The organism is Actinophytocola xinjiangensis, from assembly GCF_001921215.1.
GTDB classification, from domain to species: Bacteria; Actinomycetota; Actinomycetes; order Mycobacteriales; family Pseudonocardiaceae; genus Actinophytocola; species Actinophytocola xinjiangensis.
Window position 1 is genome coordinate 172,723 of sequence record NZ_MSIF01000003.1, and the last position, 57,323, is coordinate 230,045.

Sequence of the window (57,323 nt, forward strand, 5' to 3'; positions counted from 1 at the left end):
GGATCTCGCGCCAGCCGGCGCCGGTCAGCGCGGTGGCCTGCTCGTGCGGGAACCGCTGGGAGTTGTGCAGGGAGGAGCGGGCGGTCAGGCCGGTGAGCAGCACCAGCGGGGTGCGGTGGCGGGCGGCCTCGGTGAGCGAGGTGATGGCGTTGGTGAAGCCGGGGCCGTGGGTGACCGAGGCGAGGCCGACCGTGCCGGTCCGCCGGGACCAGCCGTCGGCCATGCCCAGCGCGGCGTCCTCGCGGCGGGCGCCGACGAACCGGACGCCGAGTTCGTCCAGGGCGGTCGCGACGGCGATGTTCCCCTCGCCGAGGAGTCCGAACTGGACGGTCACGCCCGCGTCCCGCAGGTACCGGGCGATCAGTTCACAGGCAAGCATGGTTGTTCCGTTTCATCGGCGGTGGGTGCGGTAGGGAGTCAGCGACGCCGAGCGGGTCAGCTCCCAGTAGTCGACGACGCGCCACGGCATGTTGGCGATGACCCGTCCTCGGGAGTTCGCGTACCAGGTGGTGAAACCCGGCTGGGTCCAGATCATCCGGTCGTGTGCCTCGTCGACGGCCCGGACGTACTCGGCGCACGCCTGCTCCCCGATCTCGACGGCGGCGACGTCCTCGTCGACCATGGCGCACAACAGCTCGGTGACGTACCGGGCGGCGCGTTCGGCGAGGAAGATGAAGCTGCCGCCGTGACCCAGCGAGCTGTTGGGGCCGTAGAGGATGAACAGGTTGGGAAAGCCGGGGGTGGCGACCCCGAGGTAGGCGCGGCCGTCGTCGTCGTTCCACGCCTCGCGCAGCGTCACTCCCCCGGTGCCCTGCAGGACCAGCGGGTAGGTGGGTCGCTGGGCCTCGAAACCCGTCGCCAGTACGACGATGTCGGCCTGGTGGACCTCGCCGGCGGCGGTGACGACGGCGTCCTCGGTCAGCTCGGCGACCGCGTCGGTCACCAGCGTGACGTGGTCACGGCGCAGCGCCCGGAACCAGCCGTTGTCCAGCAGCATCCGTTTGCCGAAGGGTGGGTAGTCCGGCAGGGCCTTGGCGATCAGGTCGGGGCGGCCGTCGAGTTCGGTGCGCAGGTAGCGTTCGAAGTGTCCCCGGTGGCCCTCGTTGGTCCGGTTGATCGACCGTGGCCGCAGCGGCCACTCGGGGTCGACCTGCAACGACGGGTGGACCTTGTCGTTGAAGATCCAGCCAAGGCGCAGGCGGTACCACTCGTAGTAGAACGGCACCTGGCGCATCAGCTGGTGCAGACCGGCCCCGATCGGCTCGAAGTAGTAGTCGCTGGGCGCGACCCACTGGGGTGAGCGCTGGAACACGGTCAGCTCGCCGGCCTGGTCGACGATCGCCGGCACGATCTGCATGGCGCTGGCGCCGGTGCCGACGACCGCGACCCGTTTCCCGGTCAGGTCGAGGCCCTCCGGCCACTGGGCGGAGTGGAAGACCTGGCCGCCGAAGGTGTCCATCCCTTTGATGTCGGGCAGTTTGGGTTTGCTCAGCTGACCGACGGCCGACACCAGCACCGGCACGGTGTGTCGTTCCAGCTCGCCGCCGGGGCCGCGCGCGGTGACCGTCCAGTGCCGGGCCTGCTCGTCCCAGGACGCCCCGAGCACCTCGACGCCGAAGCGCACGTTGCGCACCAGGTCGAGGTCGCGGGCCATGTCGGCGACGTAGGTCTCCAGCTCGGCGCGCTTGGCGAAGTGCTGGGACCAGTCGCGCTGGTAGAAGGAGAACGAGTACAGGTAGCTCGGGGTGTCGACACCGCAGCCGGGGTAGGGGTTGTTGACCCAGGTGCCGCCGACCCGGTCGTTGCGTTCCAGGATGGCGTGCGGGATGCCGGCGTGGGTGAGGTCGCGGGAGAGCACCAGCCCGGAGATGCCGGCGCCGATGATCAGCACCGACAGGCCGCTGGCGGCGGCGTCGGCCTCGGGGGTGGGCAGGGCCTCGGGGGCGAAGCCGAGGTCCTCGGCGGCCATCGGCTCGTACTCGGCGGGGATCTCCTCGCCCATGCAGGCACTCATCAGCTCCACGAGCTCCGCGCCCCGGGGCGCGGGGTGGGCGACGGGTTCGCCGGCGGCCCAGCGCAGGGTGGCGGCGGCGGTGGCCTGGCGCAGTTCCGCGCGGATCTCGGGGTCCAGGCCGCCGGTGGGGTTGTCGTCCAGGCCGCGCGCCCGGGTGGGGCGGTAGCGCTCGCCCAGCCACTTCCGGTCGCCGGTGAGCTGGTAGAGGACGGGGATCAGGGTGGGGACGTTGGCGCTGTCCAGGGCCTGTAACAGTTCCCGCTCGTCCAGCCGTGGCCCGGGGTCGGCGGAGACGTTCCTATACACGGTGTTCCTCCCGCACTGGCCGACTGCCCAGCTCGGCACGGACGACCTTGCCCGTCGTGCTGCGCGGCAGGGCGTCGCCGTCGATGAACTCGATCATTCGTGGCCGTTTGAAGCCGGCGAGCCGGCCCCGGCAGTACTCGTCGAGCGCGGCGCGGTCGGCGACGCCGCCGGGGCGCAGCACGACGAACGCCTTGACCGTCTCGCCCCAGCGGTCGTCGGGGACGCCGACGACGCAGACCTCCGCGACGTCCGGGTGGGCGCCGACCGCCAGCTCGACCTCCATCGGGTAGACGTTCTCGCCGCCGGTCTTGATCAGGTACTTCTTGCGGTCGACGAACCGCACCGCGCCGTCCTCGGTGCGCGCCAGCAGGTCGCCGGTGTGCAGCCAGCCGTCGCGGAAGACCTCCTCGGTGGCGTCGGGCTGGTTGAGGTAGCCGCTCATCACCGACGGGCCGCGCACCACGCACTCCCCCGGCTCGCCGACCCCGGCCTCGGTGCCGTCGGGGCGCACGATCCGCACATCCAGCAGCGGGGCCGGGTACTTGTCCCACTCGCGGGTGCCGGGCGTGTCGATCCGGTTGGCGGCGATCAGCAGGCTGGACTCGGTCTGGCCGAACAGGTCGACGAACGCCACGCCCCGGCCGAGGAGGTCGTCGAGCAGCCGGCCGGGCAGCAGGTTGCCGTAGCCGCCGGCGAACCGCAGCCCGTCCAGGTCCGCGCCCCGGGCGGCGGCCAGGTCGAGGAACTGGGCGGACATGCCGGGCAGCAGCCAGGTCCAGCTGCCGCCCCGGTGTTCGACCGCCTCGACCAGCGGGCCGGGTTCGGCGCGGCGGAAGGTGAGGTACCGGCCGCCGGAGAGGAAGGTGGCGTTGAGCGGTTCCTCGCCGCTGGTGTGGAACAGCGGCAGCCAGCCGAGGAACGCGTCGGCGCCGGTGAGGCCGAACGAAGACACCAACCGCAGCGCGCGGATCGCGGCGGCGGACTGGCTGATCATCGCGCCCTTGGGTTTTCCGGTGGTGCCGCTGGTGTAGATGATCGTGTGGATGTCCTCCGGCCGGCCGGTCTCGACCAGCCCGGTGGCGTCGGTGGCGGCCAGGGTGGGCAGTGTCAGCTCGACGGCGTCGGCGAAGCCGGTGACGCCGTCGAGGACGTCGCGGTGGGCGTCGTCGAAGAACAGGAGCTTCGCGTCGGCGTCGCGGACGCAGTAGTCGGCGTCGGCGGCGGTGTAGCGGGTGTTGATGCCGACGAGGGTCACGCCGAGCTTGGCGGCCGCCAGGTTGACCGCGACGTAGCCGGGGCAGGGGTCGGACATCACCGCGACCCGGTCGCCCCGGCGCACCCCGCGGCGCAGCATCAGGGCCGCGACGCCGGCGGCGAGCCGGTCCAGCTCGCGGTAGGTGAGGCGCACGCCGTCCTCGGACTCGACGGCGACCCGGTCGCCGAAGCGGGCCACGCTCTGCCGGAACACCGAGGCGATCCCGATCTGTCGGGCCGTGTGCCGGTTGGTCTGGTCGTTCACCGTGTCCTCCTCACCGTCCGGTCCAGCGAGGTTCGCGCTTGTCGACGAACGCCTGGGCACCCTCGACGGCGTCGGCGGAGTCGAAGACCGGGTCGGTCAGCTCGGCCTGCCTGGCGAACCGCTCACCGGCCGGCCAGTCCGCCGACGCGGCCATGACCTGCTTGGACACCCGGACCGCGAGCGGTGCGTTGCGCGCGATCCGCTCGGCCAGGGCGAGCGCGTGCTCCAGCGCGGTGCCGTCCTCGACCAGTTCGGTGACCAGGCCCCAGGTGTGGGCCTGGGCGGCGTCGACGGTGTCGCCGGTGAGCACCAACCGCATGGCGGCGGAGCGGGGGATCAGCTGGGGCAGGCGCATCAGGCCGCCGGCCCTGGCGACCAGGCCCCGGCGGACCTCGGGCAGCCCGAACTTCGCGCCCCGGGCGGCGACGACGAGGTCACAGGCCAGCACGGTCTCGAAGCCGCCGGCGACCGCGTGGCCCTCGACGGCGGCGATCAGCGGTTTGTCCGGCGGGCGCTGGGTGAGCCCGGCGAAGCCCCGGCCGGGGACCGAGGCCAGCTCGCCGGCGGCGAAGCGGCGCAGGTCCATGCCGGAGCAGAACGTGCCGCCGGCGCCGGTGAGCACGCCGACGCTGAGCGTGTCGTCGGCGTCGAGCTGGTCCAGGGCCTCGGCGATCAGCTCGCCGGCGGCGCGGGTCATGGCGTTGCGGCGCTCGGGGCGGTTGATGGTGATGACCAGTGTCCGGTCCCGGCGCTCGACCAGTACCTCGCTCATCGTGGGGGCATCCTGATCGCTCCGTCCAGCCGGATGGTTTCGCCGTTGAGGTAGTCGTTGCGCAGCACGCTGACCGCCAGGTCGCCGAACTCGTCGGCGCGGCCGAGCCGGCTGGGGTGCGGCACGGCGGCGGCCAGTTGCTCGCGCAGGTCCTCGCGCAGGCGGGCGAGCATGGGGGTGTCGAAGGTGCCGGGGGCGATGGTGTTGACCCGGATGCCGTGGCGGGCCAGGTCACGCGCGGCGACCAGGGTCATGCCGTGCACGCCGGCCTTGGACGCGGTGTAGGAGGTCTGGCCGATCTGGCCGTCGAAGGCGGCGACCGACGCGGTGAGCACGCACGCGCCCCGGCTCCCGTCGACGGGTTCGTTGCGGCTCATGGCCGAGGCGACCAGGCGCAGGACGTTGTAGGTGCCGACCAGGTTGGTGGTCACCACCTCGGTGAACGATTCCAGCGGACCCGGCCGGTGCTCGCGGTCGACGATCCGCAGCCGGTCGCTGCCCCGGCCGGCGCAGTGCACCAGCGCGCGGACCGGACCGTCCTGCCCGGCCTGCTCGATCGCACCCTCTACGTCGTCGGTCACCGTGACGTCACCGGGCACGAACCGGGCGTGGTCGCCCAGCTCGTCCAGTGTCCGGGAGTCACGGCTCCGTTCCAGGTCCACAATGGTCACCCACGCACCATGCCCCAGCAGGTGCCGTGCCGTCGACAGTCCGAGACCGGACATCCCGCCGGTCACGATGGCGGACACGCCGTCCAACCGCATCCCGTGTTCCCTTTCCCGTCACAGTCCGATGGACTTGCTGATGATCGACTTCATCACTTCGCTGGTGCCGCCGTAGATCCGCGTGACGCGCGCGTCGGCGTAGAGCCGGGCGATGGCGGACTCGGTGACGTAGCCGAACCCGCCGAACAGCTGGAGGCACCGGTCGACGACCCGGCCCTGGGTCTCGGTGCAGAACAGTTTCACCGCGGCGGCGTCGGCACCGGTCAGTTCGCCGTCGCCGAGGGCGGTGACGGCGGCGTCGAGCAGTGCCTGGGCGGCGGTCGCCTCGGCGGTCATCGCGGCCAGCTCGAACTTGGTGTTCTGGAAGGATCCCAGCGGCTGGCCGAAGATCGTCCGCTGGCGGACGTGGTCGACGGTCAGGTCGATGGCCGCGCGGGTCTGGGCGACCGCGCCGACCGCGATGGCCAGCCGTTCCTGCGGCAGGTTCGAGGTGAGGTGGCGGAAGGCCTCGCCGGCGGTGCCGAGCACGTTGGTGGCCGGGACGCGCACGCCGTCGAAGGTCAGCTCGACGGTGTCCTGCGCGCGCAGGCCGAGCTTGTCCAGCTTGCGTCCCTTGTGGAATCCCTCGGTGCCGTCCTCGACGACCAGCAGGGTCAGCCCGTCGCGGCGGTTCTGCCCGGTCGAGGTCCTGGCCAGCACGATCACCAGGTCGGCCAGGTGTCCGCCGGTGATGTAGGTCTTGGCGCCGTCCAGGACGTAGTGGTCGCCGTCGGGCACCGCGCGGGTGCGCACGGCGGCGAGGTCGGAGCCGGTGTCGGGTTCGGTGAGCGCGATGGCGGTCATGAGCTTGCCGGTGGCGAGCCCCGGGAACCACCGGCCGCGCTGCTCGTCGGTCGCGTAGCGCAGGAAGTAGGGCAGGATCACGTCCAGGTGGGTCCGCAGTGGACCGATGGTGACCCCGGCGCGCGCGGTCTCCTCCTGCAGCACGACGTTGAAACGGTAGTCGTCGTTGCCGCCGCCGCCCCACTCGACGCCCAGGTTCATTCCCATGACGCCGAGGTCGCCGAGCCGGTCGAACACCGCGCGCGGCACGCTGCCGGCGGCCTCCCAGTCCGAATAGGACGGGGTGACCTCCTTGTCGACGAAGTCCCTGACCATGACCCGGAACGCCTCGTGTTCCTCGGTGAACAGCGTTCTGCGCATGCCGCTACCCGACCAGCTCGACGAGCGTGGCGTTGGCGGTGCCGCCGCCCTCGCACATGGTCTGCAGGCCGTAGCGCAGGTCGTTGTCCCGCAGGTGGTGGACCAGGCGGGTCATCAGCGACGCGCCGGAGGCGCCGAGCGGGTGGCCGAGGGCGATCGCCCCGCCGAGCGGGTTGAGCCGTTCCGGCGCGGCGCCCAGTTCGTCCAACCAGGACAGCGGGACCGGGGCGAACGCCTCGTTGACCTCGAAGGCGCCGATGTCGCCGACGGCCAACCCGGTGCGGCCCAACAGCTTGCGGGTGGCGTCGATGGGGGCGGTGAGCATCAGGACCGGGTCGCCGCCGCACGCCGCGCCGGCCCGGTAGCGCACGATCGGCGTCAGACCGAGGGCCTTGGCCCGTTCGGGGGTGGTGACCAGCAGCGCGGCGGCGCCGTCGGAGATCTGGGAGGAGTTGCCGGCGTGGATGCGGCCGTCCTCGCGGAAGGAGGGGGTGAGCTGGGCGAGCTTGTCGACGCCGGTGTCGCGGCGTACGCCCTCGTCGACGGTGAACGTCCCGCCCTCGACGGGGATCGGCACGATCTGACCGGCGAAGGCGCCGGAGTCGATGGCGGCGGCGGCCTTGTGGTGGGAGTCGACGGCGAACTCGTCGAGCCGCCGGCGGCCGAGCGACCACTTCTCGGCGATCAGCTCGGCGGAGATGCCCTGGTTGAAGCCGAAGCCGTCGTAGCGGGCGAGCACGCGTGGTCCGTAGGGGACGCCGACCTCGCGGGCGGCGCCGAGCGGGACCCGGCTCATGCACTCGACGCCGCCGGCCACGACCAGGTCGGCCTGACCGGCCATCACGGCCTGCGCGGCGAAGTCGAGGGCCTGCTGGCTGCTGCCGCAGGCGCGGTTGACCGTCACGCCGGGGACGTGTTCGGGCCAGCCGGCGGCCAGCACGGCGAACCGGGCGACGTTGCTGGACTGGTCGCCCAGCTGCGTGACGCAGCCGAGGATGACGTCGTCCACCTCGCCGGGGTCGATCCCGGTCCGCGCGACGAGGGCGTTGAGCACCTCCGCCGCGAGGTCGACGGGGTGGACGGTGGACAGCGCGCCGTCACGCTTGCCCTGGGCCGTCCGGACGGCTTCGACGATCACCGCATCTCGCATGCACAACTCCTTGTACCGATCGGTCTGTACACCGTAAGCTCGCCGCCGTGCCCAATCAAGTGCTCTCCGGTGTCCGTGTCCTTGACCTCACCCGCCTGCTGCCGGGCGGGCTCTGCACGCTCGTCCTCGCCGACCTCGGCGCGGACGTGATCAAGATCGAGGCCCCGACCGGCGACCCGGCACGGACCAGGGGCCCGCACCTGCCCGACGCCGAACCGACCACGTCCTCGGCGAGTTTCCGGGCCGTCAACCGGAACAAGCGCTCGGTGGTGATCGACCTGAAGGCGCCGGGAGGCCCCGAGGCGCTGCTGGCCGTCGCGCGCACCGCCGACGTGCTGGTGGAGTCGTTCCGGCCCGGGGTGCTCGACCGGCTCGGCGTGGGCTACGACGCGCTGTGCGAGGTCAACCCCGGGATCGTGTTCTGCCAGATCTCGGGCTGGGGCCAGCACGGTCCGCACGCCCTCACGGCCGGGCACGACCTGAACTACCTGGCCGCCATGGGCCTGCTCTCGCACACCGGCCAGCCGGACGACCCGCCCTCGCTGGTACCGATGCAGGTCGCCGACTCGGCGTCGGGGCTCTACGCGGCGACCTCGATCCTGGCCGCGCTGCACGAACGCCGCGAGTCCGGCCGGGGCCAGCGCATCGACGTGTCGATCGCGCACGCCGCGCTGACCCTGGCCCCGATGACCGTCGCCGGAGTACTCGGCACCGGCCGGGCGCGGCCGACCAACGAGGGCATCTGGAGCGGCGGCGCGGTCTGCTACCAGGTGTACCGCTGCGCCGACGGCTGGGTGGCGCTGGGCGCGCTGGAGGAGAAGTTCTGGGCGACCTGGTGCCAGGGCGTCGGCCGGCCCGACCTGCTGGCCGGCCGTTACGACCCGTCCGGCTCGACCACCCACGAGGAGGTCACCCGGATCATGGCCGGACGCACCCGCGCCCAGTGGCGGGAGTTCGCCGAGGCCAACGACTGCTGCCTGACCGTCCTGTCGGGCCTGGACGAGGCACTGGACTCGGACCTGGTGCGCGAGCGGGGCACGGTCACCCGCCTGCCCCACCCCGGCACCGGCGGCCAGCAGGAGTACGACGCGCTGACCCTGCCGGTGGTGTTCTCCCGCGCCGGTCCCGACTTCCGGCGGCTGCCGGCACCGGCGCTAGGCTCGGACTCCGAGACTGTCCTCAAGGAATGTGGTGTCCCGCCCGAGGTCTCGCGACGTCTCTCAGCCGTGGATGGAGCCGATGACTAACGCCAACCGGAGCATGCGCGAGAAGATCCTTGAGACGGTCACGGAGTTGTTCATCCACAAGGGTTTCCACGGGACCGGCGTGCAGGAGATCTCCAAGGCGGTCAACCTCGGCCGGGGCGCGCTGTACTACCACATCGGCAGCAAGGAACAGATCCTGTTCGACATCAGCATGTCGCTGCTGCGCAGTGCGCTGGACACCACGCTGCCCTTCGTGGACACCGACGACCCGCCGGACGTGAAGCTGCACAACATCGCCCGCGCGCTGCTGCGCCACCACGCCACCCACGGCGAGGGCTGGCAGGTCGCGGTGCGCGAGGCCCGCTTCCTGTCCGAGGAGTACCAGCAGCAGGTGATCGACGCCCGGCGCGAGTTCGAACAGCTCTGGCACCGGGTTCTCCAGGAGGGCGCGCGGGCCGGACTGTGGCGCGCGGTCGACGCGGTCGACGTGCGCGGCGTGCTCGGCATGTTCAACTACACCGCCCGCTGGATGCGCGCCGACGGTCCGCTCTCACCGGAGCAGATCGCCGACCGCTACGTGGACCTGCTGCTGACCGGTCTCATCGAGCGATCCGAGCGATCCGAGCGATCCGACCGGCCCGATCAACCCGAACCACCGCCGGAGTGAGGTGGCGATGGACATCTCGGTTCGCGACGAGGGCCCGGTCCGGGTCGTCACGCTGTCCGGCCCGGGCGGGGTCAACGTGGTCACCGCGCGGGCACACGACCGGCTTGAGGAGGTCCTGACCGCCGCCAACCAGGACGACGGTGTCCGGGTCGTGGTCCTGACCGGCACCAACCGGACGTTCTCGGTCGGTGCGGACATCGGCGCGTTTCCGCCGGCGCCGTGCGACCCGACCGAGTTCGTCGCCCGGTTCCTCGCGGTGAACGCCCTGCCGGAGCGGCTGACCAAGCCGGTCCTGGCGGTGGTGCACGGCGCGGCGACCGCCGGCGGCTTCGAGCTGGCGCTGGCCTGCGACTGGATCCTGGCCGCGCCCACGGCGCGGTTCTCCCTGCCGGAGGCCCGTTTCGGGCTGGTCGCCGGCTATGCGGCGGCCCGTCTCGCGCAGTCGGTCGGCGCTCACCGCGCCCGCCGGCTGCTGCTGACCGGGGAGACGCTCACGGCCACCCAGGCCGTCGAGTTCGGCCTGCCCGTCACCGTCACCGACGACCCACTCGACGCGGCCATCGCGATGGCCGCCCAGATCTGCCGCAGCGCACCGCACGCGGTGCGGATCATCAAACAACGCAGTGTGGCCCAGGCAGGGGCCACCGATCCGGATCTCCAGGTCTCGCTCCAGGCCTACGCCGAGCTGTGGAACCTGCCGGAAACCCGGAGCGCGATCGCCGCCTGGCGAGACACGCGCGGCACCAACTAGAACCCGGTTCTCTCTCCCTCTTGATCGGCCCTTTCACCAGGCCTATCGTGTACAGACCGATCGGTACAGACGTCGGTCGACGGTCCGCCTGGCAAGCCCGACATCCGTGGAATCGAGGAGGCTTCCATGAGCGACACCGCAACGCGGACCGCGGGTCCGCACACCGATCAGCACGGCCGGCGACGAGTACTCGTCTCCGCCGCGCTCGGCCAGTTCGTCGAGTTCTACGACTTCGTCATCTACGCCTACACCGCCTCGGTCATCGCCACCCTGTTCTTCCCCGGCGACTCCCGGGTCGCCTCGATGCTCGCGACCTTCGCCGTCTACGCCGTCGGATTCGTGATGCGCCCGGTCGGCGGGCTGCTGTTCGGCCACCTCGGCGACCGCGCCGGCCGCAAGGGCGTCCTGGCGATCATCATCCTGCTGATGGGCGCCTCGACCGCGCTGGTCGGCGTGCTCCCCACCTACGAACAGATCGGCATCCTCGCGCCGATCCTGCTGGTCGTCGCCCGGCTGCTGCAGGGCCTGTCGGTCGGCGGCGAGGCCATCGGCTCCAACGCGCTGGTCGCCGAGCACTCCCCGCCCGCGCGCCGCGGCGGGTACGTGGCGCTGGCCTACGCCTTCGGCGTCATCCCCGCCGTGTTCGCCGCGCTGTTCGTGCTGGCGCTGAACTCCGTACTCGGCGAGGCGGCGTTCACCTCGTGGGGCTGGCGGATCCCGTTCCTGCTCGGCGGGGTGATCTCGCTGGTCGGCATCTACATCCGGCGCCGGGTCGCCGAGTCCCCCGCCTTCGAACAGACCAAGCGGGCCGAACGGGTCGCGAAGGCCCCGCTGCTGAGCGTGCTGCGCGAACACCGGCGGGCACTGGGCTTCGCGTTCGTCATGGCCTCGCTGTCCGGGCTGGGTTTCTACTCGCTCACCGGCTACTTCCCGTCCTACCTGAGCGAGGCGGTCAAACTCACCGAGTCGGAGTCACTGATCGCCAACAGCGTGGCGCTGACCATGGCGTTCATCGCGATGCCGTTGGCCGGACGGCTCTCCGACCGGGTCGGCCGCCGGCCGATGCTGGTCGCCGGGGCGCTGTCCAGCGCGCTGGCGGCGGTGCCCGCCTACTGGCTGGCCAGTTCCGGCTCGCTGGCCCCGGCGATCATCGGCGAGAGCCTGCTGGCGATCACCCTCGGGATCTTCTTCGGGACGGTCGGCATCGTCTGGCTGGAACTGTTCCCCACCAGGACCAGGTACAGCGGTGCCGCGATGAGCCTGAACGCCGCCTACGTGGTGTTCGGCGGCACCGCTCCCCTGTTCAGCACCTGGCTGGTCGACGCGACCGGCAGCCTGCTGGCCCCGGCGATCTACCTGGCGGTGCTCTCGTTCCTGGTGTTCGTGGTGGCCTGCCGGATTCCCGAGACCTACCAGGTCTCCCTCGTGCAGGGCGAGGACCGCACGGTCAGGTGACCAGCACGGTGCCCAGCGCCACCGCCTGGACCCCGCAGGACAGGGAGTCCCACTGGGCCAGCACGTCGAGCGTGTCGCCGGGGACGACGCCGGGCGAGACGTCCCACGGCCGCCCGAGGACCAGGCCGAGGGAGTCCGCCCGGTACCGGCCCTGGAAGACCGGCAGACCGCCGCGCTGGAAGGACACGACCTCGTTGCCCTGCGGCCGGATCGTCCCGCCGGCGGTGAGGTGGTGGTCCGGGCCGGACAGGGTCAGCCCGACCACCCGGCCCGGATCCCGGGAGTCCAGCACCGAGCCCGGGACCGGGTTCCCGGCGGCGTCGGTCACCGCGACCGTGACGAACGTCGTGTCACAGGCGGCCTCGGCCGTCGCGTGAGCGGGGGCCAGGCCCAGCACGGCGACCGTGAGCGCGACCAGCCGCAGGACCACGGAGTTGTTTCTGCGCATGGGAAAGCTCCTTGTCCGGCCGGTGTGCCGGCGGGTCAACGCCCGCCGGCACGCCGGTGCCGCTACACGAAGTTGATCCAGCCGAGGGTCGTGTCCAGCGAACGGGTCGGCGAGCAGAAGGCGTTGGTCTCCCAGTAGCCCTGCACCCGCAGCCGGTCACCCGGGTTGGCGAACGGATCGGTGCTCACGCCCGGCTCCTGGCGGATCACACCGTTGCTGCCGGCTCTCTTGGTGAACTGGGCGACCAGCACCGAACCGGTCGGCGTGTCGTTGTAGAACGAGTACACCGCCGTGCCGTTCGGCCGGATCGTGCCGGCCAGCGCCAGGTAGCCCAGCGGACCGCCGGCCGTCATGCCGAACTCGCCGCTGGGGTTGGGGTAGTTGCGGGTGTGGAGGGTCTCGTACGTCGGGTTCCCGTTGCTGCCCGAGTGCCCGACGATCAGGTACGTGCCGTCGCAGCTGTCCGCGAACGCCACGGCGGGGTTGGCCATGCCGACCATCGCCAGGGCCAGCGCGGTCACCAGCCCCGCGAGACCCGTCCGCCTGCTGAACTTGCGCAATGCGACCTCCAGGTGAGTACCGATACGCCGGCCGGTGCGGGCCGGCGCACCCGATCCTGTCGGCCACCGATGTGTGCGCCCTCAGTCAGCGCTGTGCCCGCGTTGAGCCGGGCCCGCACCCTGCTGGCGGGCCCTGGCCCGCTGCTCGGCCTGGTCGAGGTCGGCCGAGGTGACGATGCGGTACTCGGCCACCCGCTTGCCGACGGCGAACCTCGGGTTCTGGATCCGGCCGGCCCGCGCCTCGGTGTAGGGGTCCTCCAGCTCACCGAACGCGATCCGCGACACCACCCGGATCACGTCGTCCACCCGCTGGGACTTGACCAGGTTCCACGCGTCGCCGCGCCAGTACAGGATCCGCTCGTAGATCCGCCGGTTGGTCGGCGGGAACGGGAAGTCGTCCTGGCCGGCCAGCCACGGCTCGGCCAGCGCGAGGGCCACGAACCACTCCTTGCCCCCGGCCACCAGCTGGTTGTCCCGCACGTGCGGCTTGGGCGCGGTCAGCCCGCGCGGCACCACCGGCTCGGACCCGGTCACCGGCGCGATGCCGGACACCACGATGCTCAGCTCCAGGTCGGCGAACAGACCCTTGATCCGCCGCCCGGACAGCACCAGCAGCTCGTTCTTGCCCTCGTCGAGCATCGCCGTCAGGTCGCGGACCAGGGTGACCCGCCGGGCACCGCCGGGGGCGTGCAGCAGGCTGGAGAGCCGGCCCTCGTTGGTGCCCAGCCAGCGCAGCTGCGCCATCTCCGCGCCCACCACCAGCTCGGCCAGCACCGCCGAGACGTGCGGGGCGCAGTCAGGCAGGCGGATGGCGCTGCGGCCCGGCTGGTGTTCGCCGTGCGGGGCGCGGCCGAACAGCAGCCGCTCGCCGGTGCCGATCGAGACGGGGTGGATCTCCTTGCCCCGCACCACGACCTTCACCACGACGCCCTCCCCCTGTCGGCCTCACCGGCACCCGTCCCCGGTACCGCCCAGATCGTCGCAGACGCGGCGCAGGGCGTCCTCGGGGCGCACGGTCCACAGGCCGACGTCGCTGTCCTCGCCGGCGCTGGCCAGGGTCCGGCCGTCGGGCGAGAACACCAGGTCGTGGATGCCGGCGCCGTGTCCGGTGAGGGTGGCCAGCGGGGTCCCGGTGGTCAGGTCCCACAGCCGCACGACCGGCTCGGTGACCGTCCCGGTCGCCACCAGCCGCCCGTCCGGGGACACCGCGAGCGCCCGGATCTCACCGGCGTGCTCACCGAACTCCAGGCGCACCGCCCCGGTGTCCGGGTCGCGGACCTGGACGCGGGTGCCGCCGGAGGTGACCAGAACGCGGCCGTCGGGGGTGAACGTGGGGGTGCCGTGGTCGTTGGTGGCCAACGGTTCCCGCTCGGTGAAGTCCGAGGTGCGCCAGACCCGCAGCCGCCCGCCGGAGCCGCCGGGGTCCTCGGTGGTGGTGGCGTCGGTGACCGACAGCAGCAGCCGCTCCCCGTCCGGGGAGAACACCGGTTGACCGGTGACGTCGGCGCCGAAGTCCAGCACGGCACGGCGTTCCAGCGAGCGCGCCGCCCAGACGTACACGCTGGTGTCCTTGCCGCCGCCGGGTCCCGCGGTCACGACCTTCACCGCGACCAGTTCGCCGTCGCCGGAGACGGTCAGGTCGCCGTCGACGATCCGGTCGGTGGTCCCGATCCCGACCGAGCGTTCCTCGCCGTCGGGCGGCACCCAGGTGACGGCACCGTCGACACTGCCGACGACGCGGGTGCCGTCGGGCAGGAACCCGATGTCGAACGGCCCGCCGCCGGCGGTGTAGCCGGCGGGTACCGCGCGGCCGGTGCGCGGGTCCCAGTTGTGGAAACCGTCGCCGGCCACCGCCGACACCTGCTCGCCGTCCGGGCCGAACGCCACCCGGTACACCGGCTCGGCGGGCCCGAAGTACCAGCCGGGGTTGGCCGGCCACACCACCACGTCCCCGTCGACCTGGCCGGCGACCACCCCGGCGGCCGACGCGCCGACCGACACCAGCACCACCGCACCGACCCCGCCCTCGCCCGGGGCCTGGGCGTAGCCGCCGGCACGGCGCCGGGCCGGCACGTTCCACCGGGTCAGCCCGACGGCCGGTGCCGCGATGGTCAGCAGGTGGGCGCCGTCGACGGTGAGGTTCAACCCGATGCCCGGGTAGTCGGCCTCCAGGGCGCGGCCCCGGGGTCTGCCGGTGCGGGCGTCGGCGAACCGGACCCGGCCGTCGAGGTAGCTGGCCGACACCAGCAGGTCGTGGTTGAACGCGACCTCGGGCTCGCGGGTGGGCGGGTCGGTCGACCGCGCGGTGGTGGCGCCCTCGACGTGGCGGGTGTCGACGCGCAGCCGGGTGCCGGCGGCCGCGTCCCACAGCTCGACCGCGCCGTCGCCCCGGCCCACGGCGAACCGGGTGCCGTCCTGGCTGTAGGCGCCGCGCAGCGGGGCGGCGTCGGTGTACGGGCCGGCCAGCCACGCGGTCGCCGCGCCGGTCGCCGGATCCCAGGCGGACACGCCCAGCCGGGTGCCGTCGGAGGCAGGGGCGGCCAGCGCCTCACCGTCGGCGCGCCAGGCGACGAAGTTGCCGGCGTTGAGCGTGTGCAGCAGCCGCCCGCCGGGCATCGACCACAGCCGCACGCCCTGGTCGAGGTCGGCGCTCTCGCTCGCGGTGGCCAGCACGGTGCCGTTCGGGGAGAACTCGACGTCGGTGATGGTGGTGGTGTGCCCGTCGAACGCGGCGTCCACCGGCCGGCCGGTCGCGGTGTCGACCACGGTCAGCTCGCCGTCCGGTCCCCCGGCGGCGACCAGCCGCCCGTCGGGGCTCACGTCCACGGCGCTGGCCTGGTCCAGGCCGGTGGCGTAGGTGACCGGGTGGTCGCGGGTGGCGGCCGACAGCAGCGCGCCCCTGGCCTCGGCGGTGCGGCTGGTGTGCCAGGCGGCCAGCGCGCGGCGGGCCGCGCCGTTGGGGTCGGTGCCACTGTCGGCCAACGACTCGGCGGCCAGCAGCCGCGACCGCGCGGTGTCGGCCTCCCGGGTCGCCTCGCCCCACTTCACCGCCGCCACCGCACCGGCGACCAGCGCCACCACGAGGAACACCGCGAGCCCGGTGACCAGCCCGCGCAGCCGGCGGGTGGTGCGCTGCTGGACGCGGCGGCTCTCCCGCAGGAACCCGCGTTCGGTGTCGGTCAGGTCCTCGCGGCCCTGCGCCCACTCCAGGGTCGCCGCCAGCCGCGCGCCGCCGTACAGCTCGCCGTGGTCGCGGCCACTGGCCCGCCACGCCGCCGACGCCTGCCCCAGGTGCTGGCGCAGCACCAGGTCCTGCCGGTCCTGCTCGACCCACTCCCGCAGCCGGGGCCACGCGGTCAGCAGCGCGTCGTGGGCCAACTGCACGCCGTCGGCCTCGGCGGTCACCAGCCTGGCGGCGACCAGGTGGGTGAGCACCTGGTCGGGGATCTCGGCCAGCGGCGCCCGCCGCCGGGCCACGCCGCCGCCGTCGAGCACGGCGACCATCCGCAACAGCGCCGCCCGCAGCACCGCGCGGTCCCCTTCGGGGAGCCGGTTGTACACGCCGTCGGCGGTCAGCGCGACCGCCCGGTCGACGCCGCCGGTGTCCTGGTAGCCGCGCAGGGTCAGCATCGACCCGTCGCGGTTCTCCCAGGTCTGGCGCAGCGCGTGGGCCAGGCGGGGCAGCGCGCCAGGGTCGTAGCCGGCGGCGTCCCCGGCGCCGATGTCGGTGATCAGCCGGTCGACCAGACCTTCCTCCACGCCCAGGCCCGCCGACAACGCCGGCTCGACGATCACCCGTTCCAGGTCGTGGCGGGTGAGCGGGCCGAGCGGGTAGGGGCTGGCCATCGCCGGGCGCAGCGGCGCGAGCCGCAGGCACTGGTCGACGTGGTCGGCGCGCACCGCCACCACCACCAGCGCCGGCCACGCGTTGGCCAGCAGCGTCGCGAACGCCTCCCGCTCGGCCGGCGCCGCCACCGTGAACAGCTCCTCGAACTGGTCCACGACCAGCACCAGCCGCGCGCCCCGGTCCTCGGCCAGCCGCGCGGCCAGCGTGCCGAACTCGGCCGGGCTGGCCGACAGCCACGCGGCCAGCCCGTCGGCGTCCGCGTCGGCGATCGGAGCCAGCCGCGCGGCGAGCGTGCGCATCGGGTGCGGCCCCGGCGTGGTGACCAGCCGCGGCCACGGCTCCCGCGCGGTCGCCAGCGCCGGCAGCACCCCGGCCCGCAGCAGCGAGGACTTCCCCGACCCGGACGCGCCGACGACCAGCAGCGGCCCACTGGCGGCCGACTGGCGCGACAGACGCACCAGCACGTCGGTCACGGCGTGCTCGCGGCCGACGAACAGTTCGCTGTCGGCGGCGGAGAAGCTGCGCAGCCCCGGGTACGGGCACAGGTCCAGGCGGGCCCGCTCACCGGCCACCCGCCCGGCGGCGACCGCGACGATGGCGTCCATGATGCCGCCCTGCCCGGGTTCGCCGGCCAGGGCCGGCGCGGTCAGCGGCGCGGTCGCGGCCTGCTGGCGCAACGCCGTGGCCGCCGCGGCCATGAGCTCCCCCGCGCTCGGGTAGCGCCGGTCGGGCTCCTTGTCCATACCGGTCGCCACCACGAGGTCCACCGCGCGCGGCACCCGCCAGTCGAACAGCGACGGGGCCGGCGGCGCGTCGTTGAGCTGGGCGGCGAGCTTGCCGGCCGGATCGTCGGCGGGGAACGGTTTCTTGCCGGTGAGGCACTCGAACAGCACGCACGCCAACGCGTACACGTCGGCGCGGTGGTCGGCCGGGCGGTTCATCAGCCGCTCGGGCGCCATGTAGTCGAGGGTGCCGATCTCCCCGGAGCGGGTCACGCTGGTCGCCTCCGGAGCCAGCGACTTGGCGATCCCGAAGTCGGCCAGGTAGGCCGTACCGTCGGCGTCGAGCAGAATGTTGGACGGCTTGACGTCGCGGTGCACCACGCCGGCCGCGTGCGCGGTGTCCAACGCGACGGCGACCTGGGTGAGCACGGTCATCGCCCGCGGCGCCGGTAACGGGCCGTCGTCGAGCAGCCGCCGCAGGTCGGTGCCCTCGACCAGCCGCATCGCCAGGTACAGCTGCCCGTCGACCTCGCCGTAGTCGTGGACGGTGGTGATGTGCGGGCCGTCGAGCGAGGCCGCGATCCGCGACTCGCGACGGAACCGGGCGAGGGCCTCCGCCGCGCCCGAGGTCTCCCCGGTCAGCGACACGGTCAGCCGTTTGAGCGCGACGACGCGGTCGTGCTCGGTGTCGTGGGCGCGGTGCACCTCGCCCATGCCGCCCCTGCCGAGCAGTTCCTCGACGCGGTACCGTCCGAACATCACGCGGGCCACCGTAGGCGACGCCCCCACGGGCACGACCGGAACGTTCCGCTCGGCCCTTCCCGGCACCGTCGAGAGCATGGCGCCATGACGGGAAACTACGAGGTCGACCCCGGTCACATCGCCGGGTACGCGCGGCTGTGCGGCGAGTCGGCCATGGACACCTACGTCCTGGAGCGCTACCTGACCACCCGGGCCAGCGCGGCCACCGGGTTCGGCGGTGTCCTGATGGGACTGCTCGCGCCGGCCGTCGACGACTACGCCGAGGCCGCCGCCACCCGGATCCGCTCCCGGGGCCAGGCCCTGCACGACACCGACCGGGCCCTGCGCAACACCGCGTGGAGCTATCTCGGCGCCGACCGGCCCGACCGGTTCACCATGATCCAGGACGCCATCGGCCGTGGCTCCTACCGGTTCGAGGCCGACCACCCCGGGCTGGAGCCCTACGACCACACCCCGATCGACGACCTGGGCACCCCCGAACTGGCCGACCAGGGCGAGCGGTTCGAGAAGCTCGTCGAGGAGAACGCGAAGGACACCCTCGGCACCATCGACCTGATCGTGCGCACGGTCACCGGCCTGATCCCCGGCGTCGACGAGTTCAGCATCGTCGAGCAGATCACCGCACCGCTGACCGGGAACTGGCTGGTGCTCAACCAGAAGGCCGACGCGCTGGACCGCGCGGCCGACGCCACCGAGGCCCTCGCCTCCAGCCTCACCTCCTCACTGGGCCGGCTCGACGGGCACTGGGAGGGCGGCGCCGGCGCGTCGTTCGCCGGCTACCAGACGACCCTGGCCGGGGCGATCGCCTACGAGGCGCCGCTGCACCGGGTGACGGCCTTCGCCTACCGGATGGTGTCCGACCTGGTGGAGAAGCTCGCCGGGGTCGTCGTGAAACTGATCAGCGCCGGCGTCGAACTCCTCAAGAAGTACGCCGGCGGGATCGGCGGCAAGCTCCTCGACGCCGGCGGGGACCTGCTCGACGGGAAACCACCGTGGGAGTCGGCCAAGGAGGACTGGGAGGAGGCCAAGGGCTTCTTCGACAACGCCAAGCTCGTCGTCCAGGAGATCCACCAGCTGCCCGAGGACCTGCGCGCGCTGATCGACGCCACCCGCAGCCCCGGCGCCGCCGTCGACTACTCGCTGGACGTGGCGATCACCGAGCTCGGCGAACGGGAGGACCTGCCGGAGGGCACGGCCGAGAACCTGTCGCTGGGCATCGACGCCGCCACCGACCTCGCGCCCGAACTCGGCGACCTCGCCAGCGGCGCCGACGACTTCCAGACCGCACCCGACACCGGCTGGCGGCGGTGACCATGACCATCGAGAACCTTCCCCCCGAACTGGACGACGCGGTCCGCGGTTTCGTCGACCGGCTCGACGAGGTGCGCACCCGGCTGATCCGCCGCGAGTCCGAACTCGACGACGCGCTCGACGACTCCGCCCGGCGCGGCCCCGCTCCCCGGCCGCACGACCCGTTCGACCTCGACCACCCGATCAGTTCGAGCGTGGAGCCGTGATGAACCTCGACCCCGCCGCCGACCGGATCGGCACCGCCCACCGCGCCGCCGAGGCCGGCACCGTGCGCATCGACCTGGACAGCGCCTACCGGCTGCTCGACGAGCTGGCCGCCCTGCGCGAGCACACCGCCGAACTGGTCACCGCCGGCCCCCGCCTGGACCGGCCGCTGCGCTTCGGCGACAACTGGGTCGGCCACGCGCTGTCCCGGCGACTGCGCGGCGTGGCGGTGAACGACCGGGGACTCACCCCGGCCCTGGCCGCCTTCCACGCCCTGCTCGACGACGTGGCGGCCACCGTCCGGCTCGCCGCCGGCCTCTACGACACCACCGACCACGACGCGGCCGGCACGATCGGCAGGGCCGCGCCATGACCGACCTGGCCACCAGCTTCGACTGGCTGTCGGTGCCGCACGCCACGCTGCACCGGATGGTCACCGAGCGGCTCGACCCCGACGTCGGCCAGTCCGTCGCCGCCGAGTGGACCGTGCTCGGCGAGCGGCTGTCCGGGGTCGGCGACCAGCTGGCCAGGCTGGCCGCCGCCACCGCCGACGCCTGGCAGGGCGAGACCGCCACCCTGGCCACCGACGGGATCACCGCCCTGGCCCGCTGGGCCCGCGACGCCGGCGACACCGCCACCGACGTCGCCCACTGCGTCGCCCGGCAGGCCGACAACGCCGCCCGCGCACGGGAAACCATGCCACCGCCGTCCCCGCCCACGGTGCCCGCCGGCGAGTTCGACGCCGCCCGGGTCCTGCTCGACGACCAGGCGGCCGCCGCCGACGACCGGCGCACCCAGCACGCCCAGGCGGCCCGGGTGATGGACCAGTTCCAGGCCGCGTCCCGCGAGGTGTACCGCTCGGTCCCCCGCTTCGCCCCGCCCGACCCCCGCCACCGCCCCACCGAACCGGCGGCGGCGACCGTGACGGCCTCCACGGCCACGGGCATCGCGCCCGCTCCCGGTCCCGAGGCGTCCGCCGGTGGCGGAGGCGCCGGATCCGCTGGGGTGGCGGCGAAACCCGCGCCCCGGCCCGGGGTGCTCGCCGGGGCGATGACCGGCCAGCCGCCCGGCGGGGTCGGCGCGGGACAGCTGGCCGCGCGGCCGGGCGCCCAGCCCGGTGGACTGGGCGCGTTCCCGATGGGCGGCGTCGGCGCCGGCCGCGAGGAGGACCACGAACGACGCGGCCTGTTCCCCGTCGACGACCCCGGCCTGTGGACCGTCGGCGAGCCACCCGGCGGGCTGATGATCAGCGCCTCGGTGATCGGAGCCCTGCCCGATGCGTGAGGCCATCCCGCTCGACCCCGTCGAACTGTTCCTGCTGTGGCCGGCCCACACCGACCCGCCGGCGGTCCTCGACCTACCCCGCCCGGGACCCACGCCGGCCGAACGTGCCGGGCACGCCGCCGAGGCGTCGGCCGCGCTGGCGGCACGCGGACTCGGCGGCGTCGACCGGCCCGCCCCGGCGCTGGCCGCGCTGCTGCGCACCCTCACCGACGGGCACGTCACCCTCGAACTGCGCACGCCCGGCGCCGACGGGTTCGGCGCGGCCGGCGACCAGGACGCGGCGGTGGCGCTGCGCGACGGCGAGCGGATCCGGCTGGCCGCCAGCACTCCCGGCGCGCTGGCCGCCGCCCTGCTCGACCGGCTCCCGCCACTGCCAGCCGCGCCGGGACTGCCGGTGACCGTCACCGTCGGGGACTACGCCACGGCCTGCCGCGCCGGCGACACCGGCGGCGCCCCCGCGTTCACCCACGCCCTGCTCGCCGCCGGACTGCGGGAGGCCGACGCCACGACCCTCACCCGCGCCGTCACCACCCGCACCGGCGGCGGACAGATCGGCGCCACCGTCGGCCGCACCCGCGTCCCCGGGCCGGTGACCTGGATCGACACCCCAGCCGGGCGGTACGCGCTACGCCGCGACGGCGACTGGGTCAGCCTCACCCCCGCCACCGTCGCCCGCCTGACCGCGATGACCACCGCCCTGACAGGCAACCGACCCGGGGTGACGCCACGTCCTGGTAGACGTGCGAACCGCGTGGATACTGGTGACCCTGCTGGCGGCCGGCTGCTCCGCCCCGCCCGCACCGGCCGCCGGTGACGGACTGGTCCTGCTGGCACACCGGCACCCGGGGATGGCGATGAGCCCCGAGATGTTCGACCCGCCGGACTTCGTCCTCTACGGCGACGGCCTGGCGATCGCCCGCGACACCGACGATCGCGGCGTCGTGCGGCTGACCGAGTACCACCTGACGCCCCAACGGGTCAACGCCCTGTTCTCCGACGCCGACGACGCCGACCTGTTCGACGACGAGGACTACCGGCTCGACGAACAGATCGCCGACGGCGGCGTCCTGGTCGTCGAACTGCGCACCGCCGGAACCACCCACGTCGTCCAGGTCCCCGCCCCCAGCTCCGACGACTTCGGCGCCCGGGGCGAGGCCGCCGAGTACGCCGAGTCGCTCACCCCGCACACCTGGCCGGCCGGCGACTTCACCGAAGCGCCCGCGCCCTACCGCCCGGCCACGGTCGCCGTCACCTACTCGATCGACCCGACCCTCGACACGCCCACCAGCCCGTGGCCGCTGCCCGCCCCGACCGCCGACGGCTGTGTCCTGCTCACCGGACCCGCCGCCACCCTGGCCCAGGAGACCGGCGAGACCACCGGCCGGATGACCGCCTGGCGCCACGGCGACACCACGTTCCACGCCTGGGTCCGCCCGCTGCTGCCCGACGAGACCAACTGCGCGGACACCACCATCCGCCACACGCTCTGACCGCGAACCGTACGGTGTGGACCGTGACGACCCACTGCGTGGAGTGCGGGGCGGTGTCCTGCCCCGACCTGTTCGACACGGTGCTCGCGCTCGACCACTCGCGCCAACCGCCGTGGGGACCGCTGCACGGCGTGACCGTCGCCTGCTACCTGCTCCAGCACCCCAGCCGGCTGCCCGCCGCCCACCGCGCCCGCCCGCTGGCCGTCCTGCGCGCCTACACCACCGGCGGCCTCGACGCCGCCACCCGGCTCACCGAACAGGCCCGCCAGGCCAACAACCACCGCGCACGCCACGCCGCCGAGGAGCCCGAACCGCCACCGGTCCCGCCACCGGCGGCGTTCGAGGTCACCATCGCCGACGTCGCCGGCGACGGGACCTTTCCCGCCGCCGGCTTCGCCGACCGGGTCGACGCGTGGGCTCGCGCGACCCTCAGCGCCTGGCGCTGCAGCTGACCACACGCACCCCGTCGGCCGCGCCGGTCGCCACGAACCCGAACGTGGTGGCGGCGTTGGGGGACAGCGCGCCGTTGTGCGGGGCGTTGGTCACCGTCGACCCGCTCAGGGTGCCGTTCCACAGGCTGTCGATGGTCCGCCCGGCGGCCACCTCCAGCGCGACCGTCCACGCGCCGGTCGCCGAGGTCCCCGTGTTGGTCACCGTGACCTCTGCCTGGAAACCGCCGTTCCACGCGTTGACCGTGCGCGCCACCGCCGAGCAGCCGGCGTCACCGCCCTGCCCCGGCAGGGTCGTCGCGGTCGCCGACGCCGAGGACCCCGACACGTTGCCGGCCGCGTCCCTGGCGCGCACGGTGTAGGTGTAGTCGGTGGCGGCGGCCAGACCGGTGTCGGTGAACGACGTCGCCGCCGACGTGCCGACGATCGCCCCGTCCCGCAGGACCTGGTAGGCGCTGACCCCCACGTCGTCGGTCGACGCCGTCCAGGACAGCGACACCGTCGACGCGCTGGTCTGGCCGACGGTCAGTCCGGTCGGCACGGTCGGCGCGGTCACGTCCCCCGGGCCTTCGCCGCCGTAGCGTTCGGCGAGGCTGATGCCGGTGGTGCTGCCGGCACCGCCGAGCGGCACCTGGTGGTCGAGGCTGACGAACTTCCCGTTGTGCTGCCACAACGCGGGGCGCAGCAACGCGTACTTGGTCTCGTCCCAGGTCCGCCAGTCGTCGAGCAGCAGACCGCCGGTGTCCCCGGAGTTCGGGTTGATCGCCCAGAACGTCTGGTGCAGGCCCTCGTCGCGGATCAGGTCGCGCAGCGCGGTCATCCAGCGGTCCTGGCGCTCGTCCTGGCCCAGACGCCCGCCCCACTCGCCGATCAGCAGCGGCGCGGTGTTCTCCTCGTGCAGGTAGAGCCAGTTCGGCCGCCACACGTCGGTGGTCAGCGTCTCCCGGGTGAACGGCTTCTGGAACCAGGGTTGATCAAAAACCAGCGGGCCGTAGTCGTGCGGGGAGTAGACGAGTTGGTCGCCCAGGTCGATCGGGTGGTCGCGCACGCCGCGCAGGTTCCCGCCCCACCAGTTGTAGAAGTAGTTCGGCGACTGGTCGGGGTCGGTGTTGGGCGAGTCCCAGGTCTCGCCCGGTCGCGGGTAGACCTCGATGCCCTCGCACAGGATCAGCAGGTTCGGGTTGATCGCGAGGATCCGCCGGCCGGCGGTCTCGCACGCGTACCGGAAGTTCTCGGGGTCGGTGCTGTCGTCCCACTTGGCCCTGGCCGGCTGGTTCGGCGTGCCGTGCGGTTCGTTCTTGATGTCCATCGCGACGATCGTGTCGTTGTCGCGGTAGCGGGTCGTGATCCACTCCCAGCCATGGTAGAACAGCTCGGGGGTGACCGTTCCCTTGTACCACAGGGGATAGGTGTGACCGGAGTTGTCCGCCTCGGCGCTGTGCACGTCGATCATGACCTTGATCCCGAGCCGTTCGCACAGCGCGAGCCAGAAGTCGAAGATCTCCAGGTTGTCCATCCCGGCCAGTTCCGGGTTGGCGTATTCGTTGATGTTGGGGCGGGCCACGGTCTGGCCGGCACGCCACTCCAGCAGCAGCTGGGTGGAGACCGGGACCCGGACGATGTTGATGCCCCGCTCGGCCAGCGACTCGGTCAGCTCGGTGATGTTCGCCGACCACAGGCCGTGGAAGACCCGTTCGGAGGCGTTGTACCCGAACCAGTTCGCGCCGGTCAGCCAGACCCGGTTGCCGTCCTCGTCGACGATCTGGTTGCCGGACACGTGCAACCAGTCGTTGTCCGGGGCGGCCGCGGCCGGTGGCGCCGTGACGGCGCCGGTGGTGAGGGCGGCGGCCAGGGTGACCGCCGAGGTGATGATGGCGGCCCAGCGCCGCAGTGGTCTGTCCGAGTGTGGGTCAGTCATGTGCGTCACCTCTTCTGGGAGCGCTCCCAGAAGAGGAAGTGTAGACGCGACAACGCTTTTCGTACAGGTCTCATCCCGTCAGAGCCTCTTGTCCCGGCCAGGTCCCGCACCAGCCAGATTATCGGACATCAATATAGTTGTTAGTGGTTTTTATCTGTCCGTTGTCGCGATGGTCGCGCCACACCCCGGCCGCCGAGACCAGCACCACCAGCACCGCGAAGATCAGGTAGCCGTGCCCGGAGATCCAACGCCACGCCGTCCACGGGTCGTCGCGCTCCCACCACCAGTGCGGCGAGAGCACGAACAGCGCCACTCCCCCACCGGCCAACCAGAACGACGCCACCGTCGGCCGCCGCCAGAAACCGACACCGGCCACCAGCAGGACCACCACCGCCCACACCCAGTGGTGCGACCAGGACACCGGCGACACCACCAGCGCCCCGAGCGCGTTGAGCGACAACGCCCACGTGGGACGGCCGGCGGCGAACGCCCGCCACATCGCCACCATCGTCGCCACCATCACCAGGGCCGCCAGCGTCAGCCACAACACCGTCGACTCCACCCCGAACCGCGCCAGCAGCGCCGTGATCGACTGGTTCGACCGCGCGTGCGGCGCGCCGATCCGCCCGGAGTCGAACACCGTCGAGGTCCAGTACTGGACCGAGTTCTGCCAGGAGAGCAGGAAACCCACCGCCGTCACGACCCCGAACGAGACCACCGAGGTCAACGCCGCCCGCCGGTCGCCGCGCAGCAGGAAGAACAACACGAACACCGCCGGCGTCAGCTTGATCGCCGCCGCCAGGCCGATCAGCGCCCCCCGTGGCCAGCGCGGGGTACGCGTCAGCGTGTCCAGCACCACCAACGCCATCAGCACCGCGTTGACCTGACCGAACCCCAGCGTCTCGCGCACCGGCTCCAGCATCAGCACCACCGCCAGCACCGCCGCGGCCGCCGGCCACGGCGACACGTTCAGCGAGCGCAGCACCGTGACCACCACGACCGCCAGCGCGCCGACGGTCAGCACGACCATCGCCAGGCTCGCCACCTCGAACGGGACCACCGCGAACGGTGCCAACACAACCGCGGCGATCGGCGGGTAGGTGAACGGCAGGTCCCCGCCGATGCGCAGCGCCGGGAGCTCGCCGTAGAGCAGACCACCGTCCAGCCAGACCGACCCGCCGATCCGGTAGACGTCCAGGTCCAGGCGGTAGCCGGTGAGCCCGCGCAGCCCGAACCACCACTCCAGGCCCAACCACACCGCCACCACAAGACCGATCCCGGTCACCCCGACGACCCGTGTTCGCATGCGCCACAGGTGTACGGGCGAGGTCGTCGAGATCACCTAAACGCGGCCTTTATCCCGCGCTTATCCCGCAGCCGCTAGAAAAGCGCGCGGGGAGGGGGAACCAGATGCGGATACTCGTGGCCGAGGACGAGCGGTTGCTCGCCGACGCGGTCGCGACCGGCCTGCGACACTACGGCTTCGCCGTCGACGTCTGCTACGACGGCGACGCCGCCGCCGAGCGGGTCACCGTCCACGCCTACGACGTGGTCATCCTCGACCGGGACCTGCCCAAGATCCACGGCGACGAGGTCTGCCGACTGATCATCGCCAGGAACACCGAGACCCGGGTGCTGATGCTGACGGCCGCCGCGAGCATCCGCGACCGGGTCGACGGACTCGGCCTTGGCGCCGACGACTACCTGACCAAGCCGTTCGCCTTCGCCGAGCTGACGGCCAGGGTGCAGGCGCTGTACCGGCGCGCCCGCCCGGCCGTGCCGCCGGTGCTCGACGCGGCCGGGGTCGTGCTCGACCCGGCACGCCGGCACGTCACCCGCGACGGACGGCTGCTCGCCCTCTCGCCCAAGGAGTTCGCTGTTCTGGAGATCCTCATGCGAGGTACCGGTACGGTCATCGGCCCCGAGGAACTGCTGGAGAAGGCATGGGACGAGCACACGGACCCGTTCACGAACGCGGTGCGGATGGCGGTGATGACACTGCGCCGGAAGCTGGGCAACCCGCCGTTGATCCACACCGTCCCCGGCGCGGGCTATCGCTTCGGCACCTGATCGGGGCCCAGACGGTCGGCGGCCGGATCGTCCTGCTGTGTCTGGCCGTACTGGTGCTCGGCATGGTGATTGTCCAGCTCGTGGGGGATCACCTCCACCGGCTGTACCTGTCCCTGCTGAACATCCAGCAGTTGTGCTACGACGAGTTCGGCCAGGTCTCGGTGTGTGTTCACTACCTGCCCCGGGATCAGCTCATCGGCGTGGTCCTCGTGATCGTCGGCTTGGCGCTGATCGTGCTGATGCTGCGGCGGTTGGCCCGCTGGGTGCTGGCGCCGGTCACCACGATGACCACCGCGCTGCGCCACCTCGGGCCGCAGAACCTCGGCCAGCGGGTCCGCCTGGACGGGCCGAACGACCCGCTGCGCGAACTGGCCGACACCCTCGACGCCATGCTCGACCGGCTGGTGGTCGGCTTCGAGGGCCAGCGGCGGTTCGCCTCCAACGCCTCCCACGAGCTGCGCACCCCGCTGGCCGTGCAGCGCACGCTGGTCGAGGTGGCGATGGTGACCAGTCGCGACGACCCGGACCTCACACGGCTCGCCGAGCAACTGCTGGTGGTCAACGAGCGCAACGAGCGGCTCATCGAGGGCCTGCTGGTGCTCGCCGAGAGCGACCGGGGCCTGCCCGGCGTGATGCCGGTGCGCCTGGACGTGGTCGTCGCCGAGGTGCTCGACGCGCACGGCGAACTGGCGGCGCAGCACGAGGTGACGCTGCACCGGGGCCTGGTGTCACGGATGGTGCGCGCCGACCCGGTCCTGCTGGAACGGATGGTCACCAACCTCGTGCACAACGCGATCACGTACAACGTGCCGGGCGGGACGGTGGACGTCGTGGTCGCCGGGCTGCCGGCGCTGTCGGTGCACAACACCGGCCCGCACGTCCCGGCGGAGTCGGTGTCCGCGCTGTTCGAGCCGTTCCGCCGGCTCAGCGCCGAGCGCGTCCACCAGCGCGACGGCGCGGGCCTCGGCCTGTCGATCGTGCGGTCGATCTGCTCGGCGCACAACGGTGTCGTGCAGGCGCGGCCGGGAGACAAGGGCGGCCTGCGGATCGAGCTCTACCTGCCCTGATCAGGGCCGCGTGCACCCGGCCGTCGGCGCCGGGGGAGGATCGGGCCATGGCACTGATCCACCGGGCCACCCTGCGGCCGACGAAACTCGAACTGATCGCCGCCTGGCTGCCCGGCCGGCCCTGGTTCGCCGGCCCGGCCGGCGACCTCGAACGACTGGCCGCCTACCGGTTCGACGACCCGGCCGGCGAGGTCGGGATCGAGACCATCCTCGTCGGTACCGCGCGGGGAACCTTCCAGGTGGCCCTGACCTACCGGGGCGCGCCGCTGGCCGGCGGCGAGGACCTGCTGGTCGGCACCACCGAGCACTCGGTCCTTGGCCGCCGCTGGGTGTACGACGCGGTGGGCGACCCGGTGTACGCCGCCGCCCTGACCGCCGCCGTGCTGGCGGACGCCGGCCAGGCCACCGAGTTCCTCGAGGCCGGCGACCGGCTCGAACCCCGGGACCCGAGCATGACCATCGCCGGCACCACGGCAGGCGGGTCGGCCGCCCCCACCGCCGTCCGCCGGGTCGTCGACGGCGACCCGACGGTGATCGAGACCGACACGGTCGACCTGGCGCTGGCCCGCCGGCTCGACGCGCCCCGGCTCACCGGTGCCGTGCTGACCGGCACCTGGCCCGGCCGGGACACGCCGGTCGCGCTGGCCTCCGCCTCGCCGCGCTAGGCGACCGGTTCGGGGGTGGCGCGCCGGACCGGGGAGCGGTGGGTGGCGGTGTACTCGTTCACCCGCAGCAGCATGGCCACGATCATGGCCGGGGTCATCAGCACGTGCCCGAAGGTCATCACCGCGCCCTCGGACGCCCAGCCGGCGGCGTAGAGCGGGTACATCAGCAGGAACGGCACGTACATCGCCAGCGCCATCTCCCTGGTCGCCGGCCAGCCGCAGCCGCGCAGGCGCATCCAGGCGGCCATGCCGATGCTCATGTAGGTGGCCATCAGCAGGGTCGATGGCACCAGGTCGCCGGTGACCGGCGTCCAGCCCAGTGCCTCGAACAGCAGGTCGGCCGGCATGCCCAGCACGAACATCCCGACGAACATGGCGATCGTCATCTCCAGCAGGTGCTGGACGAAGTTCCGGACCGGACCCTTCACCACGATCTTCTCCGCGATCCGCACGACTGACCTCCGGTTCTCCCGCCCACCAGCGAGGTACATACCATCAGGGGGTATCCAAGCCGGCTCAAGGTACCATCGGGGGGTATGCGGGAGTCAAGGTCGGTGGCGGGCGTGTGGCTGGGCTGCCAACGCGATCAGATGCTCCAGCAGGTTGGCCAGTACACCCTTGCTGGACTCCCGCTCGCGCACGTCGCACAGCAGGATCGGGACCACCGGGTCCAGGTCGATCGCGTCCCGCACTTCGTCCACTGTGTACATCTGCTGCCCGTGGAAGTTGTTGACAGCCAAGATGAACGGAATCTGCCGGCGCTCGAAGAAGTCGACCGCGGCGAAGCAGCCGTCCAGCCGGCGGGTGTCGGCGATGACCACCGCGCCCAGCGCGCCCATCGCCAGCTCGTCCCACATGAACCAGAACCGCTCCTGTCCCGGCGTGCCGAACAGGTAGAGGATCAGCGATTCGTTGAGGGTGATCCGTCCGAAATCGAGGGCTACCGTCGTCGTGGTCTTGGCCTCCACCCCGACCAGGTCGTCCACTCCCCCGCTGACCGTGCTGAGCACCTCCTCGGTGCGCAGCGGCGGGATCTCACTCACCGAACCGACCAACGTGGTCTTGCCGACACCGAACCCGCCGGCCACCAACACCTTCAGCGCGGAGGTCCCCAGGGTCGCCTGGGGTGCGGGATCAAAGCCTACGGATGCCATCGAGTACCGCCTGCAGGATGTTCATGTCCGGGGTCTCCGTGTTCAGGGGCGACGGGGGAGAGCTGAAGTTCAGACAACCTTGCTCGATCAGGTCGGCGACCAGGATCTTGATCACGGTGATCGGCAGCCCGAGCTTGGCACTGATCTCCGCGATCGAGAGCGGGTAGTGGCACAGCCGCAGGATGTCGACGTACTCGGGATCCATCGAGGCACTCTCGGCGGCCGCGGTGACCACCAGCGTTATCAGGTTGAGGTCGAGACGCTCCGAGTGCGTACGACCGCGCGTCACGGTGTACGGACGGACCAACGGCCCGGCGTCGTCGTCGTACCAGGAATCCCGACCGTGCTTCATGTTCTCGTGGTTCACATGTTGGCGCCAGGAACGCGCGGCAGCGCGACGAGGTACTTGCCGACCTTCTTCACCATCACGTTCATCTCGTAGGCGATCATGCCGATGTCCGAGTCGGCGGAGGCCACCAGCGCCAGGCACGCACCGTTGCCCGCCGCCGTCACGATCAGGAACGCCTGGTCCAGCTCGACCACCGTCTGCCGCACGTGCCCGCCGTTGAAATGGCGGCCCACTCCCCTGGCGAGGCTCTGGAACGCCGAGGCCATCGCCGAGAGGTGTTCGCTGTCCTCCCGGTTCAGGCTGCGGGAACGGCCGACGCACAGGCCGTCGGTGGACAGCACCGCCGCGTGCTGGGCACCGACCGCGCGCATCACCAGATCGTCGAGCAACCAGTTCAGATCGCTCGGGTTGGACTCCTCCATGGCTCCCCTGTCTTGCTGCTGGACGAACTCGGGTGACCGGCGGCTCACGGGGCCGCACGTCCTTCACGGGTACCGCGCTGGAAGGCCGACAGCCGGTTGCGCGACTGCTCGGCGTCCGCCTCCGGATTCTCGGACTCGGCCGCCGGCGGGGTGAGGGCGTCGAACTCGCCGGTCAGCTGCGGGGCGAGGTTGGCCTGGCGGCGCCGGCGCGGCAGCGGCGGGCGCTTGTCGTCGCCGCGGTCGGCCGGTCCTGGCTGGGCCGAGCGGCCACGCTGGCGACCGATCCCGTTGCCCGGCGGCGGCGCACCGGCGGCCAGGTCCCTGGCCGACCACTGGACGGTCTGCTCGTTGATGTCCTCCGGCCCGGCCAGGTCGTTCGGGAACGGTGGCTGGGCCTGGGCCGGCACGGCCGGCGGCGGCACAGAGGGTGCCGCCGAGGGGGGTGTCGTGGGCGGTGCCGCCTGCACCGGGATCTCGGGCGGCGGGGCGGTGTCGAGCTGGCGCTGGCGGGGCAGGCGGGCGGGACCGTCGCCGTTGCGGGCCAGGCCGGCGCGCGGCAGGTCGTCCTCGGGGTCGCTGGCGATCAGCGCCGAACGCACCAGCACGATCGCCCGGATGCCGCCGTAGACGGAGTCGACCAGGGTCACGCTGACACCGTGACGCGCGGAGAGCTGGGAGACCACGAACAGGCCCAGCCGCGCCTCCTCGGTCAGCGCCATCACGTCGAAGTCCGGCGGGTTCTGCAGGAACGCGTTGATGTCGTCGCACTCGTCCGACGGGATGCCCACGCCCTGGTCCTCGACCTCGACGACCACTCCGTTGCCGACCCGGTTGCCGCGCACCTCCACCTTGGCGTCGGGCGGGGAGAACGCGGTGGCGTTGTCCACCAGCTCGGCCAGCAGGTGGATGAGGTCGGCGACCACCGAGCCGAGCATGTGGACCTCGGGCAGCCGGCCGGTGTGCACCCGCTTGTAGTGCTCGGTCTCGCCGATGGCCGACCGCACGATCTCCACCAGCGGCACGGGGTTGCGCCAGCGCCGGCCGGGCCGCTCACCGCCGAGGATCAGCAGGTTCTCGGCGTTGCGGCGGGCGCGGGTGGCGAGGTGGTCGAGCTGGAACAGCGACTCCAGCGCCTCGGGGTCCTCCTGCTCGCGCTCGGCCTTGTCCAGCACCTCCAGCTGGCGGCGCACCACGACCTGGCTGCGGTGGGCGATGTTCAGGAACACCGTGCGGAAGCCGTTCTGGATCTCGGCCTCGTGCGCGGCGGCGGCGACGGCGGTGCGCTGCGCCTTGTTGAACGCCTGGGCGACCTCGCCGAGCTCGTCGCGGCCGTAGTCCAGCGGCGGCATCTCGCGGGCGAGGTCGATCTGTTCGCCGCCGCGCAGCCGGCCGACGATCATCGGCAGCTTCGTGTCGGCCAGCTCCAGGGTCTCGGCCCGCAGGTTCTTCATCCGCCGGACCACCCGGTTGGACAGCCGGATGGCGACGAACGTGGCGATCAGCGTGATCAGCAGGACCGCGCCACCGCCGAGCAGCGAGTTGACGAACGTGGTCTCACCGGTCTCGGCGGCGAAGCCCTCGGCGTAGCGGTGGTGTTCGGAGTAGATGTCGAGCAGTTCGCCGCTGACCGCCGAGGCGGCCCGCTGCCACTGCTCCAGGTTCAGCGGCAGCGGCTCGCCGTTGCCCGGTGAATCCTCTGTGGACGGCCCGCGCAGGCGCAGCGCGCTCTCCTGCGCGGCCAGCTGCCGGAACTCCGGGGTCTCGGCGAGGGCGCCGAAACGCTGCTGCAACTCCGGGGTGAGGATCGGGATGACCGCCTGCATGTCGACCTGGTAGCGGCCGACCTGGCTGGAGAACTCCTGGTACTCCTCGACCGACAGCCCGCCCCGGACGACGCCGCCGATGGCCACGGCGTGCGCGCGTGACATCGAGTCGGCGACGGCGAACAGCGTCGTCGCGGTGGACTCCTCGACGGCGGTCTTGGAGTCCGGCGCGGTCTCCGCGATGCCCTGCAGACCCAGTTTGATCAGCTCGACCACGCCGCTGTAGTACGCGTTGACGTCCGCCCACGGCACGACACCGGCGTCGACGCCCTGGCGGATCTGCGGAAGCTGCTCCCCGATGAGCTTGGGGAAGATCTTGTTGGCCTCCTCGATGGCGCCGGGGTTGAGGTCGTTGAGGCCGCCCATCAGGCCCTGGATGTTGGCGACCGCGCGGTCGAAGTCAGCGCGGGCCCGCGTCAGCTCGGGAATGACCGAGCGGTCGCCGCCGAGCAGTTGCAGGCTGACCCGGCGTTCCTCCTGGGCGCCGGCCGCGAACGCGGTGCCAGGGGCGACGGTGTCCTGCATCGTGGTCGCCCATTCCTGGGCGTCGTAGCCGTCCTTCACCAGGTACCCGGAGGCACCGACACCGATGACGAGAAGCGCCGCACTGGGGATGAGCACGATGGCGAGCATCCGCAGCCGGATGCTCCGGCTCCTTCGTCCCCTGCTGCTGGCAAGCCTCACAACAACCCCGACTCCTCACAGGTGAATGCGGATCGGCGCACGCACCGGCTCCGGCGTCGATCATCGGGGCACCATAGTGGATTTGCCGGCCACCGTGAACCAGTCAATCGACATTTGCTCCAAAGAACCAGGTAGACCGTCCACAAGAGAGAGAAAATCAGGATTACCAATCCTTCCGGAGCTGGTCACACGACCGCCGATCACCGGCCTGTCCAATGCCGAACGGGGAGTACTAGTGTGCCGGCCTTAGTTCTTCCGGATATCGACCGCGCCAGTAACCCAGAACGGGAGTTTCCGTGACAGAGTTCGACTACGTCATCGTCGGCGCCGGACCGGCGGGGTGCGCGCTCGCCAACCGCCTCTCGGCGAATCCAGACGTCCGGGTGTTGTTGGTCGAGGCGGGTGACGAGGACACCAACCCGCTGATCGCGATGCCGAGAGGGTTCGGTGAACTGCTGGGTGACCCGACCACCGCGTGGCACCACCCCACCCGGCCCTTCGGTCCGGCGGGACAGGTCGAGCACTGGGTACGGGGCAGGACGCTCGGCGGATCGAGCGCGGTCAACGGCATGATCTACAACCGGGGTCAGGCGGCGGACTACGACGCGCTGGCCGCCCTGGGCAACCCCGGCTGGGGCTGGGACGACATGCTGCCGGTGTTCCGGACCATCGAGGACAACGCCCTCGGCGCCTCGGAGTCACGCGGAACCGGCGGCCCGCTCCAGGTCTCGACCGCCGCCGAGGGCGACCCGCTGCTCGACGACGTCCTGGCCGCCGGCGCCGAACTCGGCTGGCGACGCACCCGCGACCTCAACGAGACCGACGAGGACCGTGTCGGCTACGCCACCGCCACGATCCGCGACGGCCGGCGGTGCAGTGCGGCGAACGCCTTCCTGCACCCGGTGACCGACCGGCCCAACCTGACCGTCGCGGTGCGCACCACCGTCGACCGGGTCGTGCTCGACGGCGGCCGGGCGGTCGGCATCAGCGGCCGGCGCGACGGGCAGGCCGTGGAGTACACCGCCGCCCGCGAGGTGATCCTGTCCGCCGGCAGCATCGGCAGTCCGAAGATCCTCCAACTCTCCGGCATCGGCCCGGCCGACGTGCTGGCCAGGGCCGGTGTCGAGGTCGCCGTGGACAGCCCCAACGTCGGCGGCCGGTTGCGCGAGCACCGCGTGTTCACCCTGCAGTTCCGCCTGGCCGAGAACCTCGGCTACAACCGGCTGCTCAGCTCGCCCGAGGGCCAGCAGCAGGCGGCGCGGGAGTACCAGGAGACCGGCGGCGGGCCACTGGGCGCGCCGTCCTTCGACGTCGTCGGGTTCTTCCGGACCCGCCCGGACCTCGACCGGCCGGACGCGCAGTTCCAGATCGCGCCGTTCTCGATGCTGCCGCCGGACCCCAGCGGTGCGATCAGGATCGAGCCGGACCCCGGGATGCTGTGCATCGGCTACCTGCTGCGCCCCGACAGCGAGGGCTCGGTCGCCATCTCCTCGGCCGACCCGGACGCGCCGATGGACATCGTGCCGAACTACTTCGCCACCGAGCACGACCGGAGCACGGCCGTGGAGATCTTCCGCGTGCTGCGCCGGCTGTTCGCCACCGGCCCGCTGGCCAAGCGGATCGACCACGAGACGGCCCCCGGCCCGGCGGTGCGCACCGACGAGGAGATCATCGACGCCGGCCTGGTGATGGGTACCTGCGGGTTCCACGCCATCGGCACCTGCGCGATGGGACCGGCCGACGACGACGTGGTCGACGCGCGGCTGCGGGTGCGGGGCGTGGCCGGGCTGCGGGTCGTGGACGCCTCGGTGCTGCCGATCATGGTGTCGGGCAACCTCAACGGACCGGTCTCCGCGCTGGGTTGGCGGGCGGCCGACCTCATCCTCGACGAGGCGTGAGGCGGGGTGGTGGCCGCCGGGTGGCGGCCACCACCCGCTCAGCTCCGCCAGACCAGCGGCAGGTTCTCCAGCGAGCACACCGCGCCGCCGTCCATCGCCAACTCCGCGCCTGGCCCGACCGAATAGTCCACAATGGACGTGTGCCAGTCGCGCAGCGCGGCCGCCAGGCCCTGGGTGGCGATCCGCGCGCCAAGACAGCGGTGCGCGCCGAAACCGAAGGCGACGTGGCTCGCGCTGTTGGCCCGGTCGAAGTCCGCCGACGCCGGATCGGGGTAGTGGTGCGGGTCGCGCCCGGCCAGCGACAGGTTGAGCAGTACCCGGTCACCCGCCCGCAGCCGCACACCGGCGACCTCGGTGTCCCGGGTGGCGGTGCGGGCGATGCTGACCACCGAGTGCAGCCGCAGCAGCTCCTCGGCGGCCGAGGCGGCGATCCCCGGCTCGGCCGCCAGCCGGTGCTGGTGCTCGGGATGCGCCGCCAGGTAGCGGAAGGTGAAGCTGACCGAGTTCGTCAGGGTGTCCAGGCTCGCCATCCCCATCAGGAACGCCAGATCCAGCGCCTGCTCCCGGCTCAACGGCTCGCCGTCGACCTCCGCGCTGGCCAACACGTCCAGCAGCCCCGTGCCGTCCCCGCCGCGCACACCGGTCTCGTACTCGCCGATGGCCCGGCCGACGTAGGCCATGAACTCCGTCGTCGCGCGGGCACGGCGGCCGGGGTCAACGTCCTGGAGCAGGTCGTCGGCCCACCGCGAGCACGCCTGGGTCTCCTCCTCCGGCACGTCGAACAACGCCGCGAACAGGGCGTTCTGCAACGGCCGGGCGAAGTCGAGGACCAGGTCGCACTCGCCGGCCGGGGCCAGCCGCTCGACCAGCCGCGCCGACGCGGTTTCCAGCGCCCGGGTGATGGTCGAGCCCGCCGCGCCGTTCAGACAGCGCGCCAGCAGCGCGCGGTAGCGGTTGTGGTCGGGCGGGTCCAGTTCGACCGGCATCAGCGGACGCGGCCAGCCTGCCGGCGGGATCGAGGTGTGCCGGCTGGAGAACGCGTCGGTGTCCCGCAGCACCGCGCGGATGTCGGCGTGCCGGGTCAGCACCCAGAAGCCGTCCAGCTCCTCGGTCCAGAACACCCGCTCGTCGCGGAACCGGTCGAACGCGGTGAACGGGTCGACGCGGACCGCCGGGTCGCTGTGGTGGTTGAAGTCACGGACCGGTGCGTCCACGCCCGATGACGTCCCGGATGACGTCGTGCTCATGCTGGTGGTCCTCCGTTCGGTTCAGGCGACGCCGTGGACGAGGAACTCGGTGTCGATGTAGCTGCCGAGGTACTGGCTCACGCACCACTGCGCCAGCCGCAGCACGGCCACGGCGTCCCGGTCCCCCGTCGCCAGCAGCGGCGCGAGCCCGGACCGCACCGACGCCAGCCGGCGCTCCAGCAGGTCGCGCACCCACTCCGGCGACACCCCGTACATGAGGATGTTGTTGTGCCCGTGGCCCGGCTGGCTCAGCTCGCGCTCGATGGTGCCCAGGTCGTTGGCCAGCCGGCACACGTAGTGCGTGTCCTCCAGCGCCGGGACCAGCACCTCCAGGTTGTCCAGCAGCGTGTCGGTGCCGAAGGTCAGCCACCTCGGCACGTGCACCTGGCCGATGGCGCTGCTGCCGATGTGCGCCAGGTACTCGTCGACGTCCATCGCCAGCCCCGGCGGTGTCTCGCCCCGGTCACGGGCCCAGCCGGCGACCCAGTTGTACCGGTAGCCGTCCAGGGTCCTGGCGACGCCGCGTTCCCACAGCGGCGCCAGGTCCGGGTAGCGCGGCAGTGCGACGGCCTGCCGCTGCCAGTCGGACAGGCTGATCAGCAGCGGGTGCGCGTCGTCCGCCTGACCGGTGCGGACCACGGCGTTGCACCGGTCGACCAGCTCGTCGATCTCGGTGAGGTCGGTGGCCTCCTGTTCCAGGTAGTCGTCCAGGACGATCACCCACATGGCCATCAGCGTCGGCAGGCGCAGCTGCTCGCCGGTGGCCCACGGCGCGATGCCCGCCTCGCTGAAGGCGATCGCGGCCATCGTCCGGCTCTCGTAGCCGGGGTGGTGGACGGCCATCCACCGTTCCAGGTCACCGAGGGCGGCCAGTCCTCTGCTCATCACCGACACACACTGGTCGACGGGAGGAAAGTCAGTCATCGAGTCCCTTCCTGCTCAGTACGTAGGCCGACAGCACGGCCGCGCGCACGACCGCCGGCGGGGTGTAGAGGCCCTTGCCGATCCACAGCTGCGCGTGGTCGGTGGCGTCGAGGTGCTCACGCAGGTAGCCGGCCGCACGGCGCAGGACCTCGGCCGGCACCGGCCCGAGGTGCGGCGCGAGCGTGTCCAGGGCGAGCACGGCGTAGGCGGTCTCCTCCGGCAGACCGCCGGCCAGACCCCAGGATCCGTTGGCGTGCTGCCCCTCCAGCAGCCAGCGCCAGGTCCCGGCCAGGGTGTCGGCCGGCACCACACCGGCCAGCCCGAACACCGCCTGGGCGGTGGCGTAGTGCGCCGACAGGTGCCACTTGTCGTACCACCAGGCCGACTCGTGGCGGCTGTCGAGCAGGAAGTCCCTGGCCTTGGCCAGCTGCGGGCCGAAGCGGTGGGCCTGGTGACCCAACGCCTCCAGCACGCGCCCGTTCGCGCTCACCGGCGCGCCCCGCTCGTGGGCGAAGCCGACGAAGTGGTCGTCGGTCTCGAAGGACAGCAGCGAGTCCAGCAGCGCGGTGGGGTCGAACCCGAAGGTGTGCGTCAGGTTGGCGACCATGGCGGTGTCGTCGGAGTCGGGCACCGGGAACTCCTCGCTGACCCCGACGGGCTCCCCGGCGCCGCCGGCCAGCTTCGCCAGCCGCTCGACGTGGCGGCGCGCGGCCGGCGGCCACAGGCCGGCGCGGCCCAGCAGGTAGATGACCCACGACGGTTCGAACACGTTGATCGGGTAGATCTCCGGCATGCCGCCGTCACCGGTGGACCGCGCCGCCTCGGTGAGGTAGTCGAGGGCGGACGGGTCGTGGGTGGCCTCCCACAACGCACCGGTGGCCGGCGGGTTGTTGGCCATCGAGCCGTTCACCGAGGTGAACTTCGCCATCTGTGGCAGCGGCACCAGTTCGCCGAGGGCCTCCAGGGAGTAGAGCAGGCCGGTCGGCTGACCGGCGAGGGCGCCGGGCGGGACCCGGGAGAGTTTGTCGGCGCGCAGCCGCGCCAGTTCGTCCAGCGAGTCGGCGGTGCCGGCGGGTAACAGCCCGGCCAGCCGCGCCTGCTCGACCAGATGAGGGGCGACGACCTCGAAACCGATCGGCTCCCCGGTCGCCTGCCGCCAGTCCGACGCGTGCTCGCACAGGTAGGCCACGCCGGAGCGGACCGCGCCGGCCGCCCAGTCCTGGGGCACCTCCCGCAGGGCGAGCACGGCGGCGGCGGTGGACACCAGCCGGTCGTAGGCGTTGGGCACGCTGCCGCCCCACGACCCGTCCGGCCACTGGTGGGTGCGCAGCCATTCCCGCGCCAGGGGGAACTCCGGCTCGCCGGTGCCGGTGACCAGGCGGGCGGCCCACGCGGTGGCGTAGGCCATGGCCGCGACCGGGCGCTCGCCCAGACCGTCGACGAGGTGGTCGGCCTCTTCGATCGTGCTCAGCATCGAGAACTCTCCGTTCGGGGACAGACGTCAGCGACACGGCGGCCGCCGGAGGGCGAACGCCGTGACGTGGTCGCGGTCGGTGGTCGCGGTCAGTGGTCGCGGTCAGTGGTCGCGGTTGACGACGAGGGCGGCCAGGACGCCCAGGTCGGCGGTGGCTCCCGGGTCCAGTCCGGTGTCGCGCAGGCAGGCCAGTGCCTGGGCGTGGTGTTCGCGTGCCTGGTCCTGCGCCCAGGCGCGGGCGCCGGCGGCCTCGATCAGGTCGGCGGCGCGGGCGAGCTCGCCGGGTGAGAGGTGGGCGTCGCGGCGGTACAGCTCGGCCAGTTCCGCGCCGGCCGGGGTGCCGGCGGTGAGGGTGGCGACGACCGGGAGGGATTTCTTGCGGTTCACCAGATCCGAATGGACCGGCTTTCCGGTGGTCGCCGGATCTCCCCAGATTCCCAGCAGGTCGTCGACGTACTGGAAGGCCAGTCCGAGATGCCGGCCGAAACCCCGCAGTGCCTCGACCTGGTCGGAGTCACCGCCGCCGGAGATCGCGCCGAGACCGCACGCGCCGCCGAGCAGCGACCCGGTCTTCCCGGCCGCCATGTGCACGCATTCCAGCAGGGCGACGTCCGATCTCCGTTCGAAGGCCAGGTCGGCGCTCTGCCCGTCGACCAGTTCGTAGAGGACGGAGGTGAGCAGGCGCAGCTCGGCGGCCAGGTCCTCGCGGCCGGTGTCGGCGAGCACGTCGAAGGCCAGCGTCAGCAACGCGTCGCCGGCCAGGATCGCCGTGCTGGCACCGAAAACCGACCAGCTGGCGGCGCGGTGGCGGCGGGTGGGGTCGCGGTCCATGACGTCGTCGTGCAGCAGGGTGAAGTTGTGCACCAGCTCCGCCGCGCAGGCCGCCGGCACGGCGGCCCGCTCGCTGCCGCCGACGGCTCTCGCGGCCAGCAGGACCAGTGCCGGGCGGACGGATTTTCCTCCGGTGTCAACGGTTTCGGCCGTTCGGCCGTGTTCGTCGGACCATCCGAAGTGGTATTCGGCGACCCGGCGCATCGACACCGGAAGCCGGTCGAGGGCCGCGCGCAGGGCAGGACGGACCAGCCCCCGGCTCCATTCCAGAACGTCGGTCCCCGACCGATCCTCGACGATCTCGAGTGGCGCCATAGCGCATACACCTTCCCGCCGGAGTGTGATGTGCCGCTCGTCCGATCTTCAAGTGACCTTGGTACACCATGACCTGGCCGGTCCGAAACCAACAGTTTTCCCATTGGGACCGTCCCCTTCATATCCATTCCACTGTGGACACTCGTGGCCTGCGAACATCGGATCCGTGACCGGCGTCACGGGTGGGAAAACTTCCCACAAGGTCGCCGTCAGTGGTCCACCATGTGGTCACCCACAGTGAGAGATCACGGACCGTGATCGGTTCGGCACCGGACGCGTCGCTCTCGGGCCGCCGGAGAACTGACAGGTCCACCACTCGCGGTCCAGTGGATTTGGACGTTCTCCACAACCAGGGCCGCGTAGTCTGCGGTGATGGCGACATGGCGCGGCTCGCCGGCAGCCGGAAGTGTTGGGCGCACTGCCGGGGCAGCCCATGTCGCGGCTTGCGCAACCGTCGTCTAGCAGGAGGGGCTCGGTCGGGTGTTCGGTCGTGTCGCCATCGTCAACCGTGGTGAGGCCGCAGTGCGGCTCATCCACGCCGTCCGGGAGATCGCAGCGGAGACCGGGAGGCAAATCGAGACCGTCGCACTGCACACCGACGTCGACCGCACCGCCACGTTCGTCCGCGAGGCGGACGTGGCCTACGACCTCGGCCCCGCCTCCGCCCGCCCCTACCTCGACCTGAAGGTGCTGGAACGCGCCCTGGTCGAGACCGGGGCGGACGCCGCGTGGGTCGGCTGGGGCTTCGTCGCCGAGGACCCCGCCTTCGCCGAACTGTGCGAGAAGGTCGGTGTCACGTTCGTCGGCCCGTCGGCCACCGCCATGCGCAAGCTCGGCGACAAGATCGGCGCGAAGCTGATCGCCGAGGAGGTCGGCGTCCCCGTCGCGCCGTGGAGCCGGGGCGCGGTCGAGACGCTGGAGGAGGCCAAGACGGCCGCCGCCGGCATCGGCTACCCGCTCATGCTCAAGGCCACCGCGGGCGGTGGCGGGCGCGGTATCCGGGTGATCACCAGCGAGGACGAGTTGTCCGAGGCCTACGAACGCACCAGCCAGGAGGCCGCCCGCGCCTTCGGCAGCGGCGTGGTCTTCCTGGAGCGTCTGGTCACCGGCGCCCGGCACGTCGAGGTCCAGGTGATCGCCGACGGTGAGCGCGCGTGGGCGCTCGGTGTGCGCGACTGCTCGGTGCAGCGCCGCAACCAGAAGGTCATCGAGGAGTCCGCCTCCCCGGTGCTCAGCCCCGCGCAGACCGCCGAGCTCAAGGAATCGGCCGAGCGGCTGGCCGTCGCCGTCGGCTACCGGGGCGCGGCGACCGTCGAGTTCCTGTACCACCCCGGCGACAAGCTCTTCGCCTTCCTGGAGGTCAACACCCGCCTTCAGGTCGAGCACCCGATCACCGAGTCCACCACCGGGTTCGACCTGGTCAAGGCCCAGCTGATGGTCGCATCCGGCGGACGCCTGGAGGGCACGCCGCCGGTCGAGCGCGGGCACGCCATCGAGGCGCGGCTCAACGCCGAGGACCCCGACCGCGACTTCGCGCCCTCCCCCGGGCGCATCGTCCTGCTCGACCTGCCCGCCGGGCCGGGCATCCGGGTGGACACCGGTGTCAGCGAGGGCGACACCATCCCCGCCGACTTCGACTCGATGATCGCCAAGATCATCGCCTACGGCCGCGACCGGGACGAGGCCCTCGGCCGGCTGCGCCGCGCGATGGCCGAGACCAGGGTGATCATCGAGGGCGGCGCGACCAACAAGAGCTTCGTGCTCGACCTGCTCGACCAGCCCGAGGTCATCGACGCCAGCGCCGACACCGGCTGGATCGACCGGGTCCGCGGCGAGGGCCGGCTGGTCTCCCACAAGCACTCCGCCGTCGCGCTGGCCGCCGCCGCGATCGACGCCTACGAGGAGCAGGAGAGCGCCGAGCGGCAGCGACTGCTGTCCACCGCCTTCGGCGGGCGCCCCCAGGTGCAGCACGAGAGCGGCCAGCCGCTGGACCTCAAGCTGCGCGGCGCCGGCTACCGGGTGCGGGTCGCCAGGGTCGGCGCGCACCGCTTCCGGGTCGGCATCGAGGCCGGCGGCGAGGTCCGCACGGCCGACGTCGAACTGGACCGGGTCGACCGGCACACCGGGCAGATCATTGTCAACGGCGCCCGGTACCGGCTGCTCACCGGCACCCACGGCCCGATCCACCTGGTCGAGGTGGACGGCGTGACCCACCGGGTCAGCCGCGACGAGGGCGGCGTGGTCCGCTCGCCGGCCCCCGCCCTGGTCGTCGCCACGCCGCTGACCGTCGGCGACGAGGTGGACGCCGGCGCACCGGTACTGGTGCTGGAGAGCATGAAGATGGAGACCGTGCTGCGGGCGCCGTTCCGCGCGCGGCTCAAGGAATGCGTGGTGTCGGTCGGCAGCCAGGTGGAGACCGGGGCGCCGCTGCTGCGCCTGGAACCGCTCAGCGACGACACCGAGGACGAGGACACCGCCACCGAGACCGTCGAGCTGGACCTGCCGGCCGCGCCGACCGAGGTCCCCGCCCGGGTGCGGGCCGCACGCGGCCTGGAGGACCTGCGCAGCCTGCTGCTCGGCTTCGACGTCGACCCGCACGACGAGCGCCGCGTCCTCGACGACTACCTCACCGCGCGCGAGGCGGCCACCGAGAACGGTCACCGCCCGCTGGCCGACGAGCTCGGCCTGGTCGACGTGTTCGCCGACCTGACCGAACTGTCGCGCAACCGTCCCGCCGGCGGCGACTCCGGCGAGACCAGCACCAGCCACGTGCACAGCGACCGCGAGCACTTCCACACCTACCTGCAGAGCCTGGACGTCGAGCGGGCCGTGCTGCCCGAGGCGTTCCGCGCCAAGCTGGCCAACGCCCTGGGGCACTACGGGGTCGCCGAACTGGAACGCTGCGACGAGCTCGAGGGCGCGGTGTTCCGGATCTTCCTGGCCCAGCAGCGCGCCTCGGTCGACGCCGGGGTGGTGGCCACCCTGCTGCGCGCGTGGCTGCGCGAGCCGCCGCCGGACGAGACGCTGCGCGAGCCGATCGGTCTGGCGCTGGAGCGGCTGGTGGCCGCGACCCAGGTGCGGTTCCCGGTGGTCGCCGACCTCGCGCGCGGGGTGGTGTTCGCCTGGTTCGGCCAGCCGCTGCTGCGCCGCAACCGCGCCCGGGTCTACGCCAACGTGCGCAAGCACCTGCGCCACCTCGACGCGCACCCGCACTCGCCCGACCGCGCCGAGCGGATCGCCGAGATGGTGCGCAGCACCGAACCGCTGGTGCGGCTGCTCGGCCAGCGCCTTGGCCGCGGCTCGTTGGACAACGCGGTGATGCTGGAGGTGCTGACCCGCCGGTACTACGGCAACAAGGGCCTCACCGCCGTGCGCACCAACGACGTCGAGAACTGCACGTTCGTCGTCGCCGAGCGCGCCGGCTCGTCGCTGGTGTCGGCCGCGGTCGGCTTCGACGAGCTGGGCAACGCGCTGCGCGGGCTGGCCGAGCTGGCCAGGGGCCAGAACGTCGTCGACGCCGACATCTACCTGGCGTGGGAGAACCAGCCGGAGGACTCGGCGGCGATGGCCGCCGCGCTGCACGCGGTCGTCGGCGCGCAGTGGCTGCCCAACCAGGTCCGCCGGCTCACCACCACGGTCGCCGGCAGCGGCGGCGCGGTGATGCACCACCACTTCACCTTCCGCCCCACCACCGCCGGGATGACCGAGGAGCGGCTCATCCGCGGCCTGCACCCCTACATCGCGCAGCGGATGCAGCTGGAGCGGCTGAGCAAGTTCGACCTGACCCGGCTGCCCTCCTCCGACGAGGAGGTCTACCTGTTCCAGTGCGTGGCCAGGGAGAACCCGTCCGACGACCGGCTGGTGGCCTTCGCCCAGGTGCGGGACCTGACCGAGCTGCGGGAGCAGGACGGCCGGCTGGTCGCGCTGCCCACGGCCGAGGACACGCTGGCCACCTGCCTGGACTCCATCCGCCGCGCGCAGTCGAGCCGGCCGTCGAAGAAGCGGTTCACCACCAACCGGATCGTCATCTACGTCTGGCCGCCCAGCGACATCACCCGCGAGGAGCTGGCGATGATCGCCGACCGGGTGCTGCCCACGACCGCCGGCGCTGGCCTGGAGGAGATCCTGTTCATCGCCCGCCAGCGCGACCGGGAGACCGGTGAGCTGGTCAAGACCTCGGTACGGGTCACCTTCGACGCCACCGGCGAGATCGAGATGTCGGTCGGCGACCAGCCGGACGGCCCGGTCGAGCCGATCGACGACTACCGGCAGAAGGTGCTGCGGGCCAGCAGCCGCAACACCGTCTACCCCTACGAGCTGACCGGCCTGCTCGGCGAGTTCACCGAGTACGACCTCGACGACACGCACACGCTGGTGCCGGTGGACCGGCCCAAGGGGCGCAACACCGCGGCGATGGTCGCCGGTGTGGTGACCTCGGCGACCGAGCGTCACCCCGAGGGCGTCACCCGGGTGGTGCTGCTCGGCGATCCGACGATGGCGCTGGGCGCGCTGTCGGAACCGGAGTGCCGCCGGGTGATCGCCGCGCTGGACCTCGCCGAGAGCCTGCGGGTGCCGCTGGAGTGGTACTCGCTGTCGGCCGGCGCGCGGATCTCGATGGAGTCCGGCACGGAGAACATGGACTGGGTGGCGGCCGCGCTCAAGCGGATCGTCGAGTTCACCCAGGACGGCGGTGAGATCAACATCGTGGTCGCCGGGATCAACGTCGGCGCCCAGCCGTACTGGAACGCCGAGGCCACGATGCTCATGCACACCAAGGGCATCCTGGTGATGACACCGGACTCGGCGATGGTGCTCACCGGCAAGCAGGCGCTGGACTTCTCCGGCGGCGTGTCCGCCGAGGACAACTTCGGCATCGGCGGCTACGACCGGGTGATGGGCCCCAACGGGCAGGCGCAGTACTGGGCGCCGAACCTGACGGCCGCGCGCGACGTGCTGATGGCCCACTACGACCACACCTACGTCGTGCCCGGCGAGACCGCGCCCCGCCGCGCGGTCACCGACGACCCGGTCGACCGCGACATCTCCGGGTTCCCGCACGCGTTGGAGGGCAGCGACTTCACCACCGTCGGCCAGATCTTCTCGGCCGAGGCCAACCCCGACCGCAAGAAGCCCTTCGACATCCGGTCGGTGATGCACGCGCTGGCCGACCAGGACCACCCGGTGCTGGAGCGCTGGGCCGGCATGGCCGACGCCGAGACCGCGGTCGTGCAGGACGTGCACCTGGGCGGGATCCCGGTGTGCCTGCTGGGAATCGAGTCCCGCGCGGTGCCCCGGCCGGGGTTCCCGCCCACCGACGGCCCGGACACCTACACCGCCGGCACGCTGTTCCCCCGCTCGTCGAAGAAGGCGGCGCGGGCGATCAACGCGGCCAGCGGCAACCGGCCGCTGGTGGTGCTGGCGAACCTGTCGGGCTTCGACGGCTCACCGGAGTCGATGCGCCACCTGCAGCTGGAGTACGGCGCGGAGATCGGCCGGGCGATCGTGAACTTCCAGGGCCCCATCGTGTTCTGCGTGATCTCGCGCTACCACGGCGGCGCGTTCGTGGTGTTCTCCAAGGCGCTCAACCCGAACATGACCGTGCTCGCGCTGGAGGGCTCGTTCGCGTCGGTGCTCGGCGGCGCGCCGGCCGCCGCCGCCGTGTTCGCCGGTGACGTGAACGCCAGGACCGCGGCCGACCCGAGGGTGCGGGAGCTGGAGGCGAAGGCGCGGGCGGCGTCCGGCGCCGACCGGGCGGCGCTGACCGCCGAGGTCGACGAGCTGCGCTCGTCGGTGCGCACGGAGAAGCTGGGCGAGGTGGCGGCCGAGTTCGACCGGGTGCACGACATCCGGCGGGCGGTCGAGGTCGGCTCGGTGGACGCGGTGATCCGGGCCGCCGAACTGCGGCCGAAGGTCATCGAGGCGATCGAGACCCGGCTGGGCTGAGCGGAATCAGGTCGTGTCCGGGTCGAAGCGGGCGAAGCCGGGGAGCCGTGGGAGCTCCTCGGCCTGGTACAGCAGGCTGGCGTAGACCACGGCCAGCGACGCCAGCTCCGGCCCGGACAGCCGCAGCGGCTGGAGGTCGTGCAGCACCAGGGTGACCACGAAGTCGACCGGCTCGGGCAGGAACTCGGCGACCGACGGGTGCCGGTAGGACACCCACCGGCCGTGGTCGAGGACCAGCAGGCGCTGGTCGGTCAGCACGACGCGCCGCAGACCCTGTGGCCGCCAGGACGGTTCGACCTCGCCCCGGAGGAACCGCACGGCGTTGGGCGCCCCGAGCAGGCCGGCGGTGATCCGCTCCCCCAGCTCCAGGTAGTCGTAGCGGGCGACGTCGACGTGACCGTCGAAGTAGGCGATCTCCTCGACGTCTAGCCGCAGCGACGTCGGGACGCCCTCGGGATGCGCGCCGCCCACGAGGTGGTGGTAGCGGCGGGCGGCCTCGAACAGCAGGTCCTCGATCTCGTCGGGGTGCATGTCCCCCGGGCGCCAGCCTGGTCCCCGCACGGTGACCACCTCCTCCGGCCGGGACCATAGTGGAGGGTTGGTCAGCGGCCCACCGCGTACCCCTGCATGCCGCGCGGGTTGGCCCCGGCGGAGAGGATGCCGGTTTCCGGGTCCCGGGCCACCGCGCACAGCCGGCCCTCCGACCACGGTTCGCCGACGGTCACGTCGTGGCCCCGGCGGCGCAGCTCGGCGATGGTGTCCGCGCCGAGCCGGCTCTCCACGGTGAGCGAGCCGGGACGCATCGCCCGGGGGTAGAACGAGCCGGTGAAGCTGTCGTTGTGCCAGTTCGGCGCGTCGATGGCGCCCTGCAGGTCCAGCTGCCCGCGCACCGGCGCCCGGTGCAGGACGGCCAGGAAGAAGTGGAAGCTCCACTGGTCCTGCTGGTCGCCGCCCGGGGTGCCGAAGGCCATCACCGGTTCGCCGCCGCGCAGCGCCAGCGACGGGGTGAGCGTGGTCCGGGGCCGCCGGCCGGGGGTCAGCGAGTTCGGCAGACCGGGTTGCAGCCAGGCCATCTGCAGGCGGGTGCCGAGCGGGAAGCCGAGCGCGGGGATCACCGGGTTGGCGTGCAGCCACCCGCCGCTGGGGGTGGTGGCGACCAGGTTGCCGTGCCGGTCGACGACGTCGAGGTGGCAGGTGTCGCCCCGGCTGGCGCCGGTGTCCATGACGGTGGGTTCGCCGGCGCCGGCGGCCACCGGGATGTCGGCGGCCTCGCCCAGGGCGTAGTCGCTCAGTCGCGGGGCGCGTCCGCCGGGGCTGCCGGGGCGCAGTTCGGTCGACGCGCGGTCGCCGATCAGTGAGCGGCGCTGCGCGGTGTAGCCGGGGGACAACAACTCGGTCATCGGCACGCCGTCACCGGCGTCGCCGTACCAGGCCTCGCGGTCGGCCATCGCGAGCTTGGTGCCCTCGACGAGGGTGTGCACGTAGTCGGCGGTGCCCGCCTCGGGCAGGACGTCCGGGGCCAGCGCCAGCTGCTGGAGGAACGCCGGGCCCTGGGTCCACGGCCCGGCCTTGCACACCGTCCAGCCGTCGCGGTCGTAGGTCAGCGGCGGCTCGTAGGTGGCCTCGTAGGCGGCGAGGTCGTCACCGGTGAGGGTGCCGGCGTGCCGCTCGCCGGAGGTGTCGAGGACCTCGGTGGCGGCGAACGCGGCCAGTTCCTCGGCGATGAAACCCTCCCGCCACGCGCGCCGGGCGGCCTCGATCTGGGTCTCGCGGCCCGGTCCGGCCGCCTCGGCCTCGGCGACCAGCCGCCGCCAGGTGCCGGCCAGCGCCCGGTTGGCCAGCAGCTCACCCGGCGCGGGCGAGCGCCCGCCCGGCAGGTAGACCTCCGCCGAGGAGGGCCACTCGGTCTCGAACAGCTCGCGGACGGTCTCGATGGTCTCGCCGATGCGTTCCACCGCCGGGGCGCCGTGCTCGGCGTAGCCGATGGCGTAGGAGAGCACATCGGCCAGGCGGCGGGTGCCGTGGTCACGCAGCAGCAGCATCCAGGCGTCGAACGCGCCGGGGACCGCGGCGGCCAGCGACCCGGTCCCGGGCACCAGGTCCAGGCCAAGCGAGCGGTAGTGCCCGATGGTCGCACCGGCCGGGGCCGGGCCCTGACCACACAGGACGGTGGGCCGCCCGCCGGCCGGGGCCAGGATCATCGGCACCTCGCCGGCCGGGCCGTTGAGGTGCGGTTCGACGACGTGCAGCACGAACCCGGCGGCCACGGCCGCGTCGAAGGCGTTGCCGCCGTCCTCCAGCACGGCCATCGCGGTGCTGGAGGCCAGCCAGTGGGTCGAGGAGACCATGCCGAAAGTGCCCTGCAGAGTGGGTCTGGTGGTGAAGGACAACGGCACTCCTCAACTGGTCGGCGCGCTGGCCGCGCGGTCGGTGGCCCGGCGACGACGAGCCCGGTGAATCGGCACGAGCACGACGACGACCAGCATCGCAGCGTAGATGACCGGCGCTATCGGACCACTGACGAAGTAGGCGAGGTCACCCTGGGCCAGGAACAGTCCCTCGCGCAGGTGCTTCTCGATCAGCGGCCCGAGGATCAGCCCGAGGATCAGTGGCGTGAGGTTGAACTTCAGCTTGCGCAGGAAGTAGCCGGCGATGCCGGCGACCGCCAGCGTGTAGGCGCCGAGCATGCTGTTCGTGGCGCTGAAGGCACCGACCGTGGCCACCAGCAGGATGGCGACCGCCAGCACGTGCGCCGGGATCCGCAGCATGCTCACCCACACGCCGATCAGCGGGATGTTGAGCACCAGCAACATGATGTTGCCGATGTACATCGACGCGATCACGCCCCAGAAGATGTCCGGGTGCTGGTCGACCAGCAGCGGTCCTGGCTGGATGCCCTGGATCATCAGCGCGGACAGGATCAGCGCCAGCGTCGCCGAGAACGGCAGGCCAAGCGAGAGCACCGGCACCATGCCCGAGGTGGCCGCCGCGTTGTTCGCGGCCTCCGGCCCGGCGACGCCCTCGATGGCGCCGGTGCCCAGCTGCTTGCGGTACTTGGACAGTTTCTGCTCGGCGCGGTAGGAGGCGAAGCTGGACATGGCGGCCGAAGGTCCCGGCAGCAGTCCGAACAGGAACCCGATCACCGAGCCCCGGCCCCACGGCGCCCACGAGCGGCGCCACTCCTCCCGGGAGGGCACCATGTCCCGCACCCGCACCCGCGCCACCTTCGGCGTCCGGCCGCTGTCCTCCATCAGCGAGAAGACCTCGGCGATGCCGTACAGGCCGATGGCCACCGCGACCACCGGCAGGCCCGACGCGAGGTCCAGCGAGCCGAAGGTGAACCGGTAGACCGAGGTGACCTGCTCCTGGCCGACGGTACCCAGCGCGAGCCCCACCGCCAGCGGGAACATGCTGCTCATCAGGGTGCCGCCGGAGATCCGGGACAGCATGATCAGCCCGCACACCATGACGGCGAAGAACTCCGCCGGCCCGAAGTCCAGGCCCAGGTCGGCCAGCGACGGGGAGAACGCGGCGACCAGCGTGATCGACACGGTGGCCGCGATCAGCGAGCCGACCGCCATGATGAACAGCGTCGGCCCGGCCCGTCCCTTCTTGGTGAGCTGGTAGCCGTCGATGGTGGTGACCACCGACGCGGTCTCCCCCGGCACGTTGAGCAACACCGAGGTCGTCGACCCGCCGTACATCCCGCCGTAGTAGATGCCGGCGATCATGATCACGGCGGCGGCCGGGCTGAGCGTGTAGGTGAACGGCAGGATCAGCGCGGCGCCGGCCACCGGACCCAGCCCGGGGATGACGCCGATCGTCGTTCCGATGAGGACACCGATGAACGCCGCGAGCAGGTTCTCCGGTGTGACCGCGACGCCGAACCCGTAGGCGAGTCCTTCCAGCGCGTCCATTCGCTACACCCCCGTCAGGGACGGGAACGACACCTCGAGCAGGACCACGAACAGCAGGTGGACCGCGACACCCAGCCCGCACCCGTACAGCGCCGAGCGCAGCCAGGTTCCGGCCCCGAGCACCCGCAGCGCCACCACCGCGAAGGCCGACCCGCTGATCAGCAGGCCCAGCAGCGGCAGTGCGACGAGCAGTCCCACCAGCGCGCCGAGCACGGTCAGCATCCGTCGCCGCCGCAGCCCGCGCGGCAGGGTGTAGGTCGCGTCCTCGTCGCGTCCGCGCAGCGCCTCCAGCCCGGTCAGCACGCTGATCACGGCGAACGCCAGGCCGACGGCCACCGGGAACAGCCCGGCGCCCGGACGGTCCTCGGTGCCCAGCGGCAGCAGCAGCGCCTGCCACAGGTAGGCCAGCGACGCCACCAGCCCGGCGATCGCCGCCATCAGCCGGCCACGCCACAGCGGTAGGGCCGTGCTCTCGTCCCGTTCCACCGCCTGCTCGGTCATCGCCGCCTCACCCTTCGACGAGTTCGGCGAAGGCCTCGGTGTCGGCCTTGATCTTCGCGGCGAAGTCGGCGGCGTCCGAGGGGGCGTAGACGTAGCCGTTCTGGTCGAGGAACTCACGGAACTCGTCGCTGTCCACGACGGCCTGGTGCGCCTCGGTCAGCCGCTTGCGGGCGTCCTCGGGCAGGCCCTTGGGCGCGATGACGCCCGAGCGGTCGGGGGTCAGCCGCACGTCGAACCCGGCCTCGGTGATCGCCTCGGACGGCAGGAAGGTGTAGTCCCCGTCGGTGAACACCACCAGCAGCCGCAGATCCTCCGACTGCACCAGGCCGGCGAGCCCGGCGGGGTTGACCGCCACCGCGTCGACCCGCCCGCCGAGCACGGCGGTGATCGCCTCGGAACCACCGCCGGAGAACGGGACGGTGGTGAACTCGGCGCCGGAGACCCGCGCGAACTCCTGCAGTTGCAGGTCCTTGACGTTGCCGGCGCCGCCGACGGAGATGGTGCGCTTGCCCGGTTCGGCGCGCATCGCCTCGACGAAGGCGGCGAAGTCGTCCCACGGCGCGTCCGCCTTGACCGCGACCGCCGTCGGCTCGTCACCGAACCCGCCGATGCACTCGTAGTCGTCGGTGGTGGCGTAGGACAGGTCGTCGTTGCGGTGCACCTGCAGGGCCAGCGGGGAACTGTGGCCGTAGCCGATGGTGTAGCCGTCGGCCGGGGCGGTGACCACGGCGTTGGTGCCGATGGTGCCCGAGCCGCCCTCGCGGTTCTCCACCACGATCTGCGTCCCGAGTTCCTTGCCGAGCTGGCGGGCGTACTGCCGCGCGACGGGGTCGCCGGAACCGCCGGCGCTGTAGGGAACGATGAGTTTCACTGGTTTGGTGGGGTAGTTCCCGCTACCGCCCGCCGCGCCGCAGGCGCCGAGCACGAGGGACATACCGACGGCAGCGACCGCTGCCGCCCGGATCACGCGACTGTTCCTTCCCGTACGCACTGATGGGTCCGCCTTCCTTGTCAGTTCGGTGCGGGGCTACCACCCCAACGCGTAGGCGACCCGACGTGGATCGGCGGCACCGAAGTACCCGCGACCGTCCACCTCGGCCCGTATGGCGCCGACCGAGCCGGCGACCCCGGTCAGCTCCGGCCAGCTCTCGACCCGGTGTCCCTTCGCCACGAGGCCGGCGGCCACCTCCCGGCCGGCCCGGCCCTCCAGCCGGACCAGGCCGGCGTGGTACGGGTGCGGGTCGTGGGTGCCCGGGTAGCTGTAGGTGGCGGCCCTCGGGACCTCGACGGCGGCCTGCGGGTCGAGCCCGTGGTCCAGGTGCGCGACGAGGAACTGCACCATGGCCTGCGGCTGCACGTCCGCGCCCGGTGTGCCGTAGGGCATCACGAACTCGCCCGGCTTGACGACCAGGCCCGGGTTGGGCGTCAGGCGCGGGCGTTTGCCTGGCCGGATGCTGGCCGGATGCCGCTGGTCGATCCAGGACTGGACGCCCCGGCTGGAGATGATGAACCCGAGCCCCGGCACGATCGGGGTGCCGGTGACACCGTCGCTGGGCGTCGCGGAGAACGCGTTGCCGGCACTGTCCACGACACACAGGTAGCTGGTGTCCGGTTGCGACGGACCGCCGGCCGGTGTGGGGAACCGCCACTGGCTGGGCTCCGGCTCCGGGGTGCCGTTGAACGCCCAGGCGTCGCCCGGGGCCGGCATGCCGGGGCTCGCGGCGCCCAGGTCGATGCCGGCGCGGCGGGTGGCGGCGTACTCCGGGGACAGCAGGCCCTCGACCGGAACCGGCACGAAGCGCGGGTCGCCGTAGTACCGGTCGCGGTCGGCGAACGCGGCCTTCAGCGCCTCCAGGATGACGTGGTAGTAGTCGGTTCCGCCCAGGGGCAGGGCGGCGAGGTCGTAGCCGGCGAGGATGCCGAGCGTCTGGAGCACGACCGGGCCCTGGCACCACGGCCCGCAGCCGTAGACCCGCGCCCCCCGGTAGTCCACCGACAGCGCGTCCTCGACCTCCGGCTCGAACCCGGCGAGGTCCTGTTCGGACAGCCAGCCGCCGCCCTCGCGGCTGAACCGCACCAGTTCGGCGGCGATGTCGCCCCGGTAGAACCGGTCGCGGGCCGCGGCGATCCCCGCCTCGCGGGTGGTGCCGGTGGCGTCGGCGTCGCCGAGCCGGGTGAGGGTCGCGGCCAGGTCGGTCTGCACGCAGCGCGCGCCGACCGGCAGCGGATCACCGTGCGCGTCGAGGAACACCGAGGCGTTGCCCGGCCAGCGGCGCAGGTTGGCCACCGCCTTGGGCTCGGACATCGTGTCGTGCATGACCGCGTGCACCGGGAAGCCCTCGGCCGCCAGTTCGACGGCCGGCGCGGCGACCGCCCGCAACGACATCGTGCCGAAGCGTTCCAGCGCGGTCAGCCACGCGCCCATGGCCGCCGGCACCACCGAGCGCGGCAGCCCGACCGGGATGTGGCCGGTGCGGGTGAAGTAGTCGAGGTCGGTGCCGGCCGGCCAGTGCCCGAGCCCGCTGATCGTGGCGACCCGGCCGGTGTCGGCCTGGTACAGGCAGATCGGGGCGACGCCGCCGATGTTGGTCAGGTCGGGCTGGACCACGTTGAGGCACAGCCCGGCCGCCACCCCGGCGTCCACGGCGTTGCCGCCCGCGTCCAGGATCCTGGTCGCGGCGAGGGAGGCGAGGTAGTGGCCGGTGGAGACCATGTAGCGCGAGCCCATGATCACCGGTCGGCTGGTGCGCGGCACCCACTTGTCGCTCATTGCTGTCCCGGCTTCCGTGGGGTTCGGGGTGGGGTGATCTCGGCGGCGCCGGCGAAACGCTCCGGGCGGAACGCCGCGAACAGCTCCTCCTCGCCGCCGAGCACCTCACCGGCGACCGCCGGGCCGAGGAACGGGGCGAGCGTGACGCCGCTGTGCGTGGCGACGACGTAGAGCCACGGCGCGTCCGGGTGGCGCCCGGCGATCGTGCGGCCGTCGGCGGGCATGGCCCGCTGGCCGACGAGGACCCGGTTGATGACGGCGGCGTCCAGGTCGCGGATCAGCGCCCGCGCCCGGGTGAGCAGTTCGGCGCCGACGGCCGGGTCGGGCGGTACGCCGGGATCGGCGGTGGCGTCCAGGTCCAGTGCCTGGAGCTGGAGCCGGCCGCCGCCGGCCGGCCGCACGTTCAGCCAGGGGCTGGTGACCAGCCGGGACAGTTCGACGGGCACCGGGTCGGTCTCGGCGAGGTAGCCGACGGTGACGTCCCCCGGCTCACCGAAACCCAGGACCGGGACGTCCACACCGGCCAGCGCACCGAGTTCGGCGCTCCACCGGCCGGTGCAGGACACGACGGTGTCGGCGGTGAGCACCGAGCCGTCGTCGAGGGTGACCGCGCAGCCCGTTGCGGTGGCCCGCAGGCCGGTCACCCCGGTGCGGGTGCGGACCCGCGCGCCGGCCTCGCGGGCCAGCCGCAGCTGGTGGGCGAGGTAGGGCAGCGGGTAGCAGTGCGCCTCCTGGGTGAAGTGGGCGATGGTGTCGCAGTCGTCGGGTATGTTCACGCCCGGCAGCAGCGCGCGGGCGCGGTCCGGCGTGATCTGTTCGACCGGATAACCTCGGCCGGTCAACCGTTCCACGCGGGCGCGCAGGTCCCGCCGGTGGTTGTCGTCCATGGCGAACTCGACGTGCCCGTTGCCGTGGAACCAGTCCACGCCGCCGGCGGCCAGTTCGTGGTGGGCTCGCAGGCCGGCGAGGTTCAGGTCGTGGTAGGCGCGCGGCTCCTTGCCGTTGGCGTTGACCCAGGCGTAGGAGGTCGAGGACGTCCCCGTTCCCGGCACGTCACGTTCCACCAGCGTCACGGCTGCTCCCCGGCGGGCGAGCGCCGAGGCGACCGACACGCCCACCACTCCGGCTCCGATCACGACCACGTCCATGCGGCAGAGCGTAAGATTCACTACATGAAGGAGTCAATGACGTAGTGGAAACTTCAGATTACGTGGACGAGCCCCTTCACCAGCGCGTCACCGCGCTGGCGGGGAACCTGTCGGCCAGCGAACGCCGGGTCGCGGAGTTCATGGCCAACCACCCCGAGGTGGTCGTGTCCTGCTCGGCGGCCGAACTGGGGGCGCGCACCGGCACCAGCGACGCGACCGTCGTCCGCACCACGAAGGCGCTGGGCTACAGCGGTGTGCGCGAGCTGAAACGCAGCCTGCTGCGGGTGTTCACCCGCCAGCGCGACCTCGCCGCCACCCTGGACGGCCGGCTGGACCGCGCCGGCCGGACCGGCGACCAGTTCGCCGGCGTCCTCGACGACTCGATCGAACTGCTCGGCCACCTGCGCGACACCGTCGACCCCGACGCCTGGCGTCGGGCGATCGACGCCCTGCGCGGCGCGCGGTCGGTCATGGTCTACGGCATCGGCCCGGCCGCCTGCGTCGCCGCCTACCTGAGCCTGTCGCTGACCCGCATCGGCGTGGCGACGCGCGAGGTGACCACCACCGGCTTCCGCCTCGCCGACGAGCTGACCACGCTGCGCGCCGGTGACGTGGTGGTGGTCTTCGCGCCGCTGCGGGAGTTCCGGGAGATCTCGGTCCTCGTCGACTACGCCGGCGAGGTGGCGGCCCCGGTGGTGCTGGTGACCGAGAGCCTGGGCATGGCCCTGGAGTCACGGGTGCACGCGGTGCTGTCCACCCCGCAGTCCACCACCGGCGCCGCCAGCGAGATCACCGGCGCCCTGGTCCTGGCCCACGCCCTGACCATGACCCTGGCCGCCCACGCCCGCGACGACGCGGTCACCACCCTGCGGCTGGTCAACCAGCTGCGGGCGGCCATCGTCGGCACCGAACTGGACATGGCCACCCTGCCCCCGCCGGACTGACCTCAGCCGTCGGCCATCGCGGTCACGACGGTGACCAGCAGACCCATCACCTCGTCCACCGGCACGGCCTCCAGGTCGCTGTTGCGCACACGGTGGCCGGAGTACTCGATGTCCACATAGGTCTCACCACCGACCACGAACCCGGCCCACAGGATGTTGCCGCAGTACACCGCGTAGCCGGTCTCGGCGAAGGGCAACGAGTACAGCGGCGTGCACTCGCGTTTGGTGCTGCTCAGCCGGGACTGCACGTCCCGGGCGAGTTCCTCCGTGGCCAGTATGTTGCCGGTCGAGGGATAATGGTCGGTCCGCACGGCCAGGTTCATCTCGACGTAGCCCTCGGTGTGGTCACGCCAGTCGTCACTTCCCCGGGACAGGGTGCACCCGGCCCCGCCGCCGGTCGTCAGACCGGCCGGCTCGGTCGCCGCGGCGATGGCGGGACAGGCCTGCTGCGCGGTCGGCTTCTCGGGCATCCGGAGATCCGCCATGGCGTCGAACAACGGGTTCTTCTCCTGCTCCGGCGGGATGATCCGTGGCGGGCTCGGCTCCCCCTCACCGCTGAGCGTCATGAGGATGCCGGTGATCTCGCCGTAGGTCACCTCCGCCGGCAGGGTCGTGGAACTCACCGGGTCCAGCGACACCTTCTCGGTGCCCCACACCGAGATCAGCATCAGGTACTCGCCGGAACGGAAGTACGCCTCGGTGTCGGTGCGCACGCCCTCGCGGTGGAAGATGAACCCGGCGTCGCCGACCGGGAACCGCTCGACCGCGTTCGCCGTGTACTCGGGCTTCTGCCTGAGCTGCTCGCTCTGGCTGAGCGCCCCCTCCTGGAGTTCGGCGTAGCGCTGCTCGGCGTTGTCCTTCCAGACCGCGATGTCCGCCCGCAGGTCGATCGAGCCCTCCTTGAGCAGCGACAACCCCGGGGTGAGGAACCGGCAGTACAGCCCGGTGCCGTCGGTCCGCTTCCCGCTGACCTGCTCGTAACCCCGGGTGCGCATCTTCTCCTTCAGTGCCCCGCACATCGCCTCGGCTCCCTCGCCGTAGCCGAAGGAGTTCGGATCGGGGAACGCCATCTCCTGCAGCGACTCGTTCGCCGGCAGGTCCGCGCTCGGGTCACTGCCCGATCCCGTGCCACCTCCCCCTCCCTGCCACAGCCACACGCCCACACCACCACCGGCCAGCAGGACCACGACCAGCACCAGCGTCACGACCAGGCCCGTGCGCTTCTTCTTCGGCGTCGGCCACGGGTCCGGCGCGCCACCCTGCTGCTGGGGCGGATAGGGCTGGTGGTGCGGCTGCTGCGGGAACCGCGACTGGAACTGGGGCTGTTGCTGTGGGTACCCAGAGCCGGCCCGGTTCCAGCCTGGTTGCGGGTACTGGTTGGACACGACAGCTCCTCAAGGGCATGGGGGACGCGAGAGCCACCCTAGGAACCCGCCGTGCCGTGCGCTGTCAGGTCAACACCTGACAGCGCACGATCCCAGTCAGACCCGGTCGAACGTGAGGTGCAGTTCGACCGGACTGTTGAGACTGATGCCCGACCGCCTCGGCACCTCGGTGCCCGGCTTGAGCCGGAAGTTCGTTGCCCTGGCAAGTAATTCCTCGAACGCGATCGCCAGCTGGATACGGGCGAAGTTCAGGCCGAGGCAGCGGTGCACGCCGATCCCGAACGCCAGGTGCGGGTTGACCGGGCGATCGAAGACCAACTCGTCGGGGCGGTCGAACCGGGCGGCGTCACGGTTGGCCGAGTAGAAGTGCACGGCGATCCGGTCGCCCGCTTTCAACGCCGTACCACCGAGTTCGGTGTCCCGGGTGACCGTGCGGGCCATGTGGGACACCGTCGGTTCCAGCCGCAGGAACTCGTCCAGCTCGCCGCGCCACCAGTTCGGCGCGCGCAGGATCGGCTCGATGTCCTCGCGGGTCGCCAGGTGGTAGCCGATGGTGGCGATCATGCCCCGGGTGGTGTCCAGGCCGCCGAGCAGCAGGGTGGTGACGATGCCCAGCCGTTCCTCGACGGTCAGCGGCCGGCCCTCGACAGTCTCCCTGGTCAACGCGGCCAGCACGTCCTCACGGTCGGCCGGCGAGTTCTCCACCTCGGCCATGGCCTCCACGGCGAGCGCGGCCACCGCCTCGAACGCCGGCGGCGTGCCCTCCACCGCCACCCGGTTCACCGCCGCCACTCCCCTGGCGACCAGATCGGCGTTGTCGGTGGCGAACACGATCCTGGCCAGCGAACCGGCGGAGAAGGGAACGGAATACCCGTGCACCAACTCCACCTCGCCGTCGTCGATGAATCCGTCGATGGCCGCGCGGGCGAGTTCACGCAGCTGGTCCTCGTAACGCAGCAGAAAGGTGCGGGAGAAGTACTTGTTGAGGAACTGGCGGTAGTGCCGGTGGTTCGGCGGGTCGACGTCCAGC

Annotated in this window: 48 protein-coding genes (2 of these 48 only partly in view); 17 read left to right on the forward strand and 31 right to left on the reverse strand. The window is 72.2% G+C overall.

Going from position 1 to position 57,323, the window contains the following annotated elements; translation table 11 throughout:
• The 7 genes in view from BLA60_RS08590 to BLA60_RS08620 are tightly spaced (at most 18 nt apart) and all read right to left on the reverse strand, a layout consistent with a single transcriptional unit that may run on beyond the window.
• Positions 1–379, reverse strand: the beginning of a protein-coding gene (locus BLA60_RS08590; RefSeq protein ID WP_075132260.1) for a thiamine pyrophosphate-binding protein. The gene continues 1,292 nt to the left of window position 1, outside the view; the window shows 379 of its 1,671 coding nt (coding positions 1–379); it begins with the start codon at positions 377–379; the stop codon falls past the left edge of the window.
• Positions 380–391: 12 nt separating this feature from the next.
• Complete coding sequence (locus tag BLA60_RS08595; protein ID WP_211288650.1) at positions 392–2,320, reverse strand: flavin-containing monooxygenase; 1,929 nt, start codon at positions 2,318–2,320, stop codon at positions 392–394.
• A complete protein-coding gene (locus BLA60_RS08600) occupies positions 2,313–3,839 on the reverse strand; it encodes a class I adenylate-forming enzyme family protein (protein WP_162292927.1) in 1,527 nt (508 codons plus the stop codon). Before BLA60_RS08600 ends, BLA60_RS08595 begins: the two co-directional genes overlap by 8 nt.
• Before the next feature lie 10 nt (positions 3,840–3,849).
• A complete protein-coding gene (locus BLA60_RS08605; protein WP_075132261.1) occupies positions 3,850–4,611 on the reverse strand; it encodes a crotonase/enoyl-CoA hydratase family protein in 762 nt (253 codons plus the stop codon).
• Positions 4,608–5,375, reverse strand: a complete 768-nt coding sequence (locus tag BLA60_RS08610) for an SDR family NAD(P)-dependent oxidoreductase (RefSeq protein ID WP_075132262.1) — start codon at positions 5,373–5,375, stop codon at positions 4,608–4,610. Before BLA60_RS08610 ends, BLA60_RS08605 begins: the two co-directional genes overlap by 4 nt.
• Before the next feature lie 18 nt (positions 5,376–5,393).
• Positions 5,394–6,539 carry an acyl-CoA dehydrogenase family protein gene (locus BLA60_RS08615; protein ID WP_075132263.1) on the reverse strand — a complete coding sequence of 382 codons (1,146 nt, stop codon included), beginning with the start codon at positions 6,537–6,539 and terminating at the stop codon, positions 5,394–5,396.
• Between the two features lie 4 nt (positions 6,540–6,543).
• Positions 6,544–7,689 (reverse strand): thiolase family protein, encoded by a 1,146-nt coding sequence (locus BLA60_RS08620; RefSeq protein ID WP_075132264.1) that lies wholly within the window; start codon positions 7,687–7,689, stop codon positions 6,544–6,546.
• A 47-nt stretch (positions 7,690–7,736) separates the two neighbouring features.
• On the opposite strand from BLA60_RS08620, the gene BLA60_RS08625 reads away from it, so the two are divergent.
• The 4 genes from BLA60_RS08625 (at position 7,737) to BLA60_RS08640 (ending at position 11,767) form a co-directional block, all read left to right on the forward strand.
• The gene (locus BLA60_RS08625; protein WP_075132265.1) at positions 7,737–8,936 is read left to right on the forward strand and encodes a CaiB/BaiF CoA transferase family protein; all 1,200 of its coding nucleotides are present in this window, start codon (positions 7,737–7,739) and stop codon (positions 8,934–8,936) included.
• A complete protein-coding gene (locus tag BLA60_RS08630; protein ID WP_162292928.1) occupies positions 8,929–9,561 on the forward strand; it encodes a TetR/AcrR family transcriptional regulator in 633 nt (210 codons plus the stop codon). The genes BLA60_RS08625 and BLA60_RS08630 overlap by 8 nt, the downstream gene beginning before the upstream one ends.
• Before the next feature lie 7 nt (positions 9,562–9,568).
• Positions 9,569–10,312, forward strand: a complete 744-nt coding sequence (locus BLA60_RS08635; protein WP_075132267.1) for an enoyl-CoA hydratase/isomerase family protein — start codon at positions 9,569–9,571, stop codon at positions 10,310–10,312.
• A gap of 126 nt (positions 10,313–10,438) precedes the next feature.
• On the forward strand, positions 10,439–11,767 hold the full coding sequence (locus BLA60_RS08640) for an MFS transporter (RefSeq protein ID WP_075132268.1): 1,329 nt from the start codon (positions 10,439–10,441) through the stop codon (positions 11,765–11,767).
• On the opposite strand, the gene BLA60_RS08645 is transcribed toward BLA60_RS08640, so the two are convergent.
• The 4 genes from BLA60_RS08645 to BLA60_RS08660 all read right to left on the reverse strand — a co-directional run bounded on the left by BLA60_RS08645 (position 11,760) and on the right by BLA60_RS08660 (position 18,103).
• Positions 11,760–12,215: a hypothetical protein gene (locus tag BLA60_RS08645; protein ID WP_075132269.1), complete on the reverse strand. Its 456-nt coding sequence runs from the start codon at positions 12,213–12,215 to the stop codon at positions 11,760–11,762. The genes BLA60_RS08640 and BLA60_RS08645 overlap by 8 nt on opposite strands.
• A 62-nt stretch (positions 12,216–12,277) precedes the next feature.
• Positions 12,278–12,775 (reverse strand): hypothetical protein, encoded by a 498-nt coding sequence (locus tag BLA60_RS08650; RefSeq protein WP_075132270.1) that lies wholly within the window; start codon positions 12,773–12,775, stop codon positions 12,278–12,280.
• Positions 12,776–12,856: 81 nt separating this feature from the next.
• A complete protein-coding gene (locus BLA60_RS08655) occupies positions 12,857–13,699 on the reverse strand; it encodes a hypothetical protein (protein WP_245811889.1) in 843 nt (280 codons plus the stop codon).
• A 21-nt stretch (positions 13,700–13,720) separates the two neighbouring features.
• Positions 13,721–18,103, reverse strand: coding sequence for a serine/threonine-protein kinase (locus BLA60_RS08660; protein ID WP_245811916.1), 4,383 nt, complete (start codon positions 18,101–18,103; stop codon positions 13,721–13,723).
• A gap of 87 nt (positions 18,104–18,190) precedes the next feature.
• Here BLA60_RS08660 and BLA60_RS08665 point away from each other — a divergent pair, with 87 nt between their 5' ends.
• Genes BLA60_RS08665 through BLA60_RS08695 form a run of 7 tightly spaced genes read left to right on the forward strand, consistent with a single transcriptional unit; the run spans position 18,191 to position 22,847 of the window.
• Entirely contained in the window at positions 18,191–19,417 is a 1,227-nt protein-coding gene (locus BLA60_RS08665) for a hypothetical protein (protein ID WP_075132272.1), read from the forward strand.
• Between the two features lie 2 nt (positions 19,418–19,419).
• Positions 19,420–19,623, forward strand: coding sequence for a hypothetical protein (locus BLA60_RS08670; protein ID WP_154814221.1), 204 nt, complete (start codon positions 19,420–19,422; stop codon positions 19,621–19,623).
• A complete protein-coding gene (locus BLA60_RS08675; RefSeq protein ID WP_075132274.1) occupies positions 19,623–19,994 on the forward strand; it encodes a hypothetical protein in 372 nt (123 codons plus the stop codon). Before BLA60_RS08670 ends, BLA60_RS08675 begins: the two co-directional genes overlap by 1 nt.
• Entirely contained in the window at positions 19,991–20,905 is a 915-nt protein-coding gene (locus BLA60_RS08680) for a hypothetical protein (RefSeq protein WP_075132275.1), read from the forward strand. The genes BLA60_RS08675 and BLA60_RS08680 overlap by 4 nt, the downstream gene beginning before the upstream one ends.
• Positions 20,898–21,719: an ESX secretion-associated protein EspG gene (locus BLA60_RS08685; protein ID WP_075132276.1), complete on the forward strand. Its 822-nt coding sequence runs from the start codon at positions 20,898–20,900 to the stop codon at positions 21,717–21,719. The genes BLA60_RS08680 and BLA60_RS08685 overlap by 8 nt, the downstream gene beginning before the upstream one ends.
• Positions 21,667–22,395 carry a hypothetical protein gene (locus BLA60_RS46155; RefSeq protein ID WP_075132277.1) on the forward strand — a complete coding sequence of 243 codons (729 nt, stop codon included), beginning with the start codon at positions 21,667–21,669 and terminating at the stop codon, positions 22,393–22,395. The genes BLA60_RS08685 and BLA60_RS46155 overlap by 53 nt, the downstream gene beginning before the upstream one ends.
• Positions 22,396–22,418: 23 nt before the next feature.
• The gene (locus BLA60_RS08695; protein WP_075132278.1) at positions 22,419–22,847 is read left to right on the forward strand and encodes a DUF5946 family protein; all 429 of its coding nucleotides are present in this window, start codon (positions 22,419–22,421) and stop codon (positions 22,845–22,847) included.
• On the opposite strand, the gene BLA60_RS08700 is transcribed toward BLA60_RS08695, so the two are convergent.
• Entirely contained in the window at positions 22,825–24,762 is a 1,938-nt protein-coding gene (locus BLA60_RS08700) for a cellulase family glycosylhydrolase (protein WP_075132279.1), read from the reverse strand. The genes BLA60_RS08695 and BLA60_RS08700 overlap by 23 nt on opposite strands.
• Positions 24,763–24,880: 118 nt before the next feature.
• Positions 24,881–26,068 carry a glycosyltransferase family 87 protein gene (locus tag BLA60_RS08705; protein WP_075132280.1) on the reverse strand — a complete coding sequence of 396 codons (1,188 nt, stop codon included), beginning with the start codon at positions 26,066–26,068 and terminating at the stop codon, positions 24,881–24,883.
• 104 nt (positions 26,069–26,172) lie between these two features.
• Between BLA60_RS08705 and BLA60_RS08710 the strand changes: the two genes are divergently transcribed.
• The 3 genes from BLA60_RS08710 (at position 26,173) to BLA60_RS08720 (ending at position 28,564) form a co-directional block, all read left to right on the forward strand.
• A complete protein-coding gene (locus BLA60_RS08710) occupies positions 26,173–26,832 on the forward strand; it encodes a response regulator transcription factor (RefSeq protein WP_075132281.1) in 660 nt (219 codons plus the stop codon).
• A 62-nt stretch (positions 26,833–26,894) separates the two neighbouring features.
• A complete protein-coding gene (locus BLA60_RS08715) occupies positions 26,895–27,899 on the forward strand; it encodes a sensor histidine kinase (protein WP_075132580.1) in 1,005 nt (334 codons plus the stop codon).
• A 47-nt stretch (positions 27,900–27,946) separates the two neighbouring features.
• The gene (locus tag BLA60_RS08720) at positions 27,947–28,564 is read left to right on the forward strand and encodes a CG0192-related protein (protein WP_075132282.1); all 618 of its coding nucleotides are present in this window, start codon (positions 27,947–27,949) and stop codon (positions 28,562–28,564) included.
• On the opposite strand, the gene BLA60_RS08725 is transcribed toward BLA60_RS08720, so the two are convergent.
• The 5 genes from BLA60_RS08725 to BLA60_RS08745 all read right to left on the reverse strand — a co-directional run bounded on the left by BLA60_RS08725 (position 28,561) and on the right by BLA60_RS08745 (position 32,933).
• Positions 28,561–29,016 (reverse strand): hypothetical protein, encoded by a 456-nt coding sequence (locus BLA60_RS08725; protein WP_075132283.1) that lies wholly within the window; start codon positions 29,014–29,016, stop codon positions 28,561–28,563. The genes BLA60_RS08720 and BLA60_RS08725 overlap by 4 nt on opposite strands.
• A gap of 93 nt (positions 29,017–29,109) precedes the next feature.
• Complete coding sequence (locus BLA60_RS08730) at positions 29,110–29,718, reverse strand: GTP-binding protein (protein ID WP_075132284.1); 609 nt, start codon at positions 29,716–29,718, stop codon at positions 29,110–29,112.
• On the reverse strand, positions 29,699–30,085 hold the full coding sequence (locus BLA60_RS08735) for a DUF742 domain-containing protein (protein WP_425427041.1): 387 nt from the start codon (positions 30,083–30,085) through the stop codon (positions 29,699–29,701). Before BLA60_RS08735 ends, BLA60_RS08730 begins: the two co-directional genes overlap by 20 nt.
• On the reverse strand, positions 30,082–30,489 hold the full coding sequence (locus BLA60_RS08740) for a roadblock/LC7 domain-containing protein (RefSeq protein WP_075132285.1): 408 nt from the start codon (positions 30,487–30,489) through the stop codon (positions 30,082–30,084). Before BLA60_RS08740 ends, BLA60_RS08735 begins: the two co-directional genes overlap by 4 nt.
• A 44-nt stretch (positions 30,490–30,533) precedes the next feature.
• Entirely contained in the window at positions 30,534–32,933 is a 2,400-nt protein-coding gene (locus BLA60_RS08745; protein ID WP_162292930.1) for a sensor histidine kinase, read from the reverse strand.
• Between the two features lie 359 nt (positions 32,934–33,292).
• Here BLA60_RS08745 and BLA60_RS08750 point away from each other — a divergent pair, with 359 nt between their 5' ends.
• Positions 33,293–34,894, forward strand: coding sequence for a GMC family oxidoreductase (locus BLA60_RS08750; protein ID WP_075132287.1), 1,602 nt, complete (start codon positions 33,293–33,295; stop codon positions 34,892–34,894).
• 38 nt (positions 34,895–34,932) lie between these two features.
• Here BLA60_RS08750 and BLA60_RS08755 read toward each other — a convergent pair whose 3' ends face one another.
• From BLA60_RS08755 to BLA60_RS08770, 4 genes are all read right to left on the reverse strand, one after another.
• The gene (locus BLA60_RS08755; RefSeq protein ID WP_154814223.1) at positions 34,933–36,141 is read right to left on the reverse strand and encodes a cytochrome P450; all 1,209 of its coding nucleotides are present in this window, start codon (positions 36,139–36,141) and stop codon (positions 34,933–34,935) included.
• 21 nt (positions 36,142–36,162) lie between these two features.
• On the reverse strand, positions 36,163–37,065 hold the full coding sequence (locus BLA60_RS08760; RefSeq protein ID WP_154814224.1) for a terpene synthase family protein: 903 nt from the start codon (positions 37,063–37,065) through the stop codon (positions 36,163–36,165).
• Positions 37,058–38,539 (reverse strand): hypothetical protein, encoded by a 1,482-nt coding sequence (locus BLA60_RS08765; RefSeq protein ID WP_075132290.1) that lies wholly within the window; start codon positions 38,537–38,539, stop codon positions 37,058–37,060. Before BLA60_RS08765 ends, BLA60_RS08760 begins: the two co-directional genes overlap by 8 nt.
• Before the next feature lie 102 nt (positions 38,540–38,641).
• Positions 38,642–39,685 (reverse strand): family 2 encapsulin nanocompartment cargo protein polyprenyl transferase, encoded by a 1,044-nt coding sequence (locus BLA60_RS08770; RefSeq protein ID WP_075132291.1) that lies wholly within the window; start codon positions 39,683–39,685, stop codon positions 38,642–38,644.
• 480 nt (positions 39,686–40,165) lie between these two features.
• Here BLA60_RS08770 and BLA60_RS08775 point away from each other — a divergent pair, with 480 nt between their 5' ends.
• The gene (locus BLA60_RS08775; protein WP_075132292.1) at positions 40,166–45,628 is read left to right on the forward strand and encodes an ATP-binding protein; all 5,463 of its coding nucleotides are present in this window, start codon (positions 40,166–40,168) and stop codon (positions 45,626–45,628) included.
• Between the two features lie 6 nt (positions 45,629–45,634).
• On the opposite strand, the gene BLA60_RS08780 is transcribed toward BLA60_RS08775, so the two are convergent.
• From BLA60_RS08780 to BLA60_RS08810, 7 genes are read right to left on the reverse strand one after another with little or no spacing between them, the layout of a single operon-like run.
• A complete protein-coding gene (locus BLA60_RS08780; RefSeq protein WP_154814225.1) occupies positions 45,635–46,189 on the reverse strand; it encodes a hypothetical protein in 555 nt (184 codons plus the stop codon).
• 41 nt (positions 46,190–46,230) lie between these two features.
• Positions 46,231–47,976: a gamma-glutamyltransferase family protein gene (locus tag BLA60_RS08785; protein WP_075132582.1), complete on the reverse strand. Its 1,746-nt coding sequence runs from the start codon at positions 47,974–47,976 to the stop codon at positions 46,231–46,233.
• A 51-nt stretch (positions 47,977–48,027) separates the two neighbouring features.
• The gene (locus BLA60_RS08790; protein WP_075132294.1) at positions 48,028–49,545 is read right to left on the reverse strand and encodes a tripartite tricarboxylate transporter permease; all 1,518 of its coding nucleotides are present in this window, start codon (positions 49,543–49,545) and stop codon (positions 48,028–48,030) included.
• A 3-nt stretch (positions 49,546–49,548) separates the two neighbouring features.
• Positions 49,549–50,046 (reverse strand): tripartite tricarboxylate transporter TctB family protein, encoded by a 498-nt coding sequence (locus BLA60_RS08795; protein ID WP_075132295.1) that lies wholly within the window; start codon positions 50,044–50,046, stop codon positions 49,549–49,551.
• A gap of 7 nt (positions 50,047–50,053) precedes the next feature.
• The gene (locus tag BLA60_RS08800) at positions 50,054–51,013 is read right to left on the reverse strand and encodes a Bug family tripartite tricarboxylate transporter substrate binding protein (RefSeq protein ID WP_075132296.1); all 960 of its coding nucleotides are present in this window, start codon (positions 51,011–51,013) and stop codon (positions 50,054–50,056) included.
• A 60-nt stretch (positions 51,014–51,073) separates the two neighbouring features.
• A complete protein-coding gene (locus BLA60_RS08805; protein WP_075132297.1) occupies positions 51,074–52,816 on the reverse strand; it encodes a gamma-glutamyltransferase family protein in 1,743 nt (580 codons plus the stop codon).
• A complete protein-coding gene (locus tag BLA60_RS08810) occupies positions 52,813–53,964 on the reverse strand; it encodes an NAD(P)/FAD-dependent oxidoreductase (protein WP_075132298.1) in 1,152 nt (383 codons plus the stop codon). Before BLA60_RS08810 ends, BLA60_RS08805 begins: the two co-directional genes overlap by 4 nt.
• 62 nt (positions 53,965–54,026) lie before the next feature.
• Between BLA60_RS08810 and BLA60_RS08815 the strand changes: the two genes are divergently transcribed.
• Positions 54,027–54,908: a MurR/RpiR family transcriptional regulator gene (locus tag BLA60_RS08815; protein WP_075132299.1), complete on the forward strand. Its 882-nt coding sequence runs from the start codon at positions 54,027–54,029 to the stop codon at positions 54,906–54,908.
• A 2-nt stretch (positions 54,909–54,910) separates the two neighbouring features.
• Here BLA60_RS08815 and BLA60_RS08820 read toward each other — a convergent pair whose 3' ends face one another.
• Complete coding sequence (locus BLA60_RS08820) at positions 54,911–56,293, reverse strand: hypothetical protein (RefSeq protein WP_075132300.1); 1,383 nt, start codon at positions 56,291–56,293, stop codon at positions 54,911–54,913.
• Between the two features lie 96 nt (positions 56,294–56,389).
• On the reverse strand, positions 56,390–57,323 hold the 3' portion of the coding sequence (locus BLA60_RS08825; RefSeq protein ID WP_075132301.1) for a cytochrome P450. 239 nt of this gene lie beyond the right edge of the window; only the last 934 of its 1,173 coding nucleotides appear in the window; its start codon lies beyond the right edge, outside the window — the gene reads right to left on this strand; it ends in the stop codon at positions 56,390–56,392.

Excerpts from the sequence above, each read along its gene's own strand:
- BLA60_RS08605 (WP_075132261.1), bottom strand. The coding sequence starts at position 4,611 with ATGAGCGAGGTACTGGTCGAGCGCCGGGACCGGACACTGGTCATCACC.
- BLA60_RS08660 (WP_245811916.1), bottom strand. The coding sequence starts at position 18,103 with ATGTTCGGACGGTACCGCGTCGAGGAACTGCTCGGCAGGGGCGGCATG.
- BLA60_RS08730 (WP_075132284.1), bottom strand. The coding sequence starts at position 29,718 with ATGGCATCCGTAGGCTTTGATCCCGCACCCCAGGCGACCCTGGGGACC.
- BLA60_RS08635 (WP_075132267.1), top strand. The coding sequence starts at position 9,569 with ATGGACATCTCGGTTCGCGACGAGGGCCCGGTCCGGGTCGTCACGCTG.
- BLA60_RS08615 (WP_075132263.1), bottom strand. The coding sequence starts at position 6,539 with ATGCGCAGAACGCTGTTCACCGAGGAACACGAGGCGTTCCGGGTCATG.
- BLA60_RS08680 (WP_075132275.1), top strand. The coding sequence starts at position 19,991 with ATGACCGACCTGGCCACCAGCTTCGACTGGCTGTCGGTGCCGCACGCC.
- BLA60_RS08705 (WP_075132280.1), bottom strand. The coding sequence starts at position 26,068 with ATGCGAACACGGGTCGTCGGGGTGACCGGGATCGGTCTTGTGGTGGCG.
- BLA60_RS08670 (WP_154814221.1), top strand. The coding sequence starts at position 19,420 with ATGACCATCGAGAACCTTCCCCCCGAACTGGACGACGCGGTCCGCGGT.
- BLA60_RS08760 (WP_154814224.1), bottom strand. The coding sequence starts at position 37,065 with ATGACTGACTTTCCTCCCGTCGACCAGTGTGTGTCGGTGATGAGCAGA.
- BLA60_RS08805 (WP_075132297.1), bottom strand. The coding sequence starts at position 52,816 with ATGAGCGACAAGTGGGTGCCGCGCACCAGCCGACCGGTGATCATGGGC.
- BLA60_RS08630 (WP_162292928.1), top strand. The coding sequence starts at position 8,929 with ATGACTAACGCCAACCGGAGCATGCGCGAGAAGATCCTTGAGACGGTC.
- BLA60_RS08740 (WP_075132285.1), bottom strand. The coding sequence starts at position 30,489 with ATGGAGGAGTCCAACCCGAGCGATCTGAACTGGTTGCTCGACGATCTG.
- BLA60_RS08765 (WP_075132290.1), bottom strand. The coding sequence starts at position 38,539 with ATGCTGAGCACGATCGAAGAGGCCGACCACCTCGTCGACGGTCTGGGC.
- BLA60_RS08610 (WP_075132262.1), bottom strand. The coding sequence starts at position 5,375 with ATGCGGTTGGACGGCGTGTCCGCCATCGTGACCGGCGGGATGTCCGGT.
- BLA60_RS08795 (WP_075132295.1), bottom strand. The coding sequence starts at position 50,046 with ATGACCGAGCAGGCGGTGGAACGGGACGAGAGCACGGCCCTACCGCTG.
- BLA60_RS08620 (WP_075132264.1), bottom strand. The coding sequence starts at position 7,689 with ATGCGAGATGCGGTGATCGTCGAAGCCGTCCGGACGGCCCAGGGCAAG.
- BLA60_RS08665 (WP_075132272.1), top strand. The coding sequence starts at position 18,191 with ATGACGGGAAACTACGAGGTCGACCCCGGTCACATCGCCGGGTACGCG.
- BLA60_RS08640 (WP_075132268.1), top strand. The coding sequence starts at position 10,439 with ATGAGCGACACCGCAACGCGGACCGCGGGTCCGCACACCGATCAGCAC.
- BLA60_RS08755 (WP_154814223.1), bottom strand. The coding sequence starts at position 36,141 with ATGAGCACGACGTCATCCGGGACGTCATCGGGCGTGGACGCACCGGTC.
- BLA60_RS08675 (WP_075132274.1), top strand. The coding sequence starts at position 19,623 with ATGAACCTCGACCCCGCCGCCGACCGGATCGGCACCGCCCACCGCGCC.
- BLA60_RS08790 (WP_075132294.1), bottom strand. The coding sequence starts at position 49,545 with ATGGACGCGCTGGAAGGACTCGCCTACGGGTTCGGCGTCGCGGTCACA.
- BLA60_RS08770 (WP_075132291.1), bottom strand. The coding sequence starts at position 39,685 with ATGGCGCCACTCGAGATCGTCGAGGATCGGTCGGGGACCGACGTTCTG.
- BLA60_RS08645 (WP_075132269.1), bottom strand. The coding sequence starts at position 12,215 with ATGCGCAGAAACAACTCCGTGGTCCTGCGGCTGGTCGCGCTCACGGTC.
- BLA60_RS08720 (WP_075132282.1), top strand. The coding sequence starts at position 27,947 with ATGGCACTGATCCACCGGGCCACCCTGCGGCCGACGAAACTCGAACTG.
- BLA60_RS08715 (WP_075132580.1), top strand. The coding sequence starts at position 26,895 with ATGGTGATTGTCCAGCTCGTGGGGGATCACCTCCACCGGCTGTACCTG.
- BLA60_RS08685 (WP_075132276.1), top strand. The coding sequence starts at position 20,898 with ATGCGTGAGGCCATCCCGCTCGACCCCGTCGAACTGTTCCTGCTGTGG.
- BLA60_RS08700 (WP_075132279.1), bottom strand. The coding sequence starts at position 24,762 with ATGACTGACCCACACTCGGACAGACCACTGCGGCGCTGGGCCGCCATC.
- BLA60_RS08810 (WP_075132298.1), bottom strand. The coding sequence starts at position 53,964 with ATGGACGTGGTCGTGATCGGAGCCGGAGTGGTGGGCGTGTCGGTCGCC.
- BLA60_RS08710 (WP_075132281.1), top strand. The coding sequence starts at position 26,173 with ATGCGGATACTCGTGGCCGAGGACGAGCGGTTGCTCGCCGACGCGGTC.
- BLA60_RS08785 (WP_075132582.1), bottom strand. The coding sequence starts at position 47,976 with ATGGTCTCCTCGACCCACTGGCTGGCCTCCAGCACCGCGATGGCCGTG.